Origin of the sequence: Mucilaginibacter polytrichastri (genome assembly GCF_001911425.1) — a bacterium.
Classification (GTDB): Bacteria; Bacteroidota; Bacteroidia; order Sphingobacteriales; family Sphingobacteriaceae; genus Mucilaginibacter; species Mucilaginibacter polytrichastri.
This window is the reverse complement of record NZ_MPPL01000001.1, coordinates 3480517-3538187: the sequence shown is the minus strand read 5'-3', so window position 1 is coordinate 3538187 and position 57671 is coordinate 3480517. Positions and strand designations below refer to the sequence as shown.

Annotated in this window: 52 protein-coding genes and 1 riboswitch (1 of these 53 running past the window's edge); of the genes, 30 read left to right on the top strand and 22 right to left on the bottom strand. The window is 42.0% G+C overall.

What is annotated here, in order from left to right; translation table 11 throughout:
• The 8 genes from RG47T_RS14960 to RG47T_RS14925 form a co-directional block, all read left to right on the top strand.
• Positions 1-172, top strand: the 3' end of a protein-coding gene (locus tag RG47T_RS14960) for a GrpB family protein (protein WP_074490220.1). 404 nt of this gene lie to the left of the window's left edge; the window shows 172 of its 576 coding nt (coding positions 405-576); the start codon falls outside the window, past its left edge; it ends in the stop codon at positions 170-172.
• Between the two features lie 52 nt (positions 173-224).
• Positions 225-1040, top strand: coding sequence for an SDR family oxidoreductase (locus tag RG47T_RS14955; RefSeq protein WP_074490219.1), 816 nt, complete (start codon positions 225-227; stop codon positions 1038-1040).
• 41 nt (positions 1041-1081) lie between these two features.
• Entirely contained in the window at positions 1082-2119 is a 1038-nt protein-coding gene (locus tag RG47T_RS14950; protein ID WP_074490218.1) for a sugar kinase, read from the top strand.
• The gene (locus RG47T_RS14945; protein ID WP_074490217.1) at positions 2109-2768 is read left to right on the top strand and encodes a beta/alpha barrel domain-containing protein; all 660 of its coding nucleotides are present in this window, start codon (positions 2109-2111) and stop codon (positions 2766-2768) included. The genes RG47T_RS14950 and RG47T_RS14945 overlap by 11 nt, the downstream gene beginning before the upstream one ends.
• A gap of 14 nt (positions 2769-2782) precedes the next feature.
• Positions 2783-4135, top strand: coding sequence for an MFS transporter (locus RG47T_RS14940; RefSeq protein WP_074490216.1), 1353 nt, complete (start codon positions 2783-2785; stop codon positions 4133-4135).
• Positions 4136-4232: 97 nt separating this feature from the next.
• The gene (locus RG47T_RS14935) at positions 4233-5267 is read left to right on the top strand and encodes a LacI family DNA-binding transcriptional regulator (protein ID WP_074490215.1); all 1035 of its coding nucleotides are present in this window, start codon (positions 4233-4235) and stop codon (positions 5265-5267) included.
• 166 nt (positions 5268-5433) lie between these two features.
• Positions 5434-6234: a DUF4350 domain-containing protein gene (locus RG47T_RS14930; protein WP_074490214.1), complete on the top strand. Its 801-nt coding sequence runs from the start codon at positions 5434-5436 to the stop codon at positions 6232-6234.
• 241 nt (positions 6235-6475) lie between these two features.
• Entirely contained in the window at positions 6476-7525 is a 1050-nt protein-coding gene (locus tag RG47T_RS14925) for a glycoside hydrolase family 130 protein (protein ID WP_074490213.1), read from the top strand.
• A 643-nt stretch (positions 7526-8168) separates the two neighbouring features.
• On the opposite strand, the gene RG47T_RS14915 is transcribed toward RG47T_RS14925, so the two are convergent.
• Both RG47T_RS14915 and RG47T_RS14910 read right to left on the bottom strand, forming a co-directional pair.
• Entirely contained in the window at positions 8169-8657 is a 489-nt protein-coding gene (locus tag RG47T_RS14915; protein WP_074490211.1) for a hypothetical protein, read from the bottom strand.
• A gap of 142 nt (positions 8658-8799) precedes the next feature.
• Positions 8800-11142 carry a glycoside hydrolase family 3 protein gene (locus tag RG47T_RS14910; RefSeq protein ID WP_074490210.1) on the bottom strand — a complete coding sequence of 781 codons (2343 nt, stop codon included), beginning with the start codon at positions 11140-11142 and terminating at the stop codon, positions 8800-8802.
• A gap of 161 nt (positions 11143-11303) precedes the next feature.
• Here RG47T_RS14910 and RG47T_RS14905 point away from each other — a divergent pair, with 161 nt between their 5' ends.
• Genes RG47T_RS14905 through RG47T_RS14895 form a run of 3 tightly spaced genes read left to right on the top strand, consistent with a single transcriptional unit; the run spans position 11304 to position 14742 of the window.
• Complete coding sequence (locus RG47T_RS14905) at positions 11304-11996, top strand: aspartate/glutamate racemase family protein (RefSeq protein WP_074490209.1); 693 nt, start codon at positions 11304-11306, stop codon at positions 11994-11996.
• 14 nt (positions 11997-12010) lie between these two features.
• On the top strand, positions 12011-14203 hold the full coding sequence (locus tag RG47T_RS14900; RefSeq protein ID WP_074490208.1) for a penicillin acylase family protein: 2193 nt from the start codon (positions 12011-12013) through the stop codon (positions 14201-14203).
• A gap of 41 nt (positions 14204-14244) precedes the next feature.
• Positions 14245-14742, top strand: a complete 498-nt coding sequence (locus RG47T_RS14895) for a hypothetical protein (protein ID WP_074490207.1) — start codon at positions 14245-14247, stop codon at positions 14740-14742.
• An 8-nt stretch (positions 14743-14750) separates the two neighbouring features.
• On the opposite strand, the gene RG47T_RS14890 is transcribed toward RG47T_RS14895, so the two are convergent.
• The 4 genes from RG47T_RS14890 to RG47T_RS14875 form a co-directional block, all read right to left on the bottom strand.
• Positions 14751-15488 carry a DUF481 domain-containing protein gene (locus tag RG47T_RS14890; RefSeq protein ID WP_074490206.1) on the bottom strand — a complete coding sequence of 246 codons (738 nt, stop codon included), beginning with the start codon at positions 15486-15488 and terminating at the stop codon, positions 14751-14753.
• 111 nt (positions 15489-15599) lie between these two features.
• Positions 15600-15839 carry a hypothetical protein gene (locus RG47T_RS14885; RefSeq protein ID WP_074490205.1) on the bottom strand — a complete coding sequence of 80 codons (240 nt, stop codon included), beginning with the start codon at positions 15837-15839 and terminating at the stop codon, positions 15600-15602.
• A 135-nt stretch (positions 15840-15974) separates the two neighbouring features.
• Entirely contained in the window at positions 15975-16271 is a 297-nt protein-coding gene (trxA, locus tag RG47T_RS14880) for a thioredoxin (RefSeq protein WP_074490204.1), read from the bottom strand.
• Positions 16272-16282: 11 nt separating this feature from the next.
• Positions 16283-16804 carry a hypothetical protein gene (locus RG47T_RS14875; protein WP_074490203.1) on the bottom strand — a complete coding sequence of 174 codons (522 nt, stop codon included), beginning with the start codon at positions 16802-16804 and terminating at the stop codon, positions 16283-16285.
• Between the two features lie 261 nt (positions 16805-17065).
• On the opposite strand from RG47T_RS14875, the gene RG47T_RS14870 reads away from it, so the two are divergent.
• Positions 17066-18208, top strand: a complete 1143-nt coding sequence (locus RG47T_RS14870) for a GAF domain-containing protein (protein WP_074490202.1) — start codon at positions 17066-17068, stop codon at positions 18206-18208.
• A 79-nt stretch (positions 18209-18287) separates the two neighbouring features.
• On the opposite strand, the gene RG47T_RS14865 is transcribed toward RG47T_RS14870, so the two are convergent.
• The gene (locus RG47T_RS14865; RefSeq protein ID WP_074490201.1) at positions 18288-18653 is read right to left on the bottom strand and encodes a hypothetical protein; all 366 of its coding nucleotides are present in this window, start codon (positions 18651-18653) and stop codon (positions 18288-18290) included.
• 242 nt (positions 18654-18895) lie between these two features.
• On the opposite strand from RG47T_RS14865, the gene RG47T_RS14860 reads away from it, so the two are divergent.
• Entirely contained in the window at positions 18896-20764 is a 1869-nt protein-coding gene (locus RG47T_RS14860; protein ID WP_074490200.1) for a PAS domain S-box protein, read from the top strand.
• Positions 20765-20922: 158 nt separating this feature from the next.
• Positions 20923-21276, top strand: a complete 354-nt coding sequence (locus tag RG47T_RS14855) for a YtxH domain-containing protein (RefSeq protein WP_074490199.1) — start codon at positions 20923-20925, stop codon at positions 21274-21276.
• Positions 21277-21477: 201 nt separating this feature from the next.
• Here RG47T_RS14855 and RG47T_RS14850 read toward each other — a convergent pair whose 3' ends face one another.
• Positions 21478-21981, bottom strand: a complete 504-nt coding sequence (locus RG47T_RS14850; RefSeq protein ID WP_074490198.1) for a DUF892 family protein — start codon at positions 21979-21981, stop codon at positions 21478-21480.
• A gap of 309 nt (positions 21982-22290) precedes the next feature.
• On the opposite strand from RG47T_RS14850, the gene RG47T_RS14845 reads away from it, so the two are divergent.
• Positions 22291-23238 (top strand): Smr/MutS family protein, encoded by a 948-nt coding sequence (locus RG47T_RS14845; protein WP_074490197.1) that lies wholly within the window; start codon positions 22291-22293, stop codon positions 23236-23238.
• A gap of 87 nt (positions 23239-23325) precedes the next feature.
• Here RG47T_RS14845 and RG47T_RS14840 read toward each other — a convergent pair whose 3' ends face one another.
• Positions 23326-25698 carry an ABC transporter permease gene (locus RG47T_RS14840; protein ID WP_074490196.1) on the bottom strand — a complete coding sequence of 791 codons (2373 nt, stop codon included), beginning with the start codon at positions 25696-25698 and terminating at the stop codon, positions 23326-23328.
• 74 nt (positions 25699-25772) lie between these two features.
• On the bottom strand, positions 25773-28136 hold the full coding sequence (locus RG47T_RS14835; protein WP_074490195.1) for an ABC transporter permease: 2364 nt from the start codon (positions 28134-28136) through the stop codon (positions 25773-25775).
• 272 nt (positions 28137-28408) lie between these two features.
• Here RG47T_RS14835 and RG47T_RS14830 point away from each other — a divergent pair, with 272 nt between their 5' ends.
• From RG47T_RS14830 to RG47T_RS14805, 6 genes are all read left to right on the top strand, one after another.
• Positions 28409-29224, top strand: coding sequence for an N-acetylmuramoyl-L-alanine amidase family protein (locus RG47T_RS14830; RefSeq protein ID WP_074490194.1), 816 nt, complete (start codon positions 28409-28411; stop codon positions 29222-29224).
• Between the two features lie 106 nt (positions 29225-29330).
• A riboswitch (SAM riboswitch) is annotated at positions 29331-29450 on the top strand.
• A 93-nt stretch (positions 29451-29543) separates the two neighbouring features.
• Positions 29544-30680, top strand: a complete 1137-nt coding sequence (locus RG47T_RS14825) for a cysteine desulfurase family protein (RefSeq protein ID WP_074490193.1) — start codon at positions 29544-29546, stop codon at positions 30678-30680.
• A gap of 36 nt (positions 30681-30716) precedes the next feature.
• Positions 30717-31352: a peroxiredoxin gene (locus RG47T_RS14820; protein WP_074490192.1), complete on the top strand. Its 636-nt coding sequence runs from the start codon at positions 30717-30719 to the stop codon at positions 31350-31352.
• A gap of 59 nt (positions 31353-31411) precedes the next feature.
• Entirely contained in the window at positions 31412-31954 is a 543-nt protein-coding gene (locus RG47T_RS14815; protein ID WP_074490191.1) for a peroxiredoxin family protein, read from the top strand.
• 78 nt (positions 31955-32032) lie between these two features.
• Complete coding sequence (locus RG47T_RS14810) at positions 32033-32734, top strand: DUF4304 domain-containing protein (protein WP_074490190.1); 702 nt, start codon at positions 32033-32035, stop codon at positions 32732-32734.
• 195 nt (positions 32735-32929) lie between these two features.
• Positions 32930-34396, top strand: coding sequence for a glycoside hydrolase family 30 protein (locus RG47T_RS14805; protein WP_074490189.1), 1467 nt, complete (start codon positions 32930-32932; stop codon positions 34394-34396).
• 91 nt (positions 34397-34487) lie between these two features.
• Here the strand turns inward: RG47T_RS14805 and RG47T_RS14800 are convergent, their stop codons facing one another.
• From RG47T_RS14800 to RG47T_RS14765, 8 genes are all read right to left on the bottom strand, one after another.
• Entirely contained in the window at positions 34488-35066 is a 579-nt protein-coding gene (locus tag RG47T_RS14800) for an outer membrane beta-barrel protein (RefSeq protein ID WP_074490188.1), read from the bottom strand.
• A 19-nt stretch (positions 35067-35085) separates the two neighbouring features.
• Entirely contained in the window at positions 35086-35919 is an 834-nt protein-coding gene (locus RG47T_RS14795) for a sterol desaturase family protein (protein WP_074490187.1), read from the bottom strand.
• Positions 35920-36029: 110 nt separating this feature from the next.
• A complete protein-coding gene (locus RG47T_RS14790; RefSeq protein WP_074490186.1) occupies positions 36030-37031 on the bottom strand; it encodes a YncE family protein in 1002 nt (333 codons plus the stop codon).
• A 47-nt stretch (positions 37032-37078) separates the two neighbouring features.
• On the bottom strand, positions 37079-40138 hold the full coding sequence (locus tag RG47T_RS14785) for an efflux RND transporter permease subunit (protein ID WP_245770821.1): 3060 nt from the start codon (positions 40136-40138) through the stop codon (positions 37079-37081).
• Positions 40135-41082: an efflux RND transporter periplasmic adaptor subunit gene (locus RG47T_RS14780; RefSeq protein ID WP_074490185.1), complete on the bottom strand. Its 948-nt coding sequence runs from the start codon at positions 41080-41082 to the stop codon at positions 40135-40137. Before RG47T_RS14780 ends, RG47T_RS14785 begins: the two co-directional genes overlap by 4 nt.
• 1 nt (position 41083) lies before the next feature.
• Positions 41084-42319: a TolC family protein gene (locus RG47T_RS14775; RefSeq protein WP_074490184.1), complete on the bottom strand. Its 1236-nt coding sequence runs from the start codon at positions 42317-42319 to the stop codon at positions 41084-41086.
• Positions 42320-42397: 78 nt separating this feature from the next.
• Positions 42398-43651 carry a sensor histidine kinase gene (locus tag RG47T_RS14770; protein ID WP_074490183.1) on the bottom strand — a complete coding sequence of 418 codons (1254 nt, stop codon included), beginning with the start codon at positions 43649-43651 and terminating at the stop codon, positions 42398-42400.
• Positions 43652-44326: a response regulator transcription factor gene (locus RG47T_RS14765; RefSeq protein ID WP_074490182.1), complete on the bottom strand. Its 675-nt coding sequence runs from the start codon at positions 44324-44326 to the stop codon at positions 43652-43654.
• A 132-nt stretch (positions 44327-44458) separates the two neighbouring features.
• Between RG47T_RS14765 and RG47T_RS14760 the strand changes: the two genes are divergently transcribed.
• From RG47T_RS14760 to RG47T_RS14720, 9 genes are all read left to right on the top strand, one after another.
• Entirely contained in the window at positions 44459-44872 is a 414-nt protein-coding gene (locus RG47T_RS14760) for an EamA family transporter (RefSeq protein WP_074490181.1), read from the top strand.
• Between the two features lie 45 nt (positions 44873-44917).
• Positions 44918-45457, top strand: a complete 540-nt coding sequence (locus RG47T_RS14755) for a peroxiredoxin (protein WP_245770820.1) — start codon at positions 44918-44920, stop codon at positions 45455-45457.
• A 4-nt stretch (positions 45458-45461) separates the two neighbouring features.
• Positions 45462-45797: a DUF1475 family protein gene (locus RG47T_RS14750; RefSeq protein WP_074490180.1), complete on the top strand. Its 336-nt coding sequence runs from the start codon at positions 45462-45464 to the stop codon at positions 45795-45797.
• Entirely contained in the window at positions 45790-46584 is a 795-nt protein-coding gene (locus RG47T_RS14745) for a DUF1295 domain-containing protein (RefSeq protein ID WP_074490179.1), read from the top strand. Before RG47T_RS14750 ends, RG47T_RS14745 begins: the two co-directional genes overlap by 8 nt.
• A 225-nt stretch (positions 46585-46809) precedes the next feature.
• Entirely contained in the window at positions 46810-47844 is a 1035-nt protein-coding gene (locus RG47T_RS14740; RefSeq protein WP_074490178.1) for an SAM-dependent methyltransferase, read from the top strand.
• The gene (locus RG47T_RS14735) at positions 47841-48974 is read left to right on the top strand and encodes an alpha/beta hydrolase (protein ID WP_074490177.1); all 1134 of its coding nucleotides are present in this window, start codon (positions 47841-47843) and stop codon (positions 48972-48974) included. Before RG47T_RS14740 ends, RG47T_RS14735 begins: the two co-directional genes overlap by 4 nt.
• Before the next feature lie 2 nt (positions 48975-48976).
• A complete protein-coding gene (locus RG47T_RS14730; protein ID WP_074490176.1) occupies positions 48977-50263 on the top strand; it encodes an NAD(P)/FAD-dependent oxidoreductase in 1287 nt (428 codons plus the stop codon).
• Positions 50264-50277: 14 nt separating this feature from the next.
• Positions 50278-51093, top strand: coding sequence for a DUF1365 domain-containing protein (locus RG47T_RS14725; protein WP_074490175.1), 816 nt, complete (start codon positions 50278-50280; stop codon positions 51091-51093).
• A gap of 76 nt (positions 51094-51169) precedes the next feature.
• Complete coding sequence (locus RG47T_RS14720) at positions 51170-52408, top strand: SAM-dependent methyltransferase (protein WP_083627419.1); 1239 nt, start codon at positions 51170-51172, stop codon at positions 52406-52408.
• 135 nt (positions 52409-52543) lie between these two features.
• On the opposite strand, the gene RG47T_RS14715 is transcribed toward RG47T_RS14720, so the two are convergent.
• From RG47T_RS14715 to RG47T_RS14700, 4 genes are all read right to left on the bottom strand, one after another.
• A complete protein-coding gene (locus tag RG47T_RS14715; RefSeq protein WP_171972537.1) occupies positions 52544-54904 on the bottom strand; it encodes a response regulator in 2361 nt (786 codons plus the stop codon).
• A gap of 5 nt (positions 54905-54909) precedes the next feature.
• Positions 54910-55497, bottom strand: a complete 588-nt coding sequence (locus RG47T_RS14710; protein ID WP_074490173.1) for a DUF6436 domain-containing protein — start codon at positions 55495-55497, stop codon at positions 54910-54912.
• A gap of 323 nt (positions 55498-55820) precedes the next feature.
• Positions 55821-56189: a hypothetical protein gene (locus RG47T_RS14705; RefSeq protein ID WP_074490172.1), complete on the bottom strand. Its 369-nt coding sequence runs from the start codon at positions 56187-56189 to the stop codon at positions 55821-55823.
• A 198-nt stretch (positions 56190-56387) separates the two neighbouring features.
• On the bottom strand, positions 56388-57539 hold the full coding sequence (locus tag RG47T_RS14700; protein ID WP_074490171.1) for a PepSY-associated TM helix domain-containing protein: 1152 nt from the start codon (positions 57537-57539) through the stop codon (positions 56388-56390).
• Positions 57540-57671 lie beyond the last annotated feature (132 nt).

Sequence of the window (57671 nt, the reverse complement as noted above, 5' to 3'; positions counted from 1 at the left end):
GGATAGGCTACTTTTCAGAGATTATCTTATTGAAAATCCTCAAACTGCAAAAGAATACGAACAATTGAAGCGCAAACTATCCGCAAATTTCAAACATGAAAGAGTTGCATATCGCATTGCAAAAACAGAATTTGTTAAAGAAGTTACCGATAAAGCTAAACAGGGATTGTAAAAGTTATTTTTAGAGGAACCTTAATTACATTTAAACAACAAGATTTTAACAAGTGGAAAATAACTATTCATTAAAAGGTAAGGTAATTGTAGTTACCGGCGGCACAGGTATACTGGGCAATTCGTTTGTGAACGGCATTGTAGAGGCCGGTGGCGCAGTTGCTATACTTGGCCGCAACAAACAAGTGGCAGAAGAGCGGGCCGATGCAATTAATAAAAACGGCGGCCAGGCCATTGGCGTAGTTGCCGATGTTTTAGATGAAACTGCATTACAGGAGGCTAAAGCAACCATATTAGCAAAGTTTGGCCGCATAGATGGCCTGGTGAATGCCGCAGGCGGTAACATGCCCGAAGGTGTTTTACAACCCGAAGATGATATTTTTAAAATGAACATAGACGGGATGAAACGTGTGCTGGATGTAAACCTTTGGGGTACTTTAATACCTAGCCAGGTTTTTGGTGAGGCTATAGCCCAAACCGGCAAAGGCAGCATCGTTAACATATCGTCCATGAATTCTAAACAGGCGGTTACCAAGGTATTGGGTTACAATATGGGTAAAGCAGCGGTTGATTGCTATAACCAATGGTTTGCCGTTGAACTGGCTAACCGTTATGGCGATACCATCCGTATGAATGCCTTAGCACCGGGCTTTTTCCTTACAGAGCAAAACCGGAGCCTGTTAACCAAACCCGAAGGTGGTTATACCCCACGCGGAGAAGCGGTGATCAGGAAAACGCCTTTTAAACGCTTTGGCCGGCCGGATGAGCTGATTGGTGCACTGGTTTGGTTACTGAGCGATGCATCTGCCTTTGTAACAGGTTCGATGATATGTGTAGATGGCGGCTTTTCAATTTTTAGTGGCGTTTAAATTTTATTACATTTAAAAACCACTTAAACACTGATTAAAACATGGGATTACAGGTTGATGCTTCCGGCGCGGTTTTAACATTTGGCGAAATGCTGCTCAGGATTTGTCCGGATGGGGATAGTAATTGGCTGAAGGAAAATAACCTGCCGGTTTATGTTGGCGGTGCCGAGCTTAACGTAGCAACGGCATTGGCCAAGTGGGAAATTGAATCGAAATACTTTACAGCATTGCCGGCCAATGGCATGTCTGCGCAATTGATCGGGTACCTGCATCAGCGTAACATTGATACCTCTGCCATTTATCATGGCGGCAGCCGATTAGGCTTGTTCTTTTTAACCAAAGGCAGTGATATGAAGCACGATGCCCTTATTTATGACCGTGCTCACTCGGCCTTTGCCGAACTGAAGCCGGGAATGATTAACTGGGATGAGGTTTTGGCAGGCGTGAGGTGGTTTCACTTCAGTGCCATTTGCCCGGCACTAACACAGCAAACGGCAGATTTGTGCGAGGAAGCACTAATTGCAGCATCGAGGTTGGGTATTACCATCTCTGTTGATATGAACTATCGTGCCAAATTGTGGCAGTACGGTAAAGACCCCAAAGAAATTATGCCGCGGTTGGTTAAGTATTGCGACCTGATTATGGGTAATGTTTGGGCAAGTGAAAAAATGCTCGATATCCCGGTAACGCCTGATGTGAGCGAGTCGGGCCAGAAAAGCCTTTATCTGAAATCTGCCTTGCTGAGTTCGGAAGAGATCATGAAACAGTATCCGAAATGCAAAGCGGTGGCCAATACCTTTAGGTTTGATGGGGGGAAGGATATCAATTACTATTGCGCATTGTACACCGACGGACATTTGTACCACTCGGCCGAATACCAGACCGATGCCATGATTGATAAGGTAGGCAGCGGCGATTGCTTTATGGCCGGGTTAATTTATGGTTTCTGTAACCAGCTGGCAGCGGTTGAGGTGTTGGATTTTGCCACTGCAGCCGCTTTTGAAAAACTATTTATATGGGGCGATGCCACAACCAGCACCGTTGAACAAATTAAAAATGCAATTAAGTATGAAAACTAAGCAGGATATTTTAGATAGCATTATTACCCAGGGTATGCTGCCGCTGTTTTATCATAAAAGCGAAGAGGTAAGCCTGGATGTAACCCGCACGCTGTACAAAGCAGGCATCCGGGTTATTGAGTATACCAACCGGGGTGAGGCTGCGCTAGAAAACTTTAAGGCCCTTGTGCGCCTTCAAAAAGAAGAACTACCGGATCTTATTTTAGGTATCGGCACCATAAAAACTACGCAACAGGCTACAGACTATGTAGAAGCCGGAGCTCATTTTTTAATATCGCCGATAGTGAGCCCCGAAGTTGCCGCTGTTGCGCTTAAGCACGATTTGATGTGGGTGCCCGGTTGTATGACACCGACCGAAATACACCAGGCGCAGCAATTTGGTGCGCAACTCATTAAAATATTTCCGGCCAATATTTTAGGGCCGGCGTTTGTGTCATCAATTAAAGAACTATTCCCCGGCCAGCTTTTTATGCCGACTGGAGGCGTGGAGCTGGAGCACGAGAATATTTCGGGCTGGTTTCATGCAGGTGTGTGCGCAGTTGGGATGGGAAGCAAACTGATCACTAAAAATGTACTTGAATACAAAGAATACGACCAATTATATACAGAAACCTTGCGGGCATTGCAAATAGTGCAGTCGGCTAGATAACCAACCTAAAAATTATGGGAAAAAGTAATGTAGGCAAATACAGATGGGTAATTGCATCTCTTCTGCTGTTTTCTACTACAATTAATTACATGGACCGGCAGGTAATTAGTTACCTCAAAGAGTTCTTCTGTTCGCCTGTGGCAAGCGGGGGCTTTGGTTGGAGTAACATGCAATATGCCAACGTTACTTCGTTTTTTACGGCATTTTATGCCGGTATTACCATCGTAGCCGGTTTAGTTATCGATCGTATAGGCACTAAACTGGGCCTGGCATTCTCACTTATTATCTGGTCGGTTTTTGGTATGATGAATGCTTTTGCCGGTAGTAGTGTGGTATTGCACGTAGTTATCCGCAGTTTGTTTGGTTTGGGCGAGGCAGGTAATTTCCCGGCATCCATTAAAACCGTGGCCGAGTGGTTTCCTAAAAAAGAGCGCGCGTTGGCTACCGGGATCTTCAACAGCGGATCGAACATCGGTGCCATGATTGCCTCTTTATTTGTGCCCTGGTGCCTTGGGTATTTTGGTACAGAGCATGGCTGGAAGTATGCCTATTTAATTACGGGTGCCTCGGGTTTTGTGTGGTTAATCTTTTGGTTTTTATTGTATAACCCACCCTCAAAAAGTAAGCATTTAACTCCCGAAGAATATGACCATATCCATAGTGATGACCTGGTTATGCACGTGGCTGCATCAGAAGATGTGGCTGTGCGCGAAAAGGTATCATGGTGGAAGTTATTTAGATACAAGCAAACCTGGGCGTTTTTTACAGGCAAATTCCTGACTGATGGTATCTGGTGGTTCCTGCTGTTCTGGCTGCCCGATTATCTGAAGAAACAATTTGGGATGACGGGCCACGAAGTTATGCTGCCAACCTTTATCGTATATGGCACAGCTATTTTTGGTAGCGTGTTTGGTGGCAGTATCCCCATGTTTTTCATTAACAAAGGTATGGAAGTTTACAAAGCCCGGATGACGGCTATGCTCATGATTGCCATTGTGCCCATCAGCCTTTTATCAACACAATATTTTGCTAACAAAGCCACCTTTGGCGACTCAGCGGTAATATTTGCGGTAGCGGTAATCTGTTTGGGTGCGGCGGCGCACCAGGCATGGTCTGCCAATTTGTTCACCACTGTATCAGATATGTTCCCTAAAAAAGCAGTAGGCTCTGTTACCGGTATTGGTGGCATGGCCGGCGGTATTGGTGGCGTACTGATACAACAGCTGGCCGGCCGGTTAACTGATTTTTACAAAGCAACACCACATATTGCTTATGGGGTTATGTTTATGGTTTGTGCCTTTGCCTATGTTATTGCATGGAGTATTATGAAGCTGTTGGTGCCAAGGTTTAAGCAGATTGATTTGTAGCTTACCTGAGCCCTTTTTTGAGCATGTAACTAAGTTTTTTTATCTTGTGGCACTGCTTTAGCAAATTGCGATTGCAAGCTTAAGCGGGGAGGCCACTATGAACTTTAATGCGATAACAATCAGGGATATTGCGAAAGCGTTAAATCTTTCTGTATCAACAGTGTCAAAGGCGCTTCGGGATAGTCATGAAATTAGCGAAAAAACTAAAAAGCTGGTTTTAGCCTATGCCAAAGAAAATAATTACCGCCCAAATCCTATTGCGCAAAGCTTAAAACAAGGTTCAAGTAAATCTATCGGTATCGTGGTATCCACCATCGAGAACCAGTTTTTTTCGCAGGTAATTAACGGTATCGAGTCGGTTGCTTATAATGAGGGTTACAACGTCATTATCACCCAAACGCATGAGTCGTATGACCTGGAGGTTAAAAACGTTGGCCACCTTACGCACCGCTCTATCGATGGGCTGTTGATCTCTATTTCTACCGAAACCAAGGATATTGAGCATTTGCTAAGGCTACATAAGCAAGGCTTGCCAATCGTATTTTTTGATCGCGTGAGCAACGAGATAGAAACCCACAAGGTAATTGCCGATAATTATATGGGCGGCTACAATGCCACCAAGCACTTAATAGCATCGGGTTTCAGAAAGATAGCTCATATTACCAGCCCGCCTAATATTTCTATTACACAAGAGCGCCTGGCAGGTTACCACCAGGCATTGGCTGATGCCGGGATTAAACTACCCGAAAATTACGTTAAATATTGCCCGCACGGGGGCCGGGATGTCAGCGAGATTGAAAACGCGCTGAACGAGTTGCTGAATATGGACCCCAGGCCGGATGCTATTTTTACTACATCCGACAGGATCACCACCACCAGTTTGTCCCTGCTGTACAAGCTGGGTATCAAAATTCCGGATGACATTGCTTTGGTCGGTTACTCCAACACCAGCATGGCCGATGTTTTAAATCCGCCGCTTACTACCGTGTCCCAACCCGGTTTCGAAATGGGGCAAAAAGCTACAGAAATGCTGCTAAATCTTATTGCCAGCAAACACCCGGTTACAGAATTCAAAACGGTGGTGCTACCTACCACCTTAACTATACGAAAGTCCTCTATAAAGGGGTCATAACCTGCATATACTTTATTACTTATTTAAGTAATAAAAACGAAAACGATATCGTAAATAAATACAGTAAAGGGTTCAGATCTGTAGGTAATCTGTTAGTTTTGATCGGGCTGATGGTCGAAAAATAGTAGGCCAATTATAAGCACTGCACACCTTTAAAATTATTTACATGATACATAAACTATCTGTCGGTACACTGTTCGTATTGCTCACTGCTTGTAGTATGAGCTTTGCCCAAACGGTTACGCTTGATTATTATTTCAACCATGAAACCCGTACTCAAGATGGCATTGCCCAAAGGTTTCATTACCTGTGGGAAGATAAAAGCAATACGGGTTTTTCTATCTGGGGCGATATCTTTAAACAAGCCGGCGCAAATTTAAATAGCCTTGATGCTGCCCCAACCGTTGCTAATTTAAAAGGTACCGCTGTTTACATTATTGTTGATCCGGATACTAAGAAAGAAAACCCACAGCCCAACTATATCAGTAGCCAGAATGCCGATCAGATAGCCGAATGGGTAAAGGCAGGTGGCGTGCTGGTGCTAATGGCTAACGATAGCGCCAATGTAGAGCTGCCGCACTTTAATATACTGGCAGCCCGTTTTGGGATGCACTTTAATAACGATATGCAGAACCATGTAATTGATGATGCCCATTTTGCTGATGGTGCTGTGATGATGGTTAACAACCCGATTTTTAAAACCGTAAAAAAGGCTTTTTTAAAAGATGTGTGCAGTATTGAATTAAAGGGAAAAGCACAGCCTGCTTTTAAAGCTGCAAATGGCGCAGTAATAGCAGCAGTTGCCAAATATGGCAAGGGTACCGTGTTTGCCGTTGGCGACCCATGGCTGTATAACGAATATGTAAACGGCCGCTTACCGGCAGGTTTTGACAATGATAATGCCGCCCGCGACCTGGCTAAATGGTTGTTGGCACAAGCGGGCACTAAAAAAATGAACAGTAAATAAACATCAATGCTTTATCAAATCTTTAACGGGATAGAAGAGTAGAATTTTGTGCCGTATTGATTAGCAATGATAATTTAGCAGAATTGTTAGAGCACTGGCATCGGCCTGCCAAACTACGCATAGTGAAAATTACGCATGAAGGGATCAAATAGGCAGGTTATCCGCTCATCTGTTTGAATTGATGGTTTCGCTCAACAAATAATTGTTTCGGGGGTTTGTTTTATAATTAGAAGATAGGATTATGGCAGATTTAGCAAAGCGGTTCCCCGAAAATCCATTATTACGCCCGGCGCATGTGCACCCAAGTGCGGCAGGCATGCAGGTGATCTGTTTGTTAAATCCCGGTGTGTTTAGGTTCGAAGGCAAGATCTGGCTGATTGTGCGTGTGGCCGAAAATACAGCCGCCAAAGAAGGGATGATCTTAATCCCCGTGATTAATGAGGAAGGTAAAACATCTATCATCGAAATACCCGAAAAACACCCCGAACTGATTAACACCGATGCCCGGGTGCTGCGGTTTCAGGGATTGGATTATCTTACTACGTTATCGCATTTGCGACTACTTTGCAGCGATGATGGGATCCATTTTCACGAACCAGAAGGTTATGAACCACTTTTTGGCAAAGGCATGCTGGAGGCTTTTGGTATTGAAGATTGCCGGGTAGCTTTTTTGGAAGGTAAATATTGGCTCACTTATACAGCAGTATCTTCAAATGGGGTAACGGTTGGTTTGCGTACTACTACAGATTGGAAAACGTTTGAATCGCACGGTGTAATATTTCCACCGCACAATAAAGACTGCGCTATTTTTGAAGAAAAGGTAAACGGAATGTTTTATGCCCTGCACCGGCCAAGCAGTGTTGATCTGGGCGGTAATTTTATCTGGATTGCCGAATCGCCGGATGGGATACACTGGGGTAACCATCAATGCATCGTAAAAACCCGTAAGGACCATTGGGACGATGCCCGGGTGGGGGCAGGGGCAGCACCCATTAAAACAGATAAAGGCTGGCTCGAAATTTATCATGGCGCCAACTACAAGCATCAGTATTGCCTTGGAGCGTTGTTACTAGATTTAAACGACCCTAAAAAAGTAATTGCCCGCAGTAAAGACCCTTTAATGGTGCCCACAGAAGATTATGAAACCAGCGGCTTTTTTGGTAATGTGGTATTTACCAACGGGCACATTGTTGATGGGGATACAATAACCCTGTACTATGGCGCAGCTGATGAGTTTGTATGCGCTGCCAAGTTTTCAATAGCTGAAATCTTAAAAACGCTTAACGTATAGCCATTGTATTACCGATGATTAATGTTTTAATAGCAAGGTTATAAGCTCATAGAAAAAAAGGAAAAGCCGTTTTAAAGGTAGTATTGATGGTTATGCTACATTCTTTGTGGAGGCATTGGGCAACATAAAATTGGTTTTCATGACGGCTTAAATGATGACCCTGTTACGGTTCTGAATACTATAATGTGTGTAGATAATTCTGCTATACTTTCATGTCAAACCATGCGCCATATAACATAAGTGCCGAACCCAAAAACCATATGATGGCAACTATTTGCCTTATTAGGGGGCGCCTGGTAACAAAAAATTTGATGGGTTGTCTGCCTAAATTTTCAGCATTGTTTTTTTGATGAAAAGAAGCCATGCCATCCAAGCCGGCTTGGAATAGTTGGTTAAATAAATTGATCATCGATAAAATTACAAACGAAAAAAAGACTGAGAAAATGCTATTTGTAAATACCTGGCTGGGATTAAAGTGAATTAGGCGTAGGCCAAAAGCAACAAAAATTATTATAATACAGGCGGCAGGTATAGTCAATATGAAGGCCCTGATAAGGAAAGACCTACCGGCTTTTTTAGCAAAATAAAACAAAAGCCAGAAGTTTAGACTCACAAAAATTAACCAACCTAGAAGTTTCATCAGTTAAATAAATATATAATCAGTTTCCTGATAAAAGGGGTCCGGGTTTACAATTTCCATATCATCAGCTTCGTAGGTTAACGCAACCGCTGCGCCAAAAATAAGGTGGGCAATAAAAAGTTGTTTGTAGAAATTTTTCAGATTAACACCCGGCGGGTTTGGGTGGGCTTTAAAAGTAGCCTGCCAAATAGCAATCCCCGTTAAGCCGCCTAGCGAACCCATTAGTAAGGCATTTGCGAGCGTTGGCCTGGTTTTTTTTAGTTGCAAATATTTGTCGTAAGCACCTGTAAATAATATCCCTATGCCCAAGTGCGAGGCCCATCCGGTAACCATGGCCGTTTGTTTTTCGAGCGGGGTAACCCTGTTAAGTAGTTGGCCCAGTATGGAAGGTTCGAGATAATTGCTTTTAGCTGCCTTTGTAACAGCATAACTAAACAATGTCATAACCGCTGTACCTGCGGTGCCTGCTGCAAATATTTTTTTAAAATTCATAGTGGCTTCTTTGTTTTTAAATAAAACGTGCCATTTGTTTAAATGTTCTTATAGCGATTAGGAATATTTTGAACTCTGGCTTTAAAGCAAAAGATCCCTGCCACAACATCGCGCAGCAGGGATCTAAAATCAAATATATCGTTTAGTTTATTTTTGTGCTGTGTTGAAATTTAGCAGTGCGGGCATCTTTTATTACGCCTTTCCAATTCAGTCCGTAGGCAAAGTCATAAACATGGCCTTCGGCATCTTTGTAGCATTTCATATCCAACGGCAGGTCTTCGGCCTGTTGCTCAACGGTTGCCATATCTGCAGGCATTTGTAGGGGTAATAAGCCCGATGGTTCTGTGTTGCCGGTCAGGATATCCAAAACAGCCTGGTCTTGCACACCAAATTGCACCAGCAAGGCATTTGCGTTTTGCTCAAACTCACCAAATACGGTGGCATTATTCATCATTACAGATACTATAATCGGTTTACCCTTCATTTTGGCGTAAGTATCGGTAACCATATTTAAGTCGCTGGTATTGATGGCTGTTGATGTTTTACCCTTGTAACTACGGTTAGTAGTTTTTTCGAGCGGATCGCCGCCTGCTATGCTGGTTGCACGGGCACCTGTGGCCGTGTAAGGTTTGTATTGTAAGCTGATAGGCAGGTAACCATTGCCGCCATTCTTAGCGTCATCGGCACTGTAACCACCTTGCGATGCCGGGCTGTTAATAAACACCAGTGCATAATCGGCTTCGTCCGGATTTTCAGTTACGTTAAAGTATTTTTTAACCACTGCCATACTCACCGGATAATCCAATTTCTCCGGGTAAGGGATGCCTAAAAAGTTTTTGCCTGCCGGGGTAAATTGTTTAGGGATGTAAACGGTTTTATTTTTGGTAAGCGGTAACACATTGGCTTTGTTTTTCAGCATTACAATAGACTTTAGCTGGGCATCGTAACCTGCCGCCATGTATTCAGCTTTGCCCACGGTGGCCTGTGTTTCATCCGTATTCAGGTAAGGGTTTTCAAACAAGCCAACCCTGAAAATATTCTTCAGCAAACGCACGGCCGATTGCTCAAAACGTTTGCGCATAAACGCTTCACCATACTCTTTAACGCCCATCTTGTAAGCCGCAAGTACCGGTGCTGCATCGCTGTTGCCCCCAAACTGATCTACGCCGGCCATTAAGGCTTTATAATGACGTTGGTCCACGGTTAGTTTCTCCACACCCCATGATTTCCCCGACAGGAATACATCAACTGCAGTTTCATCGGCAGTAACCAGCCAGTCGGTACATACCACGCCATCGTATTTGTATTTGCCGCGCAGCATATCATTGATGATGTATTTATTATAGTTGTTACCAACGTTCTCGCCGTTTTTGGTATCCTGGGCATAAGAGATGGTATAGTAAGGCATCACTGCAGATGCCATACCGGTTTTACCTTTCAGTTTAAAAGCACCCTCGGTAAACGGCACCACATTTTTTTCGAACTGATGCGCCGGATAAACCGCATACTTACCATAGCCATAATGCGCATCGCGGCCACCCTCGCCACTGCCGCCGCTTGGCCAGTGTTTTACCATAGCGTTCACGCTGCTGTATCCCCAGCCCCCGGCTATTTCTTTGCTCCCTTCGGAGGTTTGGAAACCATCTATATAAGCCCTGGCCATATCAGTTGCCAGTTGCGGGTCTTCGCCAAAAGTGCCGCTTACGCGCCACCAGCGTGGCTCGCTGGCAATGTCAACCTGTGGCGATAGTGCGGTGGCAATCCCAAGTGCCCGGTACTCTGCTGCGGCGATATGGCCAAAGCCTTCGGTTATATCTGGGTTGAAAGTTGCGGCCATACCCAACGAGCCGGGCCACATAGAAATTTGCCCGCCTGCGCCGGCATTAAATTCGGCCGAGGCCACAATACCGTGGCGAGGGTCGGAGCTGTTATTGGCCGGGATCCCCAAACCAATACCTTCGGTGAGGGCTTGCATATTGTTGTTCCATTCGGCAGCAATGGACGGCGATTGTACGGAGGTTACCAGTACATGCCTTACATTGTCCTTAGTTAAAAAATCAATTTGCTGATCGGTCAAATCAGATGGTTTTGCGCCGCTTTCGGCAAACGCTTTACCGTGATAGGTGCCAGTAAACGGGCCTGCCGGTGGGGCAGGGATGGGCTGATGGCGGCTGTAAAGCATAAGCCCGGCAATTTGTGCAACGCTCATCTTAGCGGCAAGGTCTTTAGCCCGTACGTCGAAAGGTAAGCGCCAGTCTTCGTACTTATCCAGCTTGCCGTTCGTGTTCAGATCTTTAAAAGCCAGGCCATCAACCGTTAAAACTTTAACGCCCGAAGCCGGCGAATAACCCAGCGTTTGCCCGCCCTGATTTTTTACTACAGTGTAAGCACCTGCAGGTGTGCTGGTGTATTTTTGCTGTGCATAAGCAATTGGGGTACCCAGCATAGCCATGATAAATACGTACGAAGGAAGTTTCGTCTTCATAATAATCAGTAAATTGGTTAATGTTATTGGTTTGAGGGTTGGTTTGAAACCCTAAATTTATTGATATTAGCCACAAAACGTACGCGTTACATTTATTGCTTAATCAATGTGTTAAATTAACACATTAAACTTAAAAAGCAATTCATAAAAAATAATTATTAATGAAAACTATCGGTTTAATTGGCGGCATGTCGTGGGAGAGCTCGGTGCTGTATTACCAGCTGATCAACAGGAAAGTGAATCAGCTTTTGGGCGGCGTGCACTCCGGCAAGTCGGTTATGGTGACGGTAGATTTTGAAGACATAGCCCACCTGCAACGCCAGGGCGATTGGGATATCCTGGCCGAAAAAATGATCGATGCAGCCAAAGCTTTGCAAAGCGCGGGTGCCGATATGGTACTCATCTGCGCCAACACCATGCACAAGGTATCGGCAGAGGTGGCAAGCAGTATTGATATCCCGCTGCTGCATATAGGGGATGTTACTGCCGAAGCCATCAAAAAGCAAGGCCTTAAAAAAATAGGGTTGCTGGGTACTAAATATACCATGGAGCAGAATTTTATTAAAGATCGCATCCAAAATCAAGGCATTGAAGTTATTATTCCCGAAGAAGCTGACCGGGAGATCATTCACAACGTGATCTATAGCGAACTGGCGAAAGGTATTGTAAGCGACGATTCGCGTAAAGCCTACTTAACCATTATGGATAAGCTGGTAGCCAATGGAGCCGAAGGAATTATACTGGGCTGCACCGAAATCGGCATGCTCATTAAGGTTACAGATACCCCAATTCCCATTTTTGATACCACCACTATCCACGCCGGTAAAGCGGTTGAGTTGGCTTTAGAGAAATAGTATTTGCATAATTTATGAGAAAATTTTTTACGCTTTTAGCCTTTTTACTGCCCGTTATCGGTTACGCTCAATTCAATAAAACTGATGTGCAGCGCTGCCAATTGCAGGCTAAGCAGGTAACCATTGTAAGGGATGATTATGGCGTGCCGCACATTTATGGCAAAACCGATGCGGATGCCGTTTTCGGGCTGATGTATACCCAGTGCGAGGATAACTTTAAAGGCATAGAACGTAATTACTTGTATCAATTAGGCCGCCAGGCCGAGGCAGATGGCGAGAGCCGCGTATATGAAGACCTGCAAATGCAGCTGATTGCTGACACTGCCGATGCGATAAAAGATTACAAAGCCAGCCCGCTCTGGTTTAAAAAACTGCTGAATGCCTTTGCCGATGGCATTAACTATTACCTGTACAAACACCCCGAAGTGAAGCCGCTGGTTTTTAAACATTACGAACCCTGGTTTGCGCTGATGTTTACAGATGGTAGTGTTGCGGCTACCGATTATGGAGATATTACCCTGCAAGAATCGCAGCAATTTTATAGCCACGAACCGCAGCAAATGGGTGCAACAGATAAAGGTTTAAAACGCGAAATTGCAGAGGAAGTTGATAAGCGCGAAATGGGTTCAAACGGTTTTGCCATATCGCCTTCTAAGTCAAAATCGGGGCATGCTATGTTATACATTAACCCGCATGTGCCGTTCTATTTCCGGTCTGAAGTGCAGTTGGTGAGTAACGAGGGGCTCAATGTTTATGGCGCGGTAACCTGGGGCCAGTTTTTTGTATACCAGGGCTTTAACCAGCACTGCGGCTGGATGCACACCTCCAGCTATGCCGACGTGGCCGATGTGTATGCCGAAAAAGTGGCCAGCAAGAATGGCAAATGGGTTTATGAATACAACGGCGCGCAGAAACCGGTAACAGTAAAGCAGATCAACTTAACTTATTTGAAAGATGGCCAGCAGATATCTAAGCAATTCAGCGGCTACTTAACCCATCATGGGCCTGTATTGGCCAACAGAGACGGGCATTGGCTGGCGCTTAAGCACTATAACCGGTCGTACAATGCGCTGTTAGAATCGTGGCTCATTACCAAGGCCAATACTTTGGCCGAGTACCGCAAGGCAATGGAGCTACGCGCCAATACCAGCAACAATACGGTTTATGCCGATGATAAAGGCAACACAGCCTTTTGGTATGGCGACTTTATGCCGAAACGTAACCCCAAATATGATTGGCGACAGCCTGTTGATGGCACCACCCCAGCTACCGAATGGCAGGGCACACATCGTATTGATGAACTGGTACATGTATACAACCCGGCTAGCGGCTGGATCCAGAATTGCAATTCTACGCCGTTTACCTCGGCAGGTAAGAGCAGCCCGGATAAGGATAAGTACCCGGCATATATGGCACCTGATGGGCAAAACTATCGCGGGATAACCGCTGCTAAACTGCTCAGCCAATCCGGCAAGTTATCTATGGATGATATGATTGCAATGGGTTATAACCGATACTTGTCGGCCTTTGATGTTTTGCTGCCGGAGCTGATTGCAGCTTACAATCAATCTACCGATACATTGAAACAACAGTTGATGGAACCCATGCAGGAACTGCAAAAATGGGATAAGGTATCGGCTGTAAATTCTATAGCTACCACCCTGGCGGTAGAGTGGGGTACATTGATGTACAAAGGCCTGCCCAAAGCAACGTCTACACAAGCCGGCACTTACCAAACCGAACGCGTGGATGAAATGCTGAAGCATACACCTGCTGCACGCGAGCTGGAATACCTGGCAGACGTTGTTAAAAGTCTAACAGCACGTTTTGGAACCTGGAAGGTAAAATGGGGCGATGTTAACCGTTACCAACGCCCGGCCGATGGTGTGTTTGACGATAATAAGCCTAGCCTGCCTGCGGCTTATGTGGCCAGTACTTTCGGGCAACTGCCATCATTTGTGAGCCGTACACAGCCAAACACGCAGAAACGTTATGGCTACTCTGGCAACAGCTTTATAGCTGCTGTAGAGTTTGGGCCGAAGCTGAAAGCCAAAACCATTGAAACAGGTGGTACCGCGTTCGATCCAACATCTAAGCACTTTACAGACCAGGCACAAGGCTACCTGGATGGCAAGTTTAAGGACGTGCTTTTTTATAAAGAAGACGTGCTGAAACATGCTGAAAAAACCTATCACCCGGGTTTATAACACCTGCCGATTTTTTATATATTTGGTGTAATAAATTGATAATGAAGAAGTACTTACTTGTTTTAGTAATTTTTTTAGGCTTTTCTAAAGCCGAAGCACAGCATATTAACTTTCAGGATATGCTGAGTTTGGTTGGCGCCTCGACCGAGCAAATTAATCAGTTTTTAACTGTAGGTAAAAAGTTTGAGTTTTTATCAACTGATATGACAAAAGGGATTCCTGTTAATAGGTATCAGAACCGTTTTGGCGAAGATGGTTTTCGTGAAACAGTAATTACCGGTATGGGTACCCCGCAGGGTGGCGGCAAAACGTTGCATGTTTTAAGCTATACTACCACGTCTGTAAAACACATCAACGAGCTTATTAAACAAATTACCAAATACGGTTACCCTTTAACCTTTAAGGGAACTGACAATGATAAAAGCATCAGGCAGTACGAAAGTGATATGTATGCTATATCGGTTTATACCCCATTGCCCGGTAAAAGCGGTTATTACTCGGTAGAGGTTCACGAAAAGCACTTGATCACGCTCGATTAATTAATACACTAAAAATATTTTTCGGCTGTAAGGCCATAGCTTAACAGCGAATTTTCGCGCGCAGTGCGGTTCATTCGGTTATAATTATAAGAGGTGGTAAAGCTGAGCCATTTCCGAAGTTTAACAGACAGATTGGTTGTAGAACGTATAATGTAATCACTGCGCCTGGTTAATGAGTTTTGTATAAAATCGCTGCCATCAAAAACAATCAGATCTTTAATTACAAACTTAAAGAACACACGGAAAGAGTTACGGTAGGTGCTGTAAACATCGTGTGTACCATCGTCCAGAAACAGGTCGCCCCTATCGAAAAGTATTCCATCGCTAATATTAAAAACAGTATTCTTTTTGTTAACAATATAATAAGCACCGCCTGTACCTGCCTGTAGCTGGTTGTTGATTTTTAATGAAACACTGGTTGTGTAATTGGCCAATCCCCAGTAATAAAAACGGGCACTGTCGTTTCTCAGAAGATTGAAATCGAGCGAGGTAGCAAAGTCATTGTTAGAAATTATATGGTCTGCTTTACCATAGATCCAGTTATTGTTAAAGTTCATGGCAAAGGTTTTTTTCTTGATGCCAAACTTAAAGCTGTTGTTTAAAAGATAAGTACTGGTTTGGTCTGTTTTGTTGATAGACCCTGCCGAAGAAAAATTAGTATAGTAATGCGTGGTGTCATTAAACTGCGCCAGGCAGTGGTGGGTAATGAGTATAAACAGAGGTAGTAAAAAGTGTTTACATTTCATAAATAGAACGATGTTTTATAGGCAACAACAAGCATTCTATTATGTTTAGCTCACATAAACACAAACTTAATTCTCAATATCAAACAATTGTAAACGAGCATTGACCAATAACTATACTGTTAGATCATGCGTGTTGAAGCATTTGTTAAAGAGATCGGTAATCTGGGTGCGGTCTTTTTTGGGGCAGGGTTTTTTAAATGACAACCTGGGTTTAACACGGCTCTTACTTTCGTATACCGGGAAACCAGGATGCTCTATCTCAAAAAGGTCTTTATAGTTTGTTTGGTTAATTCGGCTCAGTTGCTGCACTAACTGGCCGAATGTTACTAGTCTTCTGTAAAACGGGCTCATTATATCATCGCATTTATCGCTGATTATAAGGCAATTAGTATGCCAGTTGCACTAGTGTTATTTCAACAAATGTTTATGAGTTTTCCACATTGTTAAAAATATTCTGGTGCCTTAAAGTCCCTTTAATATTAATGTTTAAATATGCTGATCGATGATTTGCTTAAGCTGTGCAGCTTGCATTACACCAGATTGTCGCCATTTGGCTTGCCCGCCTTTAAATAAAATTAATGTGGGTACACCCTGTATTTTATAAGCTTCGGCAGCAGCAGGGTTTTTGTCGATATCTATCTTCAATATCTTCAGGCTATCGCCTGTCATTTCCTTCAGTTGCTTTAAAATAGGAGCCATCATTTTACACGGGCCGCACCACTCTGCCGAAAAATCGACCAGTACGGGTTTCTCGTCCTTCAACAGATCTGCAAAAGTTGCCATAATTTTAGTTTTTAAACACGTACGCCGTCTTTACTTAGTTGTATACCGCCGTTGTGCCCAACGTGTACACTTTCGGCATAAATATCATCATCAATATAAAGTTTCTCATTATCAACTGTAATGTGATGTTCGCCAATCATAAAATCGCCACGGATGCGTAGTACATGGGTTTCGCCAACATTGTGCAGCTCGTTAATAATATGGCTCGACAAATGCCCGGCTGTTGCCGTATCCAGTTGCAAAACATCCAGCACAGTATGGTCTGTGCTGTTGGTAACATGAATCTGGTTATTTGTGCGTTTTACTTTGTAATCGCTATGCTCGTAATCATTGTCGGCCAGGGTAATGGTATGCCCCAGGGTATCGGTAATATGGGTATCAACAACCAGCACTTTTTGTTCTGCCGGATTGGTTGATGGTGCATAAATGCTTTTGATTCTTATGAGTTCGATGGGTTCACCATCTTGAAGATAAGTGATAACGGGTTGATCAACGATAAACGCGTTTGACCCGAATAGGAATGTGTATTTCATGGCTTGAGCTATTTTAATAGTTAATAGTAAACAACGCTTAAATGTTTAGGTTGTGGGCAATTAATTTACAACACTTTACATGATATTGATTACTGCAGTAAATAATTATTTTTTAACTATTATTGAAAGTTTATTTATAATAAGTAAAAAGCGTTAAATAAATAGAGCGATAGCCCTTATAAATGAAACTCTTAAAGGTTAATTTTCGTATATATTGTATTAATAAACTAGATTTTAAGCTCAAAGCCCCATCGGAGATCAATGATAAGTAGCGAAAGCAAAAGACTCGAGGCTGTAAGCCGGTTTATGACACTTGATGACAATATTACTAAAGACCTTAATGATATTGTAAATTTAACGGCTCAGATCTGCGAAACTCCCATTGCTATGATTACTCTTATAGATGAGGATATGCAATGGTTTAAGGCAAGTAAGGGCGTTGATATTTATTGCAATACCCGCGAAGCCTCTTTTTGCCGCTTTACTATTGAGCAGAACGAATTATTAATTATCCCTAATACCAGTATCGACGAAAGGTTTAAAGACCATCCCTTTGTAAAAGAGGGCCCGCAGATCCGTTTTTACGCAGGCGCTAATTTAACCACCCGCGACGGACAACATGTGGGCACCTTATGCATACTTGATGTAAAAACCAGGGAATTAACAGATAGCCAGCAAATTTCTTTAAATGTATTGTCCAGGCAAATAATAAACCTGATGGAGCTAAGCTGGAGCTTACAAGGCCTGGAGGAAAAACACCGGGAAGTATTGTTACAAAAAGAAGAGACGGATGTGTCTCAGCTATATCTGCGGGCAATTTTCGACAGCTCAAAAGACCTGTTTATTTTGCTGGGGAAACATTTAAATATTCTCTCTTTTAATAAATCGGCTAATTTATATTACGCTGTAGCTGCAAACAAAGAACTGGTTGCCGGTGGTTTCCTGTCAGACTATCTTGAACCGCGTATATTAAGAAAGCTGGTAAAGTATTATAGTGCGGCCCTGGCTGGCCATGCTGTTCGCAGCGAGTTTCACGTAAGAAAAGATATGCCGCATGCAACCTGGTTAGAGATTACCTTTACACCTGTTAAAAACGATAACGAAATATTAGGCGTGGCTTTAAATGCAGCTGATATTTCTACGCGTAAAAAACACGAAGAACAAATCACCTTGCAAAACGATGCTTTACAGCGTATAGCCATTATACAATCGCACGAGTTGCGCAGGCCGGTGGCCTCGTTAATGGGGATGATAGAACTGATTAAGCTGGAGCAAGAGCACCCCTATGATGATTATGCCTATTTTAAAATGATTGAGATCACGGTAAATGAGCTTGATACCAAAATCTGCGGTATCGTATCCGAGTCAGAAACTACCCTTAATAATACCATCACCGTTTATTAATTTTGAGTACATTAATGGTATAATTTATACCACTTTAATAGTTACACTAATGCACTTACCGTAACTATAACCGTTAGCGCTAATTTTTGTCAAAAGTAAGCTGTGATGCCTCAGTAATTACAATTTCGGGTTTGCCTTTGTAATCAATTATTTTGCCGGTAATACAAACTTTTTTATTCAGAAAAACAGTTTCAGGGTCGCCGGTAAATTTTTTACGGTCATCACCTTTTATCACCAGGGTAAGTAGTTCATTAGGGTGCGGCGCACCTACATTTAGCAGGGTAGTTTTTGAGTTGTCAAAATACTTGCCATCTACCACCTTGTCGCAAATCAGTACGGTTTCATTTAAATGTTTTGCAGCGTCTTTGGCTTCAATTTTTGTTTGTCCAAATCCTTTAATTGCACCGGCTACAACCAGCAGGCATACAATAGTTAATTTTTTCATACAGTTATATTAATAAGTAAAATTATAATTATTTAAACAAAAGCTTAGCAATTAACAGTAACAATTAAGTGGCATCTAAATATAACAGCCCGTGCCCTGATTGCGTATAATAATGTATATTTTATTGGGATTTAGTAATTGCTAATTAAATGTTTCATATATTTAATTACTGCCTCAACTTCTTTCATATTAACTTGTTTTTAAAGAGATTCTTTTTTAATAAAATTAGTTAACTAATTATTATGGTATCAGAAACGGGCAACGGCCACTCGCCAGATACAATATCCAACAACTTTGATGCACAGTTAAAAAGCCTGTTTGCACAAAGCCCGGGGCCGTCGGCTGTTTTGATGGGGCGCGAAGGGGTGTTCGCAATACTTAATCCTGTATTTATTAAAGTGCTGGGCTATCCTAATGTGCAAGGTAAGTCCATCAGCGAGGCATGGCCTGGGTTTCAGCGGTATTGGAATGATGTGTCGGCCCGTGTTTTTGAGCGCGGCCATACCGTTTACCATTACAGCTATGCAGCCGAGGCCGACTGGCACGATGATGGCAATGGCAATGTAGCTTATTTTGATTTTGTTTTTTCTCCGCATCGCGATGCTGCCGGCGTTATTAATGGTATTATAATTACCGGCCTCGATGTTACCAACCGTGTGATAACGCTAACCCGCCTTGCCCAGCACGAACTGGTACTTAAAAGTGTTACTGAGGCAGCTGCTACGGCTTTATGGATGATAGATGTACATGGCGACATTACTTACGTTAGCGATGCCTGGGTACGGTGGACGGGTAAGCCCTTTGAGATGCACTTAGGCAGGGGGTGGCTAAACAGTGTGGAGGAGGAAGACCGTGAACATGTTTTTCATCGGTTTGCACTATATTTTGCTGCTAAAAAAGTTTATAATATAGACTTTAGAATTATACGTGCAGATGGTAACCTGCAATGGATAGCTGCAATAGGGAAACCCCGTTACTCGGCCGAAGGCGAATTTGAAGGTTATATTGGGTCGTGCATGGATATTACCGAGCGTAAAGAAACAGAAAGGCATCTGAAAGAAAGCGAAGAGCGGTTTCGCAGAATTGCCGACTCTGCGCCGGTATTTATATGGATGGCTGATACTACAGGTAAAACCGTTTTTTTTAACCGAAGCTGGTTAGAATTTACCGGCAAAAGTTTTGATGAATCTATAAATAAAATGCAAACGGATGAGCTGCATCCGGATGATCAGGAAAATGTATACAATATATATCATGCGGCTTTTACCAAGAAAGAACCCTATTACCTGGAGTTTAGATTAAAGCGTTACGATGATATTTACCGCTTTATCGGTATGAGATCTGTACCGTACTATTCGCCCGACGGGGAATTTGAGGGCTACATCGGCTCGGGGATGGATATTACCGAAACTAAAGAACACGAACAGATTAAGAACGAGTTTATAGGGATGGCCAGCCATGAATTAAAAACGCCTATTACATCAATAAAAGCTTACGTACAGTTGTTACTTAGTATTTATAAGAACGATGATGATGACGAATTTTTGAAAAAGTCGTTAACCACAATAAATAAACAAATAAACAAGCTAACCCGGCTTATTACCGATTTGCTTGATGTATCAAAAATAGAAAGCGGCAGGTTAAGCCTCAATAATGAAGTTTTTGTATTGAATGATTTGCTTAGGGAATGTATTGATGAGGTGCAGTATACCGCACAGAAACATGATATTGTTTTTGAGCAGGAAGCCGATTTTGCTATCGATGCAGATCGCGACCGTATTGCGCAGGTAATAACCAACCTGTTAACCAATGCCATCAAATACTCGCCCGAAACGGACAGGATAGATGTGATGATAAGAAATATAGATAACCAGGTGCGGGTAACTGTGCATGATTATGGTATAGGCATTAGTAAAGAAGAACAAGACAAAGTGTTTAACCGTTTTTACAGGGTAGAGGGCCGTAATGAACAAACCTTCTCTGGTTTTGGTATCGGCCTTTTTGTGGCATCAGAAATTATCCATAGGCACAACGGCCGCATTTGGGTTGATAGCGAAAAAGGTAAAGGGTCGTTTTTCTCTTTCGAGTTACCCCTGGTAGCAAATAGTTGATGGGGTATAGTTTACAGCAGGCATAAGCAGAACTGTTTAGTGCCATAAACTATCAACTATGATCTATGAAATTTTCTTCAAACTAATTTCAATTTAAATTAAACACTAGTGTAAATATTTTGTTATTATAGCGAAACATCTACTAAAAAGTAAAAGATATGAAAGATCAAACTAAAGTAATAGCAGCACTTTTAGTGGGTGCTGCGGCTGGTGCAGCCATCGGTTTATTATTGGCCCCCGAAAGCGGAAGTGAATTACGTGAAGACATTACAGATTACGTGAATGATTTATTTGAAAAAGCAAAAAATCAGGCTCAAAACACAGTTGGCGACGTGAAAGATTACACCAGCAGTGTAGTTGACAAAGCAAAATCAAAATTTAATGGTATTGTTGGCGATGCTGCAGATTATAAAGATGAAGCTGTAGATGCAGCAGAATCAAAAGCTAACGAAGCAAAAGATAAAGTGAAAAGCACTGCTAACGATTGGAATAATTCTATTCAGCAAGCATAAGCTTATTAGCTGTACAAATAAAAAAACCCGCAATTGCGGGTTTTTTTATTTGTAATATTTTTGATAGCATGCTGTAAATGTTAAAGGCATGAGTTGTATATCATAAATATTTTTTATTTCTTTGTGATAGTTATTTTAATAGGGGTATTAAATGACTATGAATGAAAGCCGGACCTTTTGGTCCGGCTTTTCTTTTTTACACTATGCGCCCAGGTATTCATCTGCGATCATCAGAAACAGCTTATCATCATCCCGCGATTCGTCAAAACATTCTACCATTAGCTGTTCAATTTCTTTATAATTTAATAACGAAGCAAGGCGGCGCAGCATCCGGTACGATATAATGTTAACATGCTCAACCAATTGCATGTGCACCATAATATCCATATCGTTCACAATTACCAGGTCGGGATTGTTACGAATGTCGCAGGCATCCTTTATAATTGTTTTTATTGGTGCGTCGGTAATTTCAATTGGCTCGGTATCCAGCATTTTATAAATATCGTCCATACGGGCAAGTTGTGTTTTAACATCCTGCATCAATTCTTCTAATGCTTGCTGCAAAACTTTCAATTTGGTTTTTTTAATCACTTTGGGTAAATGATTATTCAGGTACAGCTTGCCATCATAAATTTTATTGAGATAATAAATAAAAAGGTCTTTTTGTACTAGTGGATCAGATGCTTTGTGCGATGTGTTTTCCATGGTTGGGTTTAGTTTTAATAGTTTTTGGTATTGGCTAAACGCAGTTATCTATTATGCTGTAAAGGCATGGTCAAAGTAACAAAATGTATACCATCATTTTTTTTATTTAATATGTGTAGCTTGATTTATAGTTTATTATGAAAAAAAGTTAAGAAACAAATGAACACATGCTACACTGGTAAAAATATTTGATGAGTCCGATTACCGGGAAATAGCACCTCGGCAACCGTAAAGAAGAAACTATAATAAAAATGGCTGCTGCCATCACCGAACGTACTGCTTAAATAAAATGCGTTACTTTGCAGCCAGATGAAGTGGAAACTTGGCGATTTTGTGCGTTTTGTAGATGAGCGGCGCGAAGGGTATATAACCCGTATTTTTGACGAACAAATGATTGGCGTTACCGGCGACGATGATTTTGAGATCCCGGTACTGGCTACCAAGGTAACATCGGTACACGGGCATCAAACCGCTGGCAGCAAGGCAGAAGATAGCTCGTCGGCAACTGCACAGTCAACAGCGGCATTTGTGCAACAGGGGGTTTACCTGGCCGTTGTGAGTGATGCACGTGCTGCATCGGTAGTGCATTTTCATTTGGTTAATGAAACCTCGTTTGAGTTGTTAGCTACCCTTACAACCCAAAGCCAGGAGAAATACAAAGGAGAGTTCTCGGGCGTTATTGCACCAAACTCTACTGTTGATATGTATGCTGCGCAGCTGGCAGATATACAGCTATGGCCAACGTTTGATTTGCAAGTGCTGTTTTACACCAAACTGCAGGTTAAACCGCAAAAGCCAATTTTATTGAGCGAAAAATTTAAAGCCAAAGATTTTGCAGGCACTAAAAAAACAGTGCCTATACTAAAACAGCCGGGCTGGCTAATCCGTTTGGACGAAGCAGAGTTGGTTATTGATGTACAAAAACTAAAAGAAAGCTTCTTTAAACCTGCTGAAGAAAAAATAGACCTCGACAAGCCACTGCATGATGTTGACCTGCACATAGAAAAACTGCGCGATGACTACCAGTTTTTAGATAGCAGCGAAATATTGCAGATCCAGCTGAATCATTTCCGTAAAATGCTGGATGCTGCTATTGTACACCAAATGGAATCCATTGTGTTTATACATGGCGCCGGCAATGGTATTTTAAGGCATGAAATTCATAAATTATTGGGCCGGAACCAAAAAGTTCAAACCTTTATGGATGCCCAGAAAGAGAAATTTGGCTTTGGTGCAACAAGGGTGCTGCTGAAATAATTATTATAGTTAATGTATAGCAAAGCCGCATCCGGTTAGGATGCGGCTTTGCTATTATTCATTCTGTTGTGGTATTCAGATCGACAATTATTCTGATCTTAAACTTTTTACCGGGTTTATGAGTGCCGCTTTTACAGCCTGGAAACTCACCGTAAGCAGGGTAATTAATAATGCTATTACCGCCGATAATGCAAACATCCACCATTGAATAGGGGTGTGGTAGGCAAAATTAGCCAGCCATTTATCCATACCGTACCAGGCCAGGGGTGAGGCTATAATAATGGAAATAACTACAAGTACCAAAAACTCTCCCGATAGGAGGGTAAACAGTGAAGCTATACTAGCACCTAGCACCTTGCGGATGCCAATTTCTTTAAAGCGTTGCTCGGCCGTAAACATGGCTAAACCCAGTAAGCCAAGGCACGATATAAATATAGCCAAGCCTGCAAACACATTTGATAGCTTACCAATTACCTGCTCGCTTAGGTAAAGCTTTTTATATTCATCGTCCGAAAAATTATAGCTGAACTTAAAGTTAGGGTTAAGTTTTTTGCTCAAACTTTCCAGGCTGGCTAAAGCCTGTTTTGTTTTGCCGGGTTGTGTGCGCACTAAAATGCTTCCATACTGGTTTTGTTCTTCAAGGCGGATAACCAGGGGTTGAATCTGCTCATGCACCGAGTTAAAGTGAAAATCTTTTACAATGCCAACTATGGTGCCTTTTTTGCCCCAAAAAGTAAGTGGCTGCCCAATAGGGCTTTTGTACCCAATTCTTTTAAGTGCAGTTTCGTTAATAATATAGCCAACAGAATCTGTACCGAAATCTTTAGAAAAATCGCGCCCTGCTGCCATTTTTAGTTTCATGGTATGTATAAAATCATACCCTACGGCAGCCTGAGAAAATTCTATATTAATATTGGGGTCTTTACCATTCCAAATAACACCGCCGGTACTCGATTGTATATTGGATGGGTCTGAAGTAATGCGGCTGATCGCTTGTATACCAGGCATTTTTAAGGCCTCGGTTTTAAAAACGCTGTATTGGGTTGTTAAATTACCATCAATATTAATATACAACAGGTTCTCGCGGTTAAAACCAAGGTTTTTTGATTGGATATAATCTATTTGCCTCGAAATAACAATGGTGCCAATTATCAGCACAATAGATAACGCAAACTGAAAAACAACCAGCCCTTTGCGAAACATTACCGCGCCCCAATCCAATTTAAGGGTGCCTTTTAAAACTTTAACCGGGCTAAAAGAAGATAAAAACAGCGCGGGGTAGCTGCCGGCTATCACACCGGTAATTAAGGTAATAGCAACTAAATTTAACCAAAACAAGGGCTGGCTAAATGGTAAGGCTATCTGTTTCATGGTAATACTGTTAAACAGCGGCATTAATAGTGTTACCAGCAGCAATGCAAAAATAACTGCTACAGCGGTAAGCATTAATGATTCGCCAATAAATTGTTTAATCAGCGAGCCACGCAGGGCACCTACCACTTTACGTACACCAATTTCGCGGGCACGTTTTACAGAGCGCGCTGTAGTAAGGTTCATGAAATTGATACAGGCTATTAGCAGTATAAAAATAGCTACAATGCTAAAAAGATGCACATACTCAATGAGGCCGCTATCTGCCTTGCCATCTGTAAACCGGCTATGCAGGTAAGCGTCTTTAAACTTTTGCATGCCCAATTCAACGGTAAATGTGCCTTTCTTTTGGTCTTTATTTAAATTATCTAAAAAGTGAGTGAGTTTTTTCTCTACTAAAGCGGCATTAGCATCGGGCCTAAGCATCATATAACAGTTAGGGCCGTTATTTCCCCAGTTTTTTGCCCAGCTGTTTTCGTCCATAAAGCTAAACCAGTTGATTATAAAATCAGATTTCTCAGTAGAGTTTTTGGGCATGTCTTCGTAAACACCGGTTACGGTAAAGTTTTTCTTGTTTTCGTAACGGATGCTTTTGCCAATGGCCAGCTGCGGACTGCCAAAAAACATAGTGGCCATTTTACGCGAAATTGCAATACCCGATGGCGAACTGAGGGCTGTTTTTGAATCGCCCTGTAAAAAGGGGAAGCTAAACATCTTAAAAAAATCGGCCCCGGCCGAATTACCTTGCAGCTTTACTATCTTATCACCCACCTGGAAAGTATTTAAATTTGGCCAGGCTTCATTTGCGGCATACTGTATTTCTGGTATTACTTTTTTCAACTCATCGCCTAATAAGGCTGGCGTGCTGTATTGGCCAATAATTTTATGATCATAATACTGGCGTTCGTAAACCGTGTATAATTGGTTTCCGTTTTTATGGAAGTTATTCATTCCCAGCTCATCCTGTACCCATAATAAAATGAGCAGGCTACAGGCCAAACCTACAGATAGGCCCAATATATTAATAAACGAGTGCGATTTGTTTTTAACCAAATTGCGCCAGGCGATTTTAAAGTAGTTTTTAAGCATAATGAATGTCTTTATCAGGTATTAATATTAATTCGATAACAGATTATTTAGAAGGTTAAACCTCCTAATCTGCCTTATTCTGTCTTTAAACTTTTTATAGGGTTAACAATAGCGGCTTTTACAGATTCATAGCTAACGGTTAGCCAAGCAATGCCCAAGGCTGCTACAGATGCGGTAAAGAATATTAACCAGCTAACATGTATATGGTATGCAAAACCAGCCAGCCAGCTATTTACGGCATACCAGGATAGGGGTATGGCTATACAGATGGCAATCAATATTAATTTGGTGATGCCGGTGGATAATAAGTAAACGAGGTTTAATACAGATGCACCCAGTACTTTGCGCACGCCAATCTCTTTGGTACGCTGCTCGGCCATAAAAGCTGATAAACCATATAAGCCCAGGCTGGAGATGAAAATACCCAGAATAGCAAAAAGGTTAAAAATGTTGCCCATTTGTTGTTCGCCTTTGTAAAGATTGGATAAGTCCTGGTCAAGAAAATCGAATTTAAAAGGGTAAGCGGGGTTAAATTGCTGGCTTATTTTTGCTAAAGCCTGTATGGTGGCGCTGGTTTTTCCGGGTAGGGTTCTTACCACTACAAAACCACCGGCTTTATTAAAACTCATAACCAATGGCTCTATAGCCTGATGTATCGGTTTAAAATTAAAGTCCTTTACAACGCCAATAATATTGCCTTTAACACCCTGTAAAGTTATTGTTTTACCTATTGCTGTAGTTGCATTTAAGCCCATAACAGTTATCATTTTTTCATTAACCATGTAATTGTTAGAATCGGCCAAAAAAGATCCTGAAAAACTTCGGCCCGACAATAAGTTCATCCTGAAAACACGGGTAAAATTCTCATTAACAGATATGCGTGGTATAGCAATTTGTAGGCGTGGGTCTTTGCCTTTCCAGTCTGCGCCGCTGGCATTAGATAAATTGGTTGGAAGGTCAGACGTGATGGTGAAATTATTGGTAAGCGAATTTTGGTTTAGCTCGTTCTTTAAAGCTTGCTCGCTGCTCCACATGTTTCCTGTTATCGGCATGTATAAGAGATTGGCTTTATCGAAACCCGGATTGCGATCTTTTATAAATTTAAGCTGATTATAAATAACTATTGTGCCCACCAGTAATACGATGGAGACCATAAACTGTACAACAACCAAACTATTACGAAACAATAAATTACTGCCCATTGATTTTATATTTCCCTTAAGTACTTTAACCGGGTTAAAACCAGAAAGGAATAAGGCCGGATAACTGCCGGAGATAAGCCCGGTTAAAAAAGCGATGCCTAAAAGACCTGCCGAAAATTTAACATCCGACAGATTTAGGGTGAGTTTTCTGTCGGCAAGTTGGTTGAATACCGGCAGGCATAAATAAACTATTCCAAGCGCAAATAGCAAGGATAGAAATGAAATAAACACCGATTCGCTTAAAAACTGGACAATCAATTGCCCGCGGACAGCGCCTGCAACCTTGCGTAAGCCAATTTCTTTGGCCCTGCGGGCCGAACGTGCTGTGGCCAGATTCATGAAATTAATACAGGCAACTATAACTATTAAAATAGATATTATAAAAAAGATGTTTACGTATTGCGCATTCCCGTGGCCCGGGAAATCGCCCATTTGCTCTGGTGCAAGGTGTGTTTTAGTTAAAGGCTGCAGTTGAAATAAGGCCGTCATTTCGGGGTTATGCTTATGAAATATCTGGTTAATTTGCGTTTCCAGCTTTAATAAATTCGCCGCAGAAGGGTCAAAACCTTTATCTAATTGAATATAGCTGTAAAAACTAAAGTCATCCCATGTGTTTTTTTGCAGGCCGGCATCTGTTTTGGCTAAAGAGGCCATTGGTAGTATAAAGTCAAATTGAAGTTGCGAGTTAGCAGGTATATTTGCAAAAACCCCGGTTACTATTACATTTTCACTATTATCTTTTTTTAAGAATTTACCAATCGGGTTTTGATTCCCAAAGTATTTTATTGCCATTTCCTGCGTTATTAAAACGCCGTCTATATTTTTTAATGCTGTAGAACGATTACCCTGCACAAGTGGAAAAGAAAACACATCCATAAAACTGGGGTCTGCAAAGAAAACACGTTTTTCTTCAAATTTCCTGTTGCCCCATTCAAGCAGGGAAGTTTTGATCGAGCTTAAGCGAGTAATATTTTTAATAACCGGCATTTCTGCTTTTAACCCGCCAGGCATACCTGCCGGGTTAATTGCGGCTTTAAATTCACCGATACTACAAGTTATACGATATATTTGACCCGCATTTTTATGAAACTTATCATAGCTTAATTCATTTTGCACCCAAAGCAAAATCAGGATACTGGAGGCCAGGCCAATCGCTAAACCGGTTATATTAATTATGGAATAAGCTTTATCCTTTATTATATTTCTGTAAGCCAGTTTAAAGTAGGTCTTCAACATAATTGTATATTTTAAAGTAACTGTTGTTTAAAATCCATGCCATATAAATAACTATTTGATAATGAAATGTTTATGATGATAATTTTATAAATACCGTACGGAAACGTTACAACTGGTGTGCGGTTTTATCAGTTTTAATTTGCCTGTAAAATATTAACACGCGCTAAACTTTTAAGTAAGTATGGAGTTAAACCCATAGCCAATTTGATATATAAGCGGTTACAGATTTTTAAAACCATTTTTTTATAGCATTTTTGCACCCTGAAATTAAAATGACGCTTCCTAACAAAATTTCCAAATTTATATGTGCTGTAGCCGGGGTTGTGCTTATTGCAACCTTGTGTAGTTTCAATTCACAGGCCGATACAGCAGGCGGTCCGTTTAGGTTTCATACCATTATCATTGATGCCGGGCATGGCGGTAAAGATCCCGGTGCGCATGGCGCTTATTCGCTCGAAAAAAATGTGGCCCTGGCTATTGCTCTAAAGTTGCAAAGAGCGATACAAGAGCAAATGCCGGAGATGAATGCGGTGATGACCCGAAACTCTGATAAGTTTATCGAACTAAATGAGCGTGCACGTATTGCCAATAGCAGCAAAGGGAACCTGTTTATCTCTATCCACTGTAACTCGTCGCCGGTATTAAAGGGTAGTAAAGAAAAAGGCGTGCTGCTGCTGGTGTATGGTTTCCACCGTAGCGAAGAGCAGCGCGAGGCCATTCGCGAAAATGCTTCGATATTTATAGAAAAAGATTACAAAGAAAAATATGGCGATTACGATCCTAATTCGCCATCGGCATCTATTGTTTTAAATAACTATATGCTTAAATACCGTAAGCAAAGCATCCTGTTTGGCAGTTTGGTAAACGAGGAACTAAAAACTACCGATAACCGCCGTAGCTTGGGTGTTAAAGAGCAGGGGGTACTGGTATTGGCACACAGCGCCATGCCCGCCGTATTGGTAGAAACCGGCTTTATTAATAATGCCGAAGAGGAAGACTATCTCAACTCAGAAGAAGGTCAAAATGCCATAGTCCGTTCTATCGTAAGGGCGGTAAAGGCCTATAAAGTAAAAACCAGCGCTAATTAATTACGCTCTTAATCAGTAGATTAATTCTTTAAGGGAAAAATATCTACTAAAATTATAGACTTTATATTTTTTCTCTATATTTGTCACAGTTTAACGTTCTTTTTTATACTTATCCAGAAAGACTGAGGGAAAGGCCCGATGACGTCTTAGCAACCTATATTGTTTTAAAAGGCAATAAAAGGTGCTAACTCCTGCTCCTGTATTCATTACCGGGGGAAGATAAGCAGCACAAGTACATTACTTGTTACAATGAGTTTTGCTCATTAGTCTGTCTGGATTTTAAGTTGAAAAAGTTAACACTTAATTTGAAAGACATACCATGAGAGTTTATTTGGACAACGCCGCTACCACGCCTTTAGACAAAGAAGTTTTTACAGCCATGACGCCCTACCTGCTGGATCATTTTGGCAACCCATCATCACTGCACGAGCATGGGCGCAAGGTAAAAGATGCCATAGAAACAGCCAGAGCCACCATTGCCCGTTTGCTTAACGCCGAGCCCGAAGAAATTATATTTACATCAGGAGGTACAGAGGCCGATAATACCGCAATTTTATCGGCAGTTAAAGGGCAGGGTATAACGCATGTAATTACCACCCGCTTTGAGCACCACGCCGTACTGCATACCCTGGAGGCTTTGCAACAAAAGGATGGTATTAAAGTAAGCTTTATTGATGCCGACCGGCAAGGTAACCTCGATCTTAACTATTTAGAATTACTGCTGGATGCTAACCCGCGTAGCCTGGTATCTGTAATGCATGCCAATAATGAGGTTGGTAATATAAATGATATTGCGGCTATTGGTAACCTGTGCGAAAAGTACAATGCCCTGTTTCATACCGATACGGTGCAAACCATAGGGCATTACCGCCACGATCTTAAAAAACTGAAAGTCCATTTCCTGGCTGCCTCGGCACATAAATTTCATGGACCGAAAGGAGTAGGATTTATCTATTGTAAAAAAGGGATCAAATTGGTGCAGCTTATCCACGGTGGTGGGCAGGAGGCCAAGCTACGGGCCGGTACAGAAAATATCCACGGTATTATCGGTTTGGCTAAAGCTTTAGAAATTGCTTACCAGGATATTGACCATCATCAACGATATATCCAGGGATTAAAAGATTATATGATCGCACAGTTAACCGATCTGATACCCGGTATCGGTTTCAACGGCAACTCGGCCGTTGCCAACAAAAGCCTTTACACCGTGTTGAGTGTAAGCCTGCCATCGCCGGTCTTTGCACGCAGCCTGCTGCAATGTTTGGACGAGGAAGGCATTTCTGTATCGGGCGGCAGCGCCTGCTCGGCGGGTGGTGTATCGCATGTGTTGCGGGCTTTAAAGGCCGATCCGTTAAAGGATACCATCAGGTTCTCATTCAGTAAACTAAATACAGTGCGGGAGATTGATTACGTGATCGAAAAATTAGCCGGTATTTTTCAATTCGAAGCCGCATAATAATTTATAAATTCAAACATAAAAATAAACAGCAATATGAGTTTAAGACTAGGCGATAAAGCGCCAAATTTCAAAGCTAAAACCTCCGAAGGAGATATAGATTTTTACGAATTTTTGGGCGATAGATGGGGCGTATTATTTTCGCACCCTGCAGATTATACACCGGTTTGTACTACCGAACTGGGCCGCACCGCATCATTAAAAGATGAATTTGAAAAACGTAACGTAAAAGTAGTTGCCCTGAGTGTAGATTCGGTTGAATCGCATAAAGAATGGATCAAGGACATTAACGAAACGCAGAATGTGGAAGTTAACTTCCCAATCATAGCGGACGAAAATCGCGAAATTGCAGAATCTTATGACATGATCCACCCCAATGCTTCGCTTACCGCTACCGTGCGTTCTCTGTTTATCATTGCGCCCGATAAAAGCATTAAACTCATCATTACCTACCCTGCATCTACCGGCAGAAACTTTGTGGAGATTTTACGCGTGATAGATTCACTGCAGTTAACCGCTAACTATAGTGTAGCTACCCCGGCCGATTGGAAAGACGGCGAGGATGTGGTGGTGGTACCGGCTATTAAAACAGAAGATATCCCGGCTAAATTCCCTAAGGGCCACGTTGTAGTTAAACCTTACCTGCGTTTAACCCCGCAGCCTAATAAATAATTTATGAACCAACTGATGCTGTGCCACAGGTATAGCATCGGTTTTAAACACATCATCACATGAAAAATTTGAGCATTGCATTATTGCTGGTACTTTTTGCATTTACAGCCAAAAGCCAATCGGCAGACGAACGCGGTTACATCGTTAAAGTAGGAGACCAGGCTCCGGATAACTTTGAACTGGTATTAGCCAACGGACAAAAAACTTCGCTAAAGCAATTGCGTGGTAAAGTAGTAATTCTGCAATTTACGGCTAGCTGGTGTTCTGTTTGCCGTACCGAAATGCCCCATTTAGAAAGTGATGTATGGAAAGCCTACCAAAATAAAAACGTGGTGCTGATAGGTGTCGACCGCGACGAACCACTAGCCAAAGTGCAGAAGTTCCACGAAGACATGAAGATCACCTACCCGCTGGCGCTTGACCCGGGTGCAGATATCTTCGGCCTGTTTGCGGATAAAAAGAGCGGTGTTACCCGTAACGTAGTCATTGATCAGAACGGTAAGATCGCTTACTTAACGCGATTGTATGACACCAACGAATTTAACCAGATGCTGAAAGCGATTGATGGTTTGGTGAAGAATCCGGTTGCGGCTTCGGAGTAAATTATTCCGATTTATTCTCCTGTTATTGATTTATTCAATTATATCGGCGAGCTTTACGATAGCCTAAACGTGCCGTAAATGGATAGAGACCTTAACGAAGAATTTAAAACACTTGTAAAGATAGGTGTAGCACCTAAATTAAAAGAATTAGGTTTCAAGAAAAGTAATTTCAATTTTAATCGTCCTCTTGATGAACTTGTTCAATGCATAAATATTCAAAGAAGTCAATGGAATCATAATGAAAGTGTTTCATTCACTTTTAATATTGGATTCTATAATGAAAAAATATATAGGCTACTAAGAAACCATATCAAGCTTTCCAATTTTATAAAGGTTACAGATTGTTTCATTTGGGGAAGGTCAGGAAGTTTAATATATAATAGGGATCATTGGTATGAACTGAATTTAGAGAAAAGCTACAGCGATGTTTTTTCTGAAGTAATCAATGATTTAGAAAATTATATTATTCCATTGTTCGAAAAATATTCAAAACTAAATACTCTAACACACTTTCTGGTAGCTAAATATGAAGACCAAACTTTTCACATAAGTGCTAATGAAATAGTAGTTTTTGAATTGCAATTTGGAGATTTTCAAAAAGGCAGGACGTTGTTAATTGATATTTATAAACAAGCTCTCATCCCTAAATCTGGCATGCAAAAAACTATTTATCCCGATGGCAGGGAAGAAATTAAGTGGTCTGAACCATCTGTTAATAATTTTAATATTCAAATGTTGGAGCAGTTGGCTGAACATTATGAAATTAATTTACAAGGATAAAATTCTCTCCAAATTATCCATAATCGCCTGAGCTTTATATGGATTAGGTCAATCCTATAAAATCCTTGGTGTAATTTTAACACGATTAGATTTATTTTTAATATACTTGAATAATTATTGTTGCCCGCTGCTATTTCGGCATGGTAGCAAAACCAATATAAACCGAAACGTCTGATCGTATCTATTTAATTTTATATGAAAAAAAGCAATCTTTTTCTTTACGCCACCATGTGTGGGTTCTTTGTCGTGCAGCAAGGTTTTGGTCAAACTAAACCTGGGCAAAAGTATACCGCAGCCAACAAAACTGTAAAAGTATACACCACAGCCAAAAATACCGATTTAAAAATCAGCTCGACCGAAAGTCTGAGCTTTACAGACAAGCCCCAGCCAGGCGAAACCGAGGTAAGCATTTTTGTTGATCCCGACAAAAAATTCCAAACCCTGGTAGGTATTGGTGGTGCGCTAACGGATGCATCGGCCGAAACTTTTTATAAGCTGCCTAAAGACAAGCAAAAAGAATTGATGACCGCTTACTTTGATAAAACCAAAGGAATCGGTTACACCATGGGCCGCACCCATATTCAAAGCAGTGATTTCTCGAGCGAATCATACAGCTACATTAAAGAGGGCGATGCCGAATTGAAAACCTTTAATGTAGATCATGATAAAAAATACCGCATCCCCTTTATTAAAGAAGCGATGAAAGCGGCCGGTGGCAAGCTCGATATTTTTGTAACGCCATGGAGCCCGCCGGCATTTATGAAAACTAATAACGACGTACTGCATGGTGGTAAATTGAAAAATCAGTTTGCACAAAGCTGGGCTAACTTCTATGTAAAGTTCATCAACACGTATGAAAAAGAAGGTATCCCGGTTTGGGGCTTATCGGTACAAAACGAGCCTATGGCCACTCAAACATGGGAGTCGTGCTTGTACACTGCAGATGACGAGCGCGTATTTATTAAAAAATATTTAGGCCCAACCTTAGCTAAAGCCGGTTTGGGGAGTAAAAAACTGATGGCATGGGATCACAACCGCGATTTAATGTATCAGCAGGCTTCTACTATCTTAGGTGATCCCGAAGCTGCTAAATATGTTTGGGGCATTGCTTTCCACTGGTACGAAACCTGGACAGGTGCCGGCATGAACTTTGAAAATGAGCGCCGCGTGCACGAAGCATTCCCGGATAAACAGTTAATGTTTACCGAAGGCTGCCTGGAAAAATTTGATTATGATAAAATTAAAGACTGGGCGCTGGGCGAGAAATACGGTTACTCCATGATTAATGACTTTAATGCAGGTACCGCAGGCTGGACCGACTGGAACATCCTTTTGGATGAAAAAGGCGGACCAAACCACGTGGGTAACTACTGCTTTGCACCTGTACATGCCGATACCCGCACCGGCCAGCTGATCTACACCAATGCGTTCTATTACATTGGCCAGATCTCTAAGTTTGTTAAACCGGGCGCAAAACGCATTATCAGTTCTGCAAGCCGCGACAAGTTGTTAACCACCGCGTTCCAAAATCCGGATGGTAAAGTTGTTGTAATTGTAATGAACCAAAGCGACGATAAAGTACCTTACTTTTTATGGATAAAAGGTAAAGCTGCTAAAGCAGAAGCCTTGCCGCACTCTATGGCCACATTGATAGTTGAGTAATAACAACTATAGGTAAAATAGCAGAAAGGCTCCCGATATCCACCGGGAGCCTTCTTATTTTAAATTAGGGGTATATGTGAAATTTGAAATGCTAAAATAAGGTGGTAGTTAAGCCAATATTAAAATTGAAGAAGCTAGGGGTAAGGTTGCTTTTGGTTGATAAATTTTGATAATAGGAAGGCTCAAATACCAGCGCAAAGTGCGGAACAATATAATACTCGATACCACCGGCCATTTTAAATATGGCATTATGCTGGGTAGCACTGCTAACGGTAATTTCATTGTTAACGTAGCTGTTTACTTTTTCGTAACCATGGTTAATTAAGCCGCTTTGCCCAAGTGCATAAATACCCCAACCTTTATATTTAAAACGATAACCTGCACCAATAACAAAGCAATTGCTGGTAAATTTGCCATTGGTTACATTAGTAGCAATAATGTTGTTTTTGGTATAGCTACTGTTTAATACATCAAAATTAAAGCGATAAAATACTGCATTAATGTAATGGGGGCGGTACTCGGCACCTGTATTAATAGAGATCCCATTTTTAAACGCAATACCTCCCGCATCACTATTTACTATATTATAGCCTACGCCGCCTGGGAAATAAAATCGTTCTGCAAATTTTTCGGTTTGTGCAAAAGCCGCATGCTGTATAAGCAAGAGCATGCTGGTGCAAACCAGGTTGCTAAACGTGTTGCTGATTGCCCGGGCGTTCAAACTTTTGGAATGGTATTTTAAGGATGTTGCCAAACTTGGAGTTCTGTTGTTCGTCCATGTGGGTATCAATGCCAAATACGGTATATTCTCTATCTAAATTGGCATAAGTACCAAACAGCCTGTCCCAGATACTTAATACATCGCCATAATTACGGTCTGTGTAAGGTAACTGGTAATGGTGGTGTACATGGTGCAAATTGGGTGTAATAAAAAGCCAGCTGGCAACCCTGTTAACACGTTCGGATAACCTGAACTCGGTATGGGCCGAGATATTAGCGATAGATTGAAACGTTTGCCTTAACACCAATACGCTCAGCATCGGCCCGCATAAAAACACCCAAAGCATTAAAAAGCAGGTTCTAACGGCAGTTTCACAAGGGTGTTCGCGTAGGGTTGTTGATACATCAACATGCAGATCGCTATGGTGTACCAGGTGAAATTTCCACAGAAATTCTGTTTTGTGCATAATCACATGATAAGTATACTCGCAGAGATCCAAAAGCAGAAATAGGCTGATGTAGTAAACCCAGGGATTATTATGATACGGTATAAAGTTGATAATACCCCAATGGTGCAAATTAGTCCATGCCGCAATCAACACCACAAACCCTGTGAAAAAGAGCTGGATGGGTAAACCAGTCAGGATAAATAAGTAATTGCTGCGTAAATGCTTCCATTTGCTTTTAAGGCTATTTTTAGCAAGTATAATTTCGGACACCCATAGCGAGATAATTAATATCGCATAAAGGGCAACCTGTACCTCATCTTCATGATGAGCAATAAATGCACGAATCTCGTTCATACTTAATTAGGGGGTATTAAGTTATGCCATCAAAATTAACAGATGTTTAAAATCTTAACGTTTCTTTTTTTCTGGCTTCATAAAAAGTTCATAAATGCAATAACTTTTGGCTACTGCATTTTATAAACCAGTACGGTAAATGTTCCGGGTAATGCTTTACGGGTGCCTGGTTCAAATTGGGCTACACTAAGGTATATTTTATGCGTTTTAGGGTCTAATGTCATTGTTCTGGCACGTACTTGTGTGGTTAAAGTTTGTACCACACTGTACTGGTCTGCGTTTTGCTGCTTAATAATGGTAGTGGTACCATCTCCATTGGATACAAAGATCAGTTTAGTTTCGGCATCATAAGCTACGGCATCAACACCTGCACCAATTGCTACAGTAGTAATCACTTTACCTGTGTTGATATCAACCACGCTCATTCCTTTGTTTTCGCGGCAAACGGTAAACGCACGGCTGTTCTTTAAATCTAAGGCCAGGCCTGTTGGGCCTCCACAAGGAGAGAGGCTGTAGGTTTTAATTACCTTTAAAGTTTTAGAGTCAATTACATTGAGACTACTTTTATCTTCGAGGTTGTTATATATTTTACCTTTACCATCTGGTACTGCAAACTCGGGGCCGCCACCTAAAGCTACGGTGCCAATCTGTTTTAAAGTTACCGGGTCAACTACCGATGAATTATTGCTCTCGCCGTTAAATGAAAAAACCTTCTCGGCATAGGGGTCATACATAATGGCATCGGGGCCTTTGGCATCAACCGGGATGGTTGCCAGTTTCTTCAATGTTTTCAAATCAAAAGCTACTACAGCGTTAGCTTTGCCGTCGCTGATAAAACCTTTGTTAAGTTTATTATCTATGGCAATGCCGTGTACACCTTTCATGTCGTCAATTACACCCACAGGCTGGTCTGTGGCCAGGTCTATCACATTAACCATAGTGCCGTGCGATACATATAAACGATTGTTTACATGGTCTATAGAAAGGTAATCATAACCGCCATCACCGGGCAGGGCAATTTTTTTATCCAGTACATAAGTTTGTGCATGCAATGCAACCGGTAACAATACTGTAGCCAGCAAAACGGCAATACCGTTATAAATATTTTTCATGTAGTTTTTTATTTAAAAGTGCATAACAATTCTGTATAAAAACTGTATTAACGAACCTCTGGTTTAACAAATTGATGGTTACGGTAAAACAGCCTGATCATACTCGGTAATACAATTAATAATAAAGGCAGTGCTGCCAAAAAGCCGCCTATAACTGCAATGGCCAATGGCTGATGTAATTGTGCACCGGCACCAATACCCAGCGCCAAAGGCATTAAGGCAATAATAGCGCCCAGGGCAGTCATTAATTTAGGGCGAAGCCGGGTTGATATGGAATAAACAATGGCATCGTCAATACTGGTTTCCATAGCACTTTGCTTAAATTGCCAAAAGGTGAAAATGGCATTTTCGCCAATGATGCCCACAATCATAATAAGGCCGGTATAGCTGCCCACATTTAAAGGTGTGTTGGTTAAATAGAGGGCTAAAAAGCTGCCCGCAATACCCAATACTGAAGTAACCAGGATGATTAACGCTATACGGAACTGCTTAAACAGAAACAATATCACGCAGAATACCAGTAAACTGGAAGTAACCAATATCAGCAGCAACTCCTTAAATGATTGTTGCTGCTCGGCATAAGCACCGCCATAGCTGATGTGATAGCCCGGTGGCAGGTTAATTTTATGAGCTATGCCGTTTTTAATAGCAGGGATAACGGTACCCAGGTCGCTATTGTCTAACCGGGCGCTTATTACGCCCATAGATTGCAGGTTTTCGCGGTTTACTTCTGCATCGCCTTGTCGCAGCTCAACCTTGGCCAGGCTGGTAATCGGAATCAACTTACCGTTGGGCAAAAATACATTGAGCGATTTAATACCATCTACATTAAGTGTGCGGTTATTAGGGTATACAATACGTATGGGCGAAAGTTGCTCTTTCTCAAACAGGTTGCCTACCACATTCCCCTCCAGTGCCGATTGAACCTGAAACTGAAGATTGGTGGGGTTTAAATTATATTGGGCCAGCTTGCTGTAATGCGGCTCAATACTTACCGAAGGCCCGGCAATTACAATCCCATCAAATACGTCGGCTGTACCTTTAACATGGGTTACAATTTCGGCTATTTGTTTGGATAGCGATTGCAGTTTGGCCTGGTTATCACCAAAAACTTTAATCTCTATGGGTTGGGTTGAGGTCATTAAGTCGCCCAGCATGTCGCCAATTACCTGGCCAAAATCTACACGCAGGGCAGGTTGCGAGGCTTCTATTTTACCACGCAGGTCGCTAATTACCTCTTCTGTAGTTTTATTATGCGATTTTTTGAGCTGGATAAGGTAATCGCCTGTATTTGGCTCAGTTATAAAAAAGCCCATCTGCGTACCTGTACGGCGTGAGTACGCTGCAACGTCTGGATCTTTGATAATAATTTTTTCTATTTCGCGCAGCATCCTGTCGGTTTCTTCTAACGAAGTACCGGGAGGGGAGGTGTAATCGAGCACAATACTGCCTTCATCCATATCCGGCAAAAAACCGGTGGCCAGGTTAGCTGGTATAAATATAATGACGGCGATTAACCCCACGATAATGATAATACTTATTACAGGTTTCAGGATAAAAAATTCTACCCATTTTTGTCTTTTAACTAAATGCGCTTCTTCTTTTTTTGCACCGGCACTTCCCGGTTTTTTATCGCGGCTAAGTAGTAAATAAATAACGGGTAAGCCTATCCAGGTTACAAAAAACGAGCATACAAGGGTAATGATCATCGTATTGGTCATTACATTAAAATAAGCACCGGCTACACCGGTCATCAGCATAAAAGGAATAAAAATAACAATGGTACTTATCGAAGAACCGATCATGGCTGGGAAAAGATAATCGATCGCTTTTTGTAAAAGCTTTACCGTAGGTTCGTCGGGATGCTCTTCGTGCGTACGGTGAATCTGCTCTACCACCACAATAGCATCGTCAATAATTAGCCCAATGGCCGCAGCAATTGCGCCCAGCGTCATGATGTTGAAGGTATAACCTATGGCATATAAAACGAGCAAGGTAAGGCATAGTGTAACTGGTATGGTTATTAAAATGGTAACACTGGCTTTAACAGAGCGCAGGAAAATAATAGCGACAATAATGGCCAGTACCAAGCCAATCCATAAACTGTCCGTCACACTTTTAATAGACTCGTTCACAAAATCGGCCTGTACATAATAGGGCTTAAGTGATACTCCCTTAGGGAGTATTTTTTGTAGTTCGGCCACCTTTTGCGTCATGGCCGATGATAATGATACCAAATTGGCGTTGGGTTGCTTAATTACCGCTACCAATACACCTTCGTGTCCGTTGGCGTTAATTTTGGTATACTCAATACCCGGGTTTATCTGTACATCGGCAATATCTTTAAGTTGGATAATCCGTTTTTTATTGCTGATTACCAGGTTGCTCAGCTGCTCCCTGGTAGATACTGTTGCATCTGTAACGGTTAAATAAAGAAGTTTATAATCGGCTAAATAACCTTCGGATTTAATGAAATTGGTTTGGGCCAGCGTATTGGTAATAATATCCGGAGTTAAACCCAGGGCACTCATTTTTTGCTGATTTAGCACCAGCCAGTATTCTTTTACCTTACCACCAATAATTCTGATCTCTGATACGCCGTCAACCTGCGACAGAAATGGTTTTATGGTATAGATAGCTAGTTGCTTTAACTCAATAGGCGATAAATTATGGCTTTCGAGCGTATAACCGCTAACAGGCAGGATAGACGGGTTCATCTTTTCTACCGTTACGTTTACATCGGCAGGCATATCATTCTTGATCTGGTTAATGCGCGATTCTATCCGTTGCTGGCTTAGGTCGATATCTGCATCCCAGTTCATAAAGGCCGATATCTCACAGCTGCCGCGGCTGGTGGTGCTGCGCACGTATTGCAGGTCTGGCACTTGTTTAATGGCATTCTCCAACGGTTTGGTAACCGTTACCATCATTTTATTTACCGGCTGCAGGCCTTCATCGGCAATGATCTTGATTTTAGGGAAGGTGATCTCGGGGAAAAGCGAGGTTTGTAGTTTACTGTAAGCAAATAAGCCCCCCATTATAATAATGGCCAATATCAGGCTGATTGGCTTTTTATGCGAAATGAAAAAATTGTTAAACATGTTCATGGCTGTACAACTTTTACTTTAGCGGTATCTGTAAGGCCATAATTGCCGGTTACTATAATTTTATCTTTTGGCAGAAATTTGGGCGACAGGATCTCTACCCTGTCATTGGTTTCAATGCCTTTGGTAATGGATACTTTAACAGCAGTGGTATCATTAATAAGCTTCATTACCCAAAATGCTGTCTGGGTTTCATTGGCCAGTACGGCCGATTTTGGTAAGGATACTGTATTGCTTTTTTCTGCTTTAATTAAATGAGCTTTAGCTATCAGGTTTTCGGGGATGGGGTGGCTGCTGTTCACTTTCAGCACAATACCCTGTGTTTGCGAAGCCGTATCAACAGCCGGCATTAATGAGTTTACCCTTGCGGTCAGCTTTTCGCCGTCGGGGAGGGTTAATTGCATCGACTGATTATTTTTTAACGTACTGTGCAGTTCGTAAGGCAATTGCAATAGAAATACAAAGCTCGATGCTTCGTTAATCACGGCCAGTTGCTCGCCATCCTGCACATAATCGCCGCTCTGGTGGCTTAGCTGTGTAATGTATCCGCTAGCCGAAGCCTTAATTTTATTAATGCCCGAAAATTTAAATGTGGTATCTAAAATACTAATGCGGTTACCAATACTTTGCGCCTCCTTTGTTTTCAGCACAAATAATAACTGCCCTTTGCTTACATACTGGCCGGGCTGCGCATTGCTTTTTTCGATGTAACCATTAATGTTAGCCTTCACATAGTTTTTTTGCAGATAGGCCGATGTGGCATTCAGGTCGATATAGTTACTCAATGAGGTATCGCCAATACTCGTAACGGTTACCGGCGTTTGCGATTTTACGGCAGCGTCTTCATCACCTCCTGCATCTGTTTTGCCTTTGCAGGCTGGCAGGCCTGCAGCTATACAGAGTATAAGCGTTATTTTAAAGAGTGATGTATGGTTTAAAAAGTTCATGCTATCGGTTGTAGTAATTGTACTGATTGATCAATTGCAGGCGGCTGATGGTGGTTTGGGTGAAAAGGTTTTTAACCGCGAGGTAGTTATTAATGGCGATGATAAGATCCGAAATTTTAAGGTCACCGGTGCGCATTAGTTCTGTATCTACCTTAATCAGGCTTTCGGTATACCTCATCTGGTCTTTGATTTGCACAATCAGGTTTTCATTTTCTGCAATTTGCTGGCTGTACTGGTCTATTTGCTGGTGATACTGATTGTAAAAAAAAGCTTTGTAGTTTAAACGGGTTTCTTCTTGGAGGCTTAGTTTTTTATACAGGAGTTTGCGCACACCCCCGTCATAAATGGGTACAACGAGGCTAAAGCCCGCGCTGGTGCCAAAATTACGGTAAGCCTGGTAGGTAAGGTCTGAGTTGTAGCCGCCGTCCGCAAATACATTAAGTTTAGGCCGGTAGCTATAATCAACCAGCTTGCGGCTGTTATTTAAGCGCAGGCTATCTAACTTATACTGTTTAAAAAAAACGCTGTTGGCTACCGAAGGTAACACTGCCTTTATAATGCCGGGCTCTGTAAGTTCGGCAAAAGAAGTATCCCTGATGCCGGAGAGATAATTAAGCAGGGCAAAGTCGTTTTTGTATTGTAACCTGCTTTGTGCCAGCTGTAATTGCTGTTGTTGCAGTGTAACTAAAAAAGTAAGATAATCACTTTGGCGATACACGTTTGAGCGGGTTAACTTCTTTAATAAATCTTCTTCCTTACCCAATAGGGCTACAACTTCTTTATTAAATTTGTATTGCTGCAAATCGCCATAGGCGGTAATATATTGGGTAATGATGTTCCTTTTAAGATCTTGTTCAGAGAGGTGAATGATATTGCCCAGCGAGTCGCGCGACAATTGCAGGGCGTAGTATTGCGATTTTAAATAACCATTGCCAACAAAGGTTTTATTGGCGCTTACCAAGGCATCAATACTTTGGCCGTTGGTAATAGCTGTTGAATAACCATAACCCCGAATTACCGGCGCATAGATGCCGCCGCTGTTTACGTTAACCTGTGGTTTTAAGCCAGCCTTTAAACGCAGGCTATCTAACCTCGACGACAGGATCTGGTTACTGAGATCTTTAAGTAAGGGGCTGTTGGTAAGGCTCTGATTTACATAATAGTCTAGCGTATGGTTTTGGGCTGATAGAGACCCATGCAGTAGCAGACAAAAGATATAACTTACAATATATTTCATTTAACTATTAGTAACATAGCGAAGTAAGCGTGCAATTCTGGATTTATTTTGGAATATGTTACAAGATACGTTTCAAAGTTAATCTTTGAAAGAGATGGACATAATATGGTAAAGATCATGATAACGGTAGCTTAACCCAAGCCCATAATTATCACAGATTTGCTTGGATATGGTAAGCCCCAAACCAGTACCTTCTGAGTGAGATGATTTGTTGAACCGCTTAAAAATATCATCGCTGTTTAAGGCGGGATTTTTACCTGTGTTTTTGATCGCCAGCTGGTTATAGTTAAGCGAAATCTCAATAAAACCATGTTGCTGGTTGTGCCTTATTGCATTACTCAACAGGTTATTAAGCAGTACCTCTAAAAGCGATTTACTGATGGTAATGTGTTTATCAGCCAGTTGAGTGGTAACCGTTATGCTTTTATCAGCATAAATTTCCTGAAACTGTGCCAGCAGTAGTTCAATAGTTTCTTTAACGTTTACCTGCTGATGATCATTGATGAGGTTGTTCTCTATTTTCACCAGCAACAACATAGAGCGGTTAAGGCGGGTGAGGCGGGCTACAGATTCATAAAGATCGCCAAGCAATTTGCTTTGCTGCTCACTGAACTGATCGGTTTGCAGCAGGGTATCCAGTTTGGAGTTGATAACGGCAATGGGGGTAAGCAGCTCATGCGAGGCATTCTCGGTGAAAGCCTTTAAATCCTGGTAATCGTTTTTAGCTTTGGCCGACATGGTGACGATAGCACTGTTCAGCTCGTTAAACTCGTCGGTATTGGATGATACGGATGCAATACCTTTTTTATCGGTAATGCTAAACGAACGCAGGTTATTTAATATTACATAAAAAGGTTTCCAAAGGCGGGTAATAGTTAGGCGGTTAATGATAAACAAGCTAACCACCAGCAGCAAGATCACAGCAATGGTAATAGAAAATATGATACGAATGAGGTATTCTGTCTCTACCTTAGATTCAACTACTGAGATCTGGTAATTACTGCCGTTTACTTTTACCGAACTGATGAGCCCCCGGCCCGATTCTGTATCTTTCTCTTCCTGGTTGATAAACGTGGTATCAATAAACCGCCGTGTAACCGGTTCATTAGCTTTACTGAAACTAATCTGCTGATCGTCTGACTTATAAACCTCGGGCAAATTATGATTGAGGCGAACGTGTTCAAAAATTTCATTCTCTTCTACCACCAGGTCTTTATCAACCTGGTTGGTTAAAATAACACTTACCGCTTTGTAGTAGATAATACCCGTAAACAGCATTACAACAACGGTTGTAATAAGGTTAATACGGTTGTATTTGGTAAGCAGCCTCATTTAGTCCGAAAATTTATAACCCATGCCATAAGCGGCGTGGATGTAATCGGTGCTGCCGGCCTCTACTAGTTTCTTCCGCAGATTTTTTATATGCGAATAAATAAAATCGAAGTTATCGGCCATGTCAATCTCATCGCCCCACAAATGCTCGGCAATAGCATTTTTAGATACAACCTTGCCTTTGTTGGCAATAAAATAAAGCAGTAAAGCATATTCTTTACGGGTTAACTTAACCGAGTTTGTGCCTACATTTACAGTCTTTGCCTGTAAATCTATCTCCACCTCATTAAACGTCATAATGTTGTTGCCGTTGTATGATTTACGGCGGATAATGGCTGTTACCCTTGCCCGTAATTCTGATAGATGGAAGGGCTTAACCAGGTAATCGTCTGCACCGAGGTCGAGGCCCTGCAGGCGGTCATCCAGTGAGTTTTTGGCAGAGATAATTAATATACCGTCGTTATGGCCATTGTTTTTCAGATCTTTTAAAATGCTGATACCGTTACCACCAGGGAGGTTTATATCCAGCAAAATACAATCGTACCGGTACATGTTTACCTTAACCATGGCTGATTGATAGTCGACAGCGGTTTCGCAAATATTGCCGGCTTCGGTAAAGTATTCCTGCATGCTTTCGCGCAGGCCCTGTTCATCTTCAACAATTAATAACTTCAAATCACAAATACTAATTTAATCTAAAATTAGGAATTAATATTGTAGAAATTCTGTGTTGTAACTTTAATGAATTGTACAGCAGAAATGTAGTATTAAACAGTTTAGTAATAACTCATTAACCCAATAACCAATATGTGGTGGATCTACGCACTCCTTTCAGCCCTGTTTGCAGCCCTTACAGCCATTTTTGCCAAAGTAGGTATTAAAGGGGTTGATACCAATGTGGCTACGGCCATTCGCACAGTTGTTATATTGATAGTGGCCTGGGGTATTGTGCTGTTTAAGGGCAGCCAGGGTTCCATCGGTACATTAACGCGCAACAACTGGATCTTCATTGTATTATCCGGCTTGGCAACTGGCCTGTCGTGGATCTTTTATTTTAAAGCACTGCAATTGGGCGAGGTATCGCAGGTGGCACCGGTGGATAAACTGAGTGTCGCACTAGCTATTGTACTGTCTATCGTATTTTTAGGCGAGCCGCTGACCTGGAAAAATGCCGTCGGCGCCTTACTCATCATCAGCGGTACACTGGTACTTATATTTTAATTTCTTCAATATAAATCGAATAAGTATCCGTTTACCGTATATTACATGATGAGAAAGAAATTGAACAAACTTTTTTTGTTACTGATGATGCCGCTTTTAATGGTTTCTACCGTTAAAGCGCAGACTAAAAAGCACCTGGCAGTAGGCGATCCTGTACCGGCTTTTAGCCTCACAGATCAGGATGGTAAAGCATTTGATATCAAAAACGAAATCGGCAAACACATCCTGGTGATCTATTTTTACCCGAAAGACGAAAGCATGGTTTGTACCAAAGAGGCCTGCTCTTTCCGCGATAGTTTTAATGATTTTACTAAGGCGGGTGCTAAGGTTATCGGCATTAATTCGGGCACGGTAGCCAGCCATAAAAGTTTTTCAGATCATTACAAATTACCCTTCACGCTGCTAAGCGATCCAGACAATAAGGTGCTGAACAAGTTTAAGGTAAAGGGTATGTGGTTCTTCTCCGGCAGGCAAACTTTTGTAATTGGGTTGGATGGTAAAGTGGCTTTTCAATACAGTGCCATGCTAGAGGGTAAGGAGCATTCTGACCAAGCCTTGCAGTATATTAAATCTGCTAAAAAATAACCCGATGATCACTTTTTTGAAAATCTTATTCAGCGTGGTGCTGGTATGGATGAGCTATATCGTAATAAGCACCTGCCTAAGCCATAACTTATTTAAGGAATGGAGTTACCTCGGCTCTATAGCATGGATGCGCGCTACCTTGTGGGACTTTTATGCCAACGAACTGGTGATCTATGTGTGGATTTGCTACAAGGAAAAAAACTGGGCCTTAAAAATTATGTGGCTGGTGCTGCTCTTTACCTTGGGCAGTATAGGTAGCTGTTTGTTTGTGCTCATCCAGTTATTTAAGCTGGAACCTAACGAGGGTTTAAAAGAATTTTTCGCAAAGCAAAATGGATAATATCCCGGTGTGGCATTTGGTTATTATTAGTTTGATAACCTGTTGCGTAATTATGGGGCTGGTATGGTTATGGGCGCATAAAATCAAAAATGCCGGCGTGGTTGATATCTTCTGGTCGTACAATTTTCCTGTAATTGCTATTATATTGCTGTTGCTGGCACCGGGTTTTGGTACACGGAAAACGATGATCTGCGCCATGGTCATTATTGCCGGGTTTAGGCTGGGCACGCATTTGGCTATCCGCATTGTTAGCCATATTAAGGAAGAGGAGGGGCGCTACCAGCAACTACGCAAAGAATGGGCGCCCAATGCCGAACGCCGTTTCTTCTTTTTCTTCCAGTTTCAGGGCATCTCGAATGTGTTGCTGGCCATTCCGTTTTTTGTGAGTGCTGTAAACCCTGCACCCGGGCTATCCCCGTTTGAATATGCAGGCTTCGCCCTCTGGTTCATCAGCGTAACCGGCGAAACTATAGCCGACCGCCAACTGGCCGCTTTCAAAAAAGATCCTGTCAATAAAGGCAAGGTATGTGATACAGGTTTATGGCACTATTCGCGCCACCCCAATTATTTTTTTGAGTGGCTGATGTGGGTATCCTACTTCGTATTTGCGCTGGGCTCGCCTTATGGGTATCTGGCGGTAATTAGCCCGGCGATAATTTTATACTTGTTGTTAAAGGTAACAGGCATTCCCGCTACCGAAGCGCAATCCCTGCGCTCGAAAGGAGAGGCATTTAAAAAATACCAGGCAAGTACAAGCGTGTTTGTACCGTGGTTTAAGAAGGGTTAAACTTGTTCTGACTCAGGAACACACCCCATCAATGGTAGTGTAATTTGTACGGACAGAAGTTTCCCCTCTCGAGAGGGGATTGCAGTTGCAGTACCTTAGTATTAGCTTAAATAGGGGTGTGTATCTACTTCCCACCAACTTTCTCCCAACAAAAAATCACCTGCTAAAAAATCCGCATCGTTTTAAAACACGTAATCTTATTAAATCCAATACAACCAAGGCCCCATGTGGTACGATAAACTGATAGAACAAAACCAGGTTCCCGACTTTTTGCTGAGGCAGGGAATCCGTAAGCTGTTAAAGCAGCGCTTAGCCGATGAAAATAAAGGCAGCGTTGAAGAGCAGCAAGCCCACCTGATGGCCTTGATCGCTAAACTGAAAGCATCGCCCATTGCCGTAAATACAGCCGATGCCAATGAGCAGCACTATGAGGTGCCAACCGAATTTTATAAATACTGCCTGGGCAAAAACTTAAAGTATTCTTCCGGTTACTGGAAACCGGGCGTTACAGATATCGATACTTCTGAAAAGGATATGCTGGAGCTGAGCTGCCAGCGTGCCGAACTTGAGAACGGGCAGGATGTGTTGGAGCTGGGTTGTGGGTGGGGTTCGTTATCGCTGTATATGTCGGCTAAGTATAAGGGCAGCAGGTTTACGGTGGTATCCAATTCGCGCACGCAGAAAATCTATATCGATGAGCAGGCCCAACTGCGCGGCATTAAAAACCTGACGGTAATTACTGCTGATATAAACGCTTTCAGCATTGACGAAAAGTTTGATAGGGTGGTATCGGTAGAGATGTTTGAACATATGCGTAATTACCAGTTGCTGATGGCTAAGGTGGCTTCGTTTTTAAAGCCACAGGGTAAATTATGGATCCATATTTTTACCCATAAAGAATATGCTTATCTTTTTGAAGTTATTGACGAAACCGACTGGATGAGCAAATATTTTTTTACGGGCGGCATTATGCCCAGCGACGACCTGATGTCGTATTTTAATGATGACCTGGTGGTAGAGAAGCACTGGCATGTAAACGGCACGCACTATGGTAAAACAGCCGAAGCCTGGCTGGCTAATATGGATGCCCATAAAAAAGAAATTATGCCCCTGTTTGAGCAAACTTACGGTAAAACCCAGGCTGTAAAATGGTGGGTGTACTGGCGCCTGTTTTACATGGCCTGTGCCGAACTTTGGAACTTTAACGAGGGTAACGAATGGATTGTAAGCCATTATATTTTCCATAAAACACAAAGATGATCAGGCTTATTTTACTCGTTATTTTATTGCTGTTATCGTTACTGGCAGTGTGTAAAGCACCAGCCTATTATCTGTGGCTGATGGCTATTATGGTAACAGAGTACCCGCTGATATTTGTTGGGATCTCTGTACTGTTAACCTCATGGGGTATCTGGAATATACCATACCGCCTGGCAGGTAATGTTATTGGCATAATAGCCATTGTGCTTTTCTTGTCGCCAATTGTCAGGGCTTACTGGATCTCAAAAAGCCTGAAGCAAGATATGGTGCAATCGCTAAGCGGTGCAGATACTGCACGTGTCAGTTATCCTTACCGCCAGCCGTTTAGTTTAAATAAACTTATTGCATCAGCTCAGCCATCGCAGTTTAAGACACATACTTATGTTAATTACCCCGATATAGCCTTGAAACTCGATTTTTATCAATCAAGGGTTTTGGGTAAACGGCCGGTTGTTATTGTGGTGCATGGCGGCTCGTGGAGCAGCGGCGACAGCCAGCAATTGCCAGAATTAAATGGCTTCCTGGCCGGGCGCGGTTACCATGTGGCTTCTATTAATTATCGTTTAGCACCCCAATACAAAACCCCGGCACCGGTTGAGGATATTGAAAATTGCATCAAATACCTGCGTAAGCATGCCGATAAGTTATATATCGATACCAATAAAATTATTTTGCTGGGCCGTTCGGCAGGCGCGCAAATTGCCTTGCTGGCTGCTTATACCCTGCACGATAAAGCGATTATCGGTGTAATTGATTTTTACGGGCCTGCCGATATGGTTTGGGGATACTCCATACCATCTAATCCGTTGATTATGGATTCGCGCAAGGTAATGGTGAACTACATAGGTGGTAAGTATGAGCAGGTACCTGCTAAATATGTGGCATGCTCTCCGCTGGAGTTTGTGGATAAGCAATCGCCGCCAACATTAATTATCCACGGGTATAACGATGTGCTGGTTGCTTATGAGCATAGCCGTAGGCTCAATGAAAAACTACAGCAAAACGGCATTCAACATTACTGGCTTAAACTACCCTGGGCAACGCACGGCTTCGATTACAATATTAACGGGCCGGGCGGGCAGCTATCAACCTACGCAGTAGAAACTTTTTTAAATACGATAACTCAATAGCTATGCATAAAACCGCAATTATTGGAACCGGTATTGCCGGTATGGGCTGCGGGCACTTTCTGCAAAACACAACCGACCTTACCTTTTACGAGCAGAACGATTATGTTGGCGGCCACACCAATACCGTAACGGTTGATGAAGATGGTAAACCGGTTTACATTGATACCGGGTTTATGGTGTTTAATTACAAAACCTATCCCAACCTTTGCAAGCTATTCAAAGAAATTAATGCGCCTGTTAAAAAAACAGATATGTCTTTCAGTGTGCAGCACGTGCCGAGCGGGTTGGAGTATAGCGGCTCGAGTGTTAATCATTTATTCGCACAGCGCAAGAATATCTTCAGCCCCAAGTACATTAAAATGCTGATGCAGATAGGCAGGTTTAATAAGGAGAGCGTTAAGATCCTCGACGATCCTAAATATGCCAATTACTCTATCGGCCAATATATCCGGGAGTTTAATTTTGGTGAGGAAATGCTGTGGAAGTATTTGGTGCCGATGAGCTCGGCAGTATGGTCTACACCGATGGAGCAGATGCTGGATTTCCCGGCTGTAACGCTGATTCGTTTTTTTCTGAACCATGGCTTTTTAGGCCTCGATACCCAGCACCAATGGTACACGCTGGATAACGGCAGCCAGGCTTACCGCGAAATATTGATTAAGCCTTTTAAAGATAAGATCCATATTAACCGCAAGGCCATCAGGGTATCGCATCAGGATGGTAAGGCCGTTGTACATGCCAGCGACGGCACGCAGGAAGTATTTGACCGGGTGATTATTGCTACGCATGGCGACCAGGCACTGGCCCTGCGGGATGATCCTACAGCGCTGGAGCAAAGCCTGCTTTCTAATTTTAAATACCAGTACAACAAAGCTACCCTACATACCGACGAAAGCATAATGCCCAAAGCTAAACTGGCCTGGGCCAGCTGGAACTATCGTATACAGGAACAAAACGGGCGTTTAGAACCCAGCACCATTTACTGGATGAACCGGTTGCAGCAGGTATCAAACAAAAAGAATTACTTCGTATCTGTTAACCCGCACAATGGGATCGACGAAAAGAAGATTATCAAGGAAATAGATTACGAGCACCCACTTTTTGATGTATCCGCAATTAATGCCCAGGCACAGCTGTATAAGCTTAATGAAACCGGCCCGGTCTATTATTGCGGCAGTTATTTTAAATATGGTTTTCATGAAGATGCCTTTGCCAGCGCAGTGCAGTTATGCTCGCAATTGCTGGGCAAACCTGTTTATGATGATAGTATCATCCGGCCGCCGGTTTAAAGCGTATGTATAGTATGGCAAAAGCCGCTATTAATTCGTGTTTATATAAGGCCAGGGTAATGCACCATCGTTTGGCGCCTAAAGTGCATCGTTTTCACTATGATATCTTTATGTTTTACCTCGATCTGGACGAGATTGACAGCCTTAATAAACGCCTGCGCTGGATGAGCCGGAACCGGTTCAACCTGTTTAACTTTCGGGATCAGGATCATTTACAGCTGCCGAAAGAAAATCCGGATAGATCTAAAAATATTCGCGAGCATATTACCGAATACCTGAAAACACAGGGTGTAAATATCGGCACCGGTCGCATTATGATGCTCACCAATTTATGTACGCTGGGCTACCAGTTTAACCCGGTATCATTTTACTTCTGTTACGATGAGCACGACGAACCGTTTTGCAGCGTGGTAGAAGTGTGCAATACCTACCTGGAGATTAAGCCCTATTTTTTAGGCATGGGTACCCAATACGGGGATAACTTCCGGCTTAACACCACTAAATATTTCTACGTATCGCCGTTTATTGATATGGATACCAATTTTGATTTTAACCTGGAGGTACCCGGCGAAAAATTAAATATTAAGATAGACGATTTTGATAAAGATGGTAACCGCTTTTTCATCAGCACGCTGCAAGGCAAACGGGTGCCGCTTACCGATGCTAAACTGTTGTATTACTTTTTTAGCTTCCCTTTAATTACGTTAAAAGTTATTGGTTTAATTCACTGGCAGGCTTTAAAGTTGTGGTTAAAGAAGCTGCCTTTTCATAGCAAGCAGGCAAATATCCATCTTCAAAAAGGAGTATATCGCCCATATCAGCCTAAATAAGCTAACCGGCAAAAACTTTAGGGTAAACAAAATCCGTAAGTACATAAAATACAGCTTAAAGCCGATAATTATTACCATGCCCAATACATTAACACTTGTAAAGAAAAGCAGTTTCTACCAAAATGTAGTTTTGGAGGTGCTCTCTTCCATGAATAAAGGCCACCTTCATTTAACGCTGCCCGATGGCGAAATGCTTGTTATTGGTAATGGCGAAGGCAATATTTCGGCCCGGATCTCTATTAACGATGAGGATTTTTACAAGCGCATTATTTTATATGGTGATATTGGTTTTGGCGAGGCTTATGTAGACGGATTGTGGGATACCGATAGTGTTACCAGTGTAATTAAATGGATACTGTTAAATATTGAAAATGCGCCTGGTGTATCCGGCAGCAAATCGCAATCAATGGCATTAAACCTGTTAAAATTGTTTAACAAGGTCTGCCAATCTAAAAGGGCTAATACGGTTACCGGATCACGCAAAAATATCTCGGAGCATTATGATCTCAATAATGATTTCTTCGCCAGTTTTCTCGACCCGACTATGACCTACTCTGCCGCTTACTTTTATAAAGAAGGTTTGTCGCTGGAGGAAGCCCAATATGCCAAATACGAGCGCCTTTGCCGCCAACTGCATTTAAAATCAACCGACCATGTGCTGGAAATTGGCAGCGGCTGGGGTGGTAATGCTATTTACATGGCTAAAAACTATGGCTGCAAGGTTACCTCGCTAACGATATCTGAAGAGCAATTGAAGATGGCCCGCGAACGGGTGGAGGCAGCCGGACTAAGCGATAGGGTAGAGATACTGATGAAAGACTATCGCCAGATGGAAGGCCGGTTTGACAAACTGGTATCTGTTGAAATGCTGGAAGCCGTAGGCCATAAATACCTCGACGAATATTTTAAACGCTGCCACGAAATGCTTAAACCCAACGGCATACTGGCCATACAAGTAATTACCAGTCCCGATTCGCGGTATGATAGTTTACGGAAAGGTGTGGATTGGATTCAGAAACATATTTTCCCGGGATCATTGCTTCCATCGGTAGGGGCCATTAACGCGGCCGTTAACCGTACCGGCGATTTAACCCTGGTTGATTTAAAAGACTTGGGCATTGATTACGCAACCACGCTTAAACTATGGCATAACCAGTTTAATGCCAGTTTACAAAATATTAAAGTGCTGGGTTTCGATGATCGCTTTATCCGCAAATGGAACTATTACCTGTGCTATTGCGAAGCCGCATTTGCCATGCGTAACATCAATGTAATGCACTTGGTTTACAGCAGGCCAAATAATATAGAGCGATAGCGAGGAGAGGGAGTAATATAGAAGCAGGAATCGAGAGACAAGAAACAAGATGAGATGGGTAAAATCCTGCCGTTGTTAAAAGTCGAAACTTGCTGGTTAATTCATTTATATAATCAACAATGCGAAGCGACCTGGTTACCGGGTCGCTTCGTTGTTAAATTGCATTTTCCAATACCAGTGTGCCAGTTTGGCAATCAGCTCATCAACTTTTATGGGTTTACCAATATAATCGTCCATGCCGGCGCGCAGGCAATCTTCGCGGTCGCCCTGCATGGTGTTGGCAGTAAGAGCCATAATTACCGGTTGCGTACTTAACGTGTTTCTAATTACCCGGGTAGCCTCCATGCCATCCATTTCGGGCATTTGCACGTCCATTAAAATAATATCGTAGGCTTTACCGGCAGCCATTTTTAATGCAATTGCTCCATCATCGGCAACATCAGCATCGTGGTATCCCAGCTTTTTAAGCACCTGGATCATTACACGCTGGTTAATCTTATTGTCTTCGGCAATTAAGATTTTAAGGGGATTGCTTTTGGCAAATTCACCGGATATTTTTTGTCCGGCTGCTTCATCTTTTGCAGGCACGTCGTTACTGCCCTTTAAAGCATCTGAGATATGTTTGCTTAAAATATATTCTTTAACAGGTTTAGTAAGTATAGATGTATATAAACCCGGTTTTTGAAGCTGGCTTTGGTCGCATACCGAGCTTAGCAACAATACTGGGATATTGGCATTTAGTTTTTTAATTTCTTCGGTAAGCCGGTGTCCATCCATGTCAGGCATGTTAAAATCGGTAATCACCAGGTCGAAGTCGCCCTGCTTAAATTCTGATAAACCCTCTGTGCTGCCATTGGCTATAACGGGTACCAGTTTCCATTTTTCCATCTGCTTTTTCAAGATGGTAAGGTTGGTGGCATTATCATCAACCACCAGCACCTTGCGGCCTGCAAAGGCGCTCATATTATATTGTGTATACGGGGTTAATACCCTTCTGCCAATAGTAGTGTGTATGGTAAAAATAAAGGTAGAGCCTTCGTTTGGTTTACTCTCTACACTCATGGTACCTTTCATCATTTTAACCAGTTTCTCTGATATTACCAGGCCCAGCCCAGTGCCGCCATAACGGCGCGTAGTTGATGAGTCGCCTTGAGAAAATGCTTTGAATAGTCGCTGCAGCTTTTCTTCGCTGATGCCAATGCCTGTGTCGCGCACTTCAAACTGCAGGGTCATGGAATTATCGTGGAAAATGCCCACCTTTTTTACGGTTACAAACACCTCGCCCTGCTCGGTAAATTTAAGTGCGTTGCCTAGCAGGTTGGTTAATATTTGTTGCAGGCGGGTTTTATCGCCCACAATTTGCAGGGGTACATCATCTTCAATCAGGTAACCTACTTCTATGCTTTTTTGCCCGGCTGTGGTGCTGCATATATCCAGTACATCTTCAATACAACTGCGCAGGTCGAGGTCGAAAATATCGAGCTCCATGCTGCCTGCTTCAATTTTAGAATAGTCTAATATATCATTAATTACAACCAGCAGGTTTTCGCCGCTGGCGGTTATGGTATCGGTATATAAGCGTTGCTGCTCGCTTAGTGGGGTGTCTGACAAGAGGTATGACATCCCTATAACCCCGTTCATCGGTGTTCTTATCTCGTGGCTCATGGTGGCCAAAAAGGTGCTTTTGGCCTGGTTGGCGCGTTCGGCCTCCAGCAATGCCTTCTCGGTTTGGCGGTGGGCTGTTTCTTCGGCTTCGCGGGCATTGTCTGCATCCAGGCGACTTTGCTCGGCCAGTAACTTGGATGCCATTAATTCATCATTAATCTTTTCAAGATCCTGCATGTAGGCCTTCATTACGCTCTCGTTGCGTTTTCTTTCCTCGTGCAGTTCCGATTCTTTTTGAAAACTACCAATTTTAATAGTCTGCCTGATCTGGATATCCCCGTACTTATCTAACTGGTATGCCCACAAACCGCATACAAAATAAATAACCACGGTAAGCACAAGGTGTATAACTAATGTGCCAAAATCATAATAAGGGAGTTGCGAAAAGTAGATACCATCTACCCCCATGTGTTGTAAATAACTAAATACAATATGGTGTACAGCCACAACAATAAACATGGGTAGCTGCAATTTCCAGTTTTGATAGGTGATAAGCATTGCACTGCCTATAAATGCAAAAAAGTGCATCTCGAACATACCGTGCATCTGGTAAATAAACAGTGCCATAAAAAAGCCCAGCACGGCGCTCATTACATATTGGTACAGATCTGATTTTGGCAGTGCCAGCTTTACCGAGTAATAAGCAAGCAACAAAACGCCGGTCACAGACAAAGCCATAAACCAGGTTTCATAAAATATGGCAAAAAATAATGCGGCGGCAGCATAGCAAAACAGAAAATAATCCATCAGCCTGTCAGACCGTTTGTTTACCTGTTGCTTAAGACGTTGTTTTTGTAATAAAAAATCTGGGTCCAGGTTGTTTGTTGTCATATCAATCATTCAGAAAGTTGGCATCCGTATGCCTTGGTAGCTAAAAAGTCTGTACTGCTGTTTGTCCTTTTGTTTACCAGGTCATCAAGTGCCTGGCGGGCATAAGCGGTTTGTGTATCTGTACAATATCTGCTGCGATTATAGTTTCCACGATAAAACAGTTTTTTATCACTATTTATAATTACAGCTTGTGGTGTTGAGTATACGCCGCATATAACTGCCAGTGCCGGATCATGTATAACGGGTATGCTCAGTTCAAATTTACGTTGAATTGCTTTAGCATCAAACGGTTGTGCAGATATTACGATAATTGCAAAATTTACCCTGTTGCTGTACTTAAGTGCTATTTCTTTAAAATGCTTAATATTAAACCTTGAGCATGGGCAATCCGGGTTAAAAAAGTGAAGGAAAACGGGTTTATTATTATTGAAGCTTAGCTGTTGATCTAATTTAACGTATTGCCCATTTTTAATTGCGTTATAATGCGGAGGTATTGGGGTTGGTAAGTTGTATCTGTATTCGTTGTACCAGAACAGGCTACATAGCAAAGCCGTAAGTGAGATCAACCAGGTGGCGATCAATGTATTTTTCATTTGTTTATTACAATAAATTTAACCTATAGATAATCCCTTAATGTTTGATTAATAATAGCTGGGTATATATCGGGTTGGTTAATATATAAGCTTATTTTAAATCAAAGTGTTGATTATCAGCAGAAAATGTTAAAGTTATTTAAAAAATATATAGCGAAAAACCGTTGAAGTGCTATTAAACACAAGGGTTGTGATTTAATACTTATGGCTGCAATTACTTTACTTTAAGTAGTGATTTTTAGCCGGAGATTTTATTTGGGGGAGGATATTTAACAAAAGAGCAACCCATTTGAGTTGCTGTTTTATTGATTGAAAAATTGTTTTTAAGCTTTTTTTGCCTTGGCAGCTTTTTTCTCAGCTTTCTTTTCTTTTTTCTCTGCCTTTAAAGCTTCATAGCCTGTTTTCTGGCTGGCGGTAAAAACAGCGTTTAGCTTAGCATCGGTTTGTTTGGCGATAGCTTCCTTTTGCTGTTTTTCATCTTTAGGTTTGGCTTTTTTTAACTTATCAGCCGCTGTTGCCTGTGTAAGCATAATGGCTTTTACCTTTGCGGTTTGGTCTGCCGTAAGGTTTAGTTTTTTCTTTAGTGTTTCTGTTTTTTGTGTTGCTTTTTGCTCAGGTGTTTTATCGCCCTTGGCATAAGTTAAAGTGCTTAATCCTGTTGCAAGGAATAATATTAAAATCAGTCGTTTCATCTTAATTGTTTTTTAGTATGAACACAAGCTAGCACTTAAGGTTTAATCTACCATATATATTATTATATTTTTACCTGTTTATTAAACTACTAATATCGTTTAGGTAATACTGAATCCAGAAGCTTACCATGAAACCTTACTGAATAATCGTTTCAAACAGGCTGATCTTTTACCCCGAAAACCTTATCTGAAAAAATATTAAACGGCAGTTTGCAATGGCCTTGCTATGCGTTTACCCCTCTTCGTTTTTCTGCGTTTACCCAGCCATATCAACAGGCCCGAAATTGGCAGGCTGGCTGTAAACAAACTCACAATTAAAGCTAATACCTTACCCGGCCAGCCCAACAGGCTGCCTGTATGTGCAGGTGTTATCATTTTGCGTATTTTGGCCCCAGTTGTTAGTTTCTCAAAGGGTACTTTCTTTAGCAGACTACCATTTTTGGCATCGAAATAAGCCATATCCGATGAGGCTATCACTGCGTTTGTATTTTCTTTGGTTACGGTAATAGCTTGCGATGGCTTAGGCGGAATAGTAATACCAATAAAACCTTCCCCCGGATAAATCTGGTTGGTTTGCTGTATAATATCCTGGTAAATACCCGCCTTAATTTCTTTACCTTTTGACGGGCTTTTTACTTTGGCTTCTTTAGCCATTTTGCCGTCGGCCATTTTCAGTATGGTATTCTCCAGCCAATCATAGCTCATCACTAAGCCTGTAAAAGTAACTACTAGTAAGAATATCGACAGGTAAAAACCAGTTACAGCATGCAAATCCCAATTAAGGCGTTTGCCCGATGCATTCCATTTAATTTTGAAGCGCTGTTTCATAGCGCTTTTATTAGCAGGCCACCATAATACCAACCCGCTGATGGTTAAAAAGAAACATATAGCGCATGATATACCGGTAATTATTTTGCCGGTATCGCCCAACAGTAAAAACCTGTGTAGTCCGCGTACCTGTTGAAAAAACTTTTTGGTATAAACACCTTTATAAAGTATTTGCCCGTTATATGGGTTAACGTATACTAATTTAACGCCTTTACTACCGTCGCCTTTTGCACCTACACGCACCTCTATGCTGCGGTTGGCTTCGGCGCGTACAATTACACGGCTTACCTTTTGCCCGGCACAAGCATTTTGTGCCAGGGTAATTACACTATCTAAAGGTAAACGCTGGCCAACCGGCTTTACTACATGATAATGGTTGAAAAAAATGGGCTCCAGTTCGGCTTCAAAAGCCAATAGTGTACCGGTTAAGGCAACAATTACAAGGATAATACCAGATGCCAGGCCTAACCAAAGGTGTAACCAGTTGGTGATGGATTTGAAGGTGGTTTTCTTAGTGCTCATTTTGATAATCAGTGTGGGCTTGATAATCTTATTAACTATTTAATTTTAAAGGTCATGCTAACCGAAACGCGGGCCGGGTTTTGCGGGGCCAAACGGAACGACCAGTATTTTTGATTTGTAAGGTTATCTACC

Coding starts and splice junctions, on each gene's coding strand:
- RG47T_RS14950 (WP_074490218.1), top strand. CDS start 1,082: ATGGGATTACAGGTTGATGCTTCCGGCGCGGTTTTAACATTTGGCGAA.
- RG47T_RS14945 (WP_074490217.1), top strand. CDS start 2,109: ATGAAAACTAAGCAGGATATTTTAGATAGCATTATTACCCAGGGTATG.
- RG47T_RS14940 (WP_074490216.1), top strand. CDS start 2,783: ATGGGAAAAAGTAATGTAGGCAAATACAGATGGGTAATTGCATCTCTT.
- RG47T_RS14935 (WP_074490215.1), top strand. CDS start 4,233: ATGAACTTTAATGCGATAACAATCAGGGATATTGCGAAAGCGTTAAAT.
- RG47T_RS14930 (WP_074490214.1), top strand. CDS start 5,434: ATGATACATAAACTATCTGTCGGTACACTGTTCGTATTGCTCACTGCT.
- RG47T_RS14925 (WP_074490213.1), top strand. CDS start 6,476: ATGGCAGATTTAGCAAAGCGGTTCCCCGAAAATCCATTATTACGCCCG.
- RG47T_RS14915 (WP_074490211.1), bottom strand. CDS start 8,657: ATGAATTTTAAAAAAATATTTGCAGCAGGCACCGCAGGTACAGCGGTT.
- RG47T_RS14910 (WP_074490210.1), bottom strand. CDS start 11,142: ATGAAGACGAAACTTCCTTCGTACGTATTTATCATGGCTATGCTGGGT.
- RG47T_RS14905 (WP_074490209.1), top strand. CDS start 11,304: ATGAAAACTATCGGTTTAATTGGCGGCATGTCGTGGGAGAGCTCGGTG.
- RG47T_RS14900 (WP_074490208.1), top strand. CDS start 12,011: ATGAGAAAATTTTTTACGCTTTTAGCCTTTTTACTGCCCGTTATCGGT.
- RG47T_RS14895 (WP_074490207.1), top strand. CDS start 14,245: ATGAAGAAGTACTTACTTGTTTTAGTAATTTTTTTAGGCTTTTCTAAA.
- RG47T_RS14890 (WP_074490206.1), bottom strand. CDS start 15,488: ATGAAATGTAAACACTTTTTACTACCTCTGTTTATACTCATTACCCAC.
- RG47T_RS14885 (WP_074490205.1), bottom strand. CDS start 15,839: ATGAGCCCGTTTTACAGAAGACTAGTAACATTCGGCCAGTTAGTGCAG.
- trxA (WP_074490204.1), bottom strand. CDS start 16,271: ATGGCAACTTTTGCAGATCTGTTGAAGGACGAGAAACCCGTACTGGTC.
- RG47T_RS14875 (WP_074490203.1), bottom strand. CDS start 16,804: ATGAAATACACATTCCTATTCGGGTCAAACGCGTTTATCGTTGATCAA.
- RG47T_RS14870 (WP_074490202.1), top strand. CDS start 17,066: ATGATAAGTAGCGAAAGCAAAAGACTCGAGGCTGTAAGCCGGTTTATG.
- RG47T_RS14865 (WP_074490201.1), bottom strand. CDS start 18,653: ATGAAAAAATTAACTATTGTATGCCTGCTGGTTGTAGCCGGTGCAATT.
- RG47T_RS14860 (WP_074490200.1), top strand. CDS start 18,896: ATGGTATCAGAAACGGGCAACGGCCACTCGCCAGATACAATATCCAAC.
- RG47T_RS14855 (WP_074490199.1), top strand. CDS start 20,923: ATGAAAGATCAAACTAAAGTAATAGCAGCACTTTTAGTGGGTGCTGCG.
- RG47T_RS14850 (WP_074490198.1), bottom strand. CDS start 21,981: ATGGAAAACACATCGCACAAAGCATCTGATCCACTAGTACAAAAAGAC.
- RG47T_RS14845 (WP_074490197.1), top strand. CDS start 22,291: ATGAAGTGGAAACTTGGCGATTTTGTGCGTTTTGTAGATGAGCGGCGC.
- RG47T_RS14840 (WP_074490196.1), bottom strand. CDS start 25,698: ATGCTTAAAAACTACTTTAAAATCGCCTGGCGCAATTTGGTTAAAAAC.
- RG47T_RS14835 (WP_074490195.1), bottom strand. CDS start 28,136: ATGTTGAAGACCTACTTTAAACTGGCTTACAGAAATATAATAAAGGAT.
- RG47T_RS14830 (WP_074490194.1), top strand. CDS start 28,409: ATGACGCTTCCTAACAAAATTTCCAAATTTATATGTGCTGTAGCCGGG.
- RG47T_RS14825 (WP_074490193.1), top strand. CDS start 29,544: ATGAGAGTTTATTTGGACAACGCCGCTACCACGCCTTTAGACAAAGAA.
- RG47T_RS14820 (WP_074490192.1), top strand. CDS start 30,717: ATGAGTTTAAGACTAGGCGATAAAGCGCCAAATTTCAAAGCTAAAACC.
- RG47T_RS14815 (WP_074490191.1), top strand. CDS start 31,412: ATGAAAAATTTGAGCATTGCATTATTGCTGGTACTTTTTGCATTTACA.
- RG47T_RS14810 (WP_074490190.1), top strand. CDS start 32,033: ATGGATAGAGACCTTAACGAAGAATTTAAAACACTTGTAAAGATAGGT.
- RG47T_RS14805 (WP_074490189.1), top strand. CDS start 32,930: ATGAAAAAAAGCAATCTTTTTCTTTACGCCACCATGTGTGGGTTCTTT.
- RG47T_RS14800 (WP_074490188.1), bottom strand. CDS start 35,066: ATGCTCTTGCTTATACAGCATGCGGCTTTTGCACAAACCGAAAAATTT.
- RG47T_RS14795 (WP_074490187.1), bottom strand. CDS start 35,919: ATGAACGAGATTCGTGCATTTATTGCTCATCATGAAGATGAGGTACAG.
- RG47T_RS14790 (WP_074490186.1), bottom strand. CDS start 37,031: ATGAAAAATATTTATAACGGTATTGCCGTTTTGCTGGCTACAGTATTG.
- RG47T_RS14785 (WP_245770821.1), bottom strand. CDS start 40,138: ATGAACATGTTTAACAATTTTTTCATTTCGCATAAAAAGCCAATCAGC.
- RG47T_RS14780 (WP_074490185.1), bottom strand. CDS start 41,082: ATGAACTTTTTAAACCATACATCACTCTTTAAAATAACGCTTATACTC.
- RG47T_RS14775 (WP_074490184.1), bottom strand. CDS start 42,319: ATGAAATATATTGTAAGTTATATCTTTTGTCTGCTACTGCATGGGTCT.
- RG47T_RS14770 (WP_074490183.1), bottom strand. CDS start 43,651: ATGAGGCTGCTTACCAAATACAACCGTATTAACCTTATTACAACCGTT.
- RG47T_RS14760 (WP_074490181.1), top strand. CDS start 44,459: ATGTGGTGGATCTACGCACTCCTTTCAGCCCTGTTTGCAGCCCTTACA.
- RG47T_RS14755 (WP_245770820.1), top strand. CDS start 44,918: ATGATGAGAAAGAAATTGAACAAACTTTTTTTGTTACTGATGATGCCG.
- RG47T_RS14750 (WP_074490180.1), top strand. CDS start 45,462: ATGATCACTTTTTTGAAAATCTTATTCAGCGTGGTGCTGGTATGGATG.
- RG47T_RS14745 (WP_074490179.1), top strand. CDS start 45,790: ATGGATAATATCCCGGTGTGGCATTTGGTTATTATTAGTTTGATAACC.
- RG47T_RS14740 (WP_074490178.1), top strand. CDS start 46,810: ATGTGGTACGATAAACTGATAGAACAAAACCAGGTTCCCGACTTTTTG.
- RG47T_RS14735 (WP_074490177.1), top strand. CDS start 47,841: ATGATCAGGCTTATTTTACTCGTTATTTTATTGCTGTTATCGTTACTG.
- RG47T_RS14730 (WP_074490176.1), top strand. CDS start 48,977: ATGCATAAAACCGCAATTATTGGAACCGGTATTGCCGGTATGGGCTGC.
- RG47T_RS14725 (WP_074490175.1), top strand. CDS start 50,278: ATGGCAAAAGCCGCTATTAATTCGTGTTTATATAAGGCCAGGGTAATG.
- RG47T_RS14720 (WP_083627419.1), top strand. CDS start 51,170: ATGCCCAATACATTAACACTTGTAAAGAAAAGCAGTTTCTACCAAAAT.
- RG47T_RS14715 (WP_171972537.1), bottom strand. CDS start 54,904: ATGACAACAAACAACCTGGACCCAGATTTTTTATTACAAAAACAACGT.
- RG47T_RS14710 (WP_074490173.1), bottom strand. CDS start 55,497: ATGAAAAATACATTGATCGCCACCTGGTTGATCTCACTTACGGCTTTG.
- RG47T_RS14705 (WP_074490172.1), bottom strand. CDS start 56,189: ATGAAACGACTGATTTTAATATTATTCCTTGCAACAGGATTAAGCACT.
- RG47T_RS14700 (WP_074490171.1), bottom strand. CDS start 57,539: ATGAGCACTAAGAAAACCACCTTCAAATCCATCACCAACTGGTTACAC.